Source organism: Mycobacterium sp. IS-1742 (assembly GCF_001500125.1).
Taxonomy (GTDB): domain Bacteria; phylum Actinomycetota; class Actinomycetes; order Mycobacteriales; family Mycobacteriaceae; genus Mycobacterium.
In genome coordinates, this window is sequence record NZ_LQIV01000010.1 from 1 (window position 1) to 57671 (window position 57671).

Below are 57671 nucleotides of genomic sequence, written 5' to 3' on the forward strand. Positions count from 1 at the left end.
GGGCGGGGGGGGGGGGGGGGGAGGTGGCGGAAGCGCGTCGTTGAGATAGGCGAGCGGATCCGAGCAGCCGCTGACATCGACGAACCGGCCACCGACCGATCCGCACAGCGTGGCCTCTGCCGTGGGAACCGTCGGGGTCAGCGTCGCCGCGAACATCAGCGCCGCGGCGCAGGCGCCGGACAACGGCCATAGTCTTCGCACCCGCCGATTGTGGCCCCGCCGCACCACCTTCCGGGCGGTTTCGGTGCAGTTGGTCGCGCCCAGCGCGACCAACTGCACCGAAATCACAACGTACGGCCGGTGACGAACACCCGCCGCACACCGGTCAGCGGATCGTCGAACTCGACGGTGTGGGCCAGTAACTGCAGCGGAGCGGTGAAGTCGTCGGGCGCGACGTCGACGACGTCGGGATACAGCGGGTCGTTGCGCAGCGGCAGTCCGAGCGAGGCCATGTGCACCCGCAGCTGGTGTGTGCGGCCGGTCCGCGGCGTCAGCCGGTACAGATCGTCACCGAGATGTTCGACCAGCGTCTCGGCGTTGGGCTCCCCCGGCTCCTCGAAAGCCTGTAACCGGCCGCGCTGCTTGACGATTCGACTGCGCACCACCGTCGGCAGGTCGACCGTGCGGTGACCGGCCGACCGCGCCAGATACATCTTGGCGACCGCGCCGTCGGAGAACAGGGTCTGGTACGCGCCCCGGATCTCCCGACGGGCGGTGAACAGCAGCACCCCGGCGGTGAGCCGGTCCAGCCGGTGCGCGGGACTCAGCTCGGGCAGGTCGAGTGCGCGGCGCAGCCGGACCACCGCGGTCTCGGCCACATGGCGGCCGCGCGGCATCGTCGCGAGGAAGTGCGGTTTGTCGACGACCACGATGTTCTCGTCGCGGTACAGCACCGGCATCTCGAACGGCACCGGAACCTCCACCGGCAGATCCCGATACAGGTACACGTGCGCGCCAGGCGGCAGCACGGTGGCCGCGGTGACGACGCGTCCGTCGGCGGTCAGCACCCCACCGTCGAACACCTTGGCCGCCACCGACTCCCCGAAGCGGTCAGCCAGCTCGACCAGGACGGCGCCTCCTCGCAGACGCACCCGCGCGGGTCCGAGCCCGTCGCACACCGGAAGTGGCGCGGGCCGAACGCGGCTCATCGCAACGGGACGGGTTCGAGGATCTCCGCCCTGGCCTCGGGCGCCGCCGCGCGCAGCGCGTCGGCGGACTCGTCGTCGGGCTGCTGCTGACTGCGCACCTCGGCGTCGACGCGGGCACAGTAGGTGTCCACCTCACGGGTGACGTCGTCGGCACTCCAACCCAGAATGGGCGCAACGACTTCGGCGACCTCGCGGGCGCAGTCGACGCCCCGGTGCGGGTACTCGATCGAGATGCGCATGCGGCGGGCCAGGATGTCCTCGAGGTGCAGCGCTCCCTCGGCGGCCGCGGCGTACGCGGCCTCCACCTTGAGGTAGATGGGCGCCTCGGTGATCGGGGTGAGCAGATCGGGTCGGCCTTCGGCCAGCGCCAGCACCTCGTTGATCAGTGAGCCGTACCGGTCGAGCAGATGACGCACCCGGTAGGGATGCAGACCGTAGTTCTTGCCGACGTGCTCGGTCTGGTTGATCAGCGCGAAGTACCCGTCGGCGCCCATCAGCGGCACCTTCTCGGTGATCGACGGCGCCACCCGGGCCGGCACGAATTCGGCGGCCGCGTCGATCGCGTCCTCCCCCATCACCCGGTAGGTGGTGTACTTGCCGCCGGCGATCGCGACCAGCCCCGGCGCAGGCACCGCCACCGCGTGTTCGCGCGACAGCTTCGAGGTCTCCTCGCTCTCCCCCGCCAGCAGCGGCCGCAGTCCGGCGTAGACGCCGTCGATGTCGTCGTGGGACAGCGGCGTGGCGAGCACCGTGTTGACGGTCTCGAGGATGTAGTCGATGTCGGCCTTGGTCGCGGCCGGATGCGCCAGGTCCAGGTTCCAGTCGGTGTCGGTGGTGCCGATGATCCAGTGCGTACCCCACGGGATGACGAACAGCACCGACTTCTCGGTGCGCAGGATGATCGCCACCTCGCTGACGATGCGGTCGCGTGGCACGACGATGTGCACGCCCTTCGACGCCCGGACCCGGAACCGGCCGCGTTGGCGCGACAGCGCCTGGATCTCGTCGGTCCACACGCCGGTGGCGTTGACCACGACGTGGCCGTGGACGTCGGTGACCGACCCGTCCTCGCTGTCGCGCACGGCGACACCGATCACCCGGTCGCCCTCCCTCAGCAGGTTGACCACCTGCGTGGAGGTGCGCACCACCGCGCCGTAGTGCGCGGCCGTGCGGGCGACGGTCATGGTGTGGCGGGCGTCGTCGACGACCGTGTCGTAGTAGCGGATACCGCCGATCAGAGAGCTGCGTTTGAGCCCCGGCGCCAGCCGCAGCGCTCCGGACTTGGTGAGATGGCGCTGCGCGGGAACGGATTTCGCGCCGCCGAGCTGGTCGTAGAGGAAGATGCCCGCCGCGACGTAGGGCCGCTCCCACCACCGGTTGGTCAGCGGGAACAGGAAAGGCAGCGGTTTGACCAAATGCGGCGCCAGCGTGGTCAGCGACAGCTCGCGTTCGTGCAGCGCTTCGCGCACCAGCCCGAACTCGAGCTGTTCGAGATAGCGCAGGCCGCCGTGGAACATCTTGCTGCTGCGGCTGGACGTGCCGGAGGCGAAGTCCCGCGCCTCGACCAGCGCGACCTTGAGTCCACGGGTGGCGGCGTCGAGCGCGGCGCCCGCACCGACCACACCCCCGCCGATCACCACGACGTCGAACTGCTCGGCACCGAGCCGCTGCCAGGCCTCGGCCCGCTGCTGCGGTCCGAGCAGCGTCTGCCCGTTGCTGGGGATCGGGTCGCTCACCGTTCCCAGGCTACGTGCTGTTCCTTTGCTCCTCGCGTCGGCGGGGATCAGTCCAGATCGTCGTGTGCCATCAGGCGACGTGCCGCCTCGACGATCGACCCGGACAGCGACGGATACACCGACAAAGTCTGCGCCAGGTCGGTCACCGAGATCCGGTTCTGCACCGCCAGCGCGATCGGCAGGATCAGCTCCGACGCGATCGGGGCCACCACGACACCGCCGATGACCACGCCGGTCGCCGGCCGGCAGAAGATCTTGACGAAGCCGTGCCGCAGCAGCGACATCTTCGCGCGGGCATTGGTGTTCAGCGGCAGCATCAGCGTGCGGGCGGGCACGCTGCCATCGTCGATCGCGGTCTGCGGAATCCCGACGGCGGCGATCTCGGGGCGGGTGAACGTGGCCGACGCCACGGTGCGCAGCCGGATCGGGGCCACCCCCTCACCCAGCGCGTGGTACATCGCGATGCGGCCCTGCATCGCCGCCACCGACGCCAGCGGCAGCAGGCCGGTGCAGTCGCCTGCGGCGTAGATGCCGGCTGCGGGCGTGCGCGACACCCGGTCGACGGGGATGTACCCGCCGCGGCCCAGTTCGACGCCGACGCGCTCGAGGCCCAGCCCCTCGGTGTTGGGCACCGACCCGACGGTCATCAGCGCGTGGCTGCCCTCGACGCACCGGCCGTCGGTCATCTGCACCCTCACCCCCGTCTCGGTGCGGGTCACCGAATCGGCGCGGGCGTTCTTGACCAGGGTGACGCCGCGTTCGGCGAACACCTCCTCCAGCACGGCGGCGGCGTCGCTGTCCTCGTGCGGCAGGATCTGGTCGCGGCTGGCGACCACGGTCACGGTCACGCCGAGTTCGGTGTAGGCGTTGCAGAACTCGGCGCCCGTCACACCGGAACCCACGATCACCAGGTGCTCGGGCAGATCGGTCAGGTCGTAGAGCTGGCGCCAGGTGAGGATCCGCTCGCCGTCGGGCGCCGCGTTGGGCAGCACCCGCGGGCTCGCTCCGGTCGCGATCAGCACCACGTCGGCCTTCAGGACGCCGGTCTTGCCGTCGTGCGTCGTCACGCGGACGCGGTGCTGCGCCAGACCGGGCACGTCATCGACCAGTTCGCCGCGGCCGCCGATCACCGTGACGCCCTCGCGCAGCAGTTGGCTGCCGATGTCGGCGGACTGCGACCGAGCCAGCGTCTTGACCCGGTTGTGGATCTGCGGCAGCGAGATCTTGGCGTCCTCGATGCTGATGTCGAAACCCAGGCCGGTCGCGCGGCGCAGTTCGGTGCGCACCCCCGTCGAGGCGATGAAGGTCTTCGACGGCACGCAGTCGTAGAGCACGCACGCACCGCCCACCCCGTCGGAGTCGACGACGGTGACGTGGGTGTGCGGGCCTCTGCCCGCGGCGACAAGAGCCGCCTCATATCCGGCGGGCCCGCCGCCGATGATCACGATGCGGGTTGCCACGAGCACAATCTAGCCGTTCGCTCTCGGCGGACGCTTCCGGTCGCGGCCGCGCGGTCGCCGGTTAAGCTCTCCTACCGTGCCGCTCTACGCCGCCTACGGGTCGAACATGCATCCCGAGCAGATGATGGAGCGTGCACCGCATTCGCCGATGGCCGGCACCGGCTGGCTGCACGGCTGGCGGCTGACGTTCGGCGGCGAGGACATCGGCTGGGAGGGTGCGCTGGCCACCGTCGTCGAGGATCCACTGTCGAAGGTGTTCGTCGTGCTCTACGACATGACCAAAGAGGACGAGGAGACCCTCGACCGCTGGGAGGGTTCGGAGCTCGGCGTCCACAAGAAGATCCGCTGCCGGGTCGACCGGGTCACAGGGTTCTCGACGGACACCCCACTCGAGCCCGTGCTGGCGTGGCTCTACGTGGTCGACGCCTGGGAGGGCGGACTGCCGTCGGCGCGCTACCTCGGCGTGATGGCCGATGCGGCCGAGATCGCAGGCGCGCCAGCCGATTACGTGCACGACCTGCGGACCCGTCCGTCGCGCAGCGTCGGCCCCGGGACTCCCGGCTAGTCCCCCTCTCCGCGAGCGTGCGGGTCTGCACACGACACGCCGCGCTCCGTTCTGCACTTTCGTCACCCTCGCGCGCCGCGACGGTGACAGGCTGAGTCCATGGCCGTGCCCGAACTCCGGCTGCGCGCCCCGGGTGCCGACCTGCTCGCGCTGCCGTGGGATCGTCCGCTCTCGGAGTGGGCGGTTCCCGACGTGCCGTTGCGCGACATCGCCGTCGGCCCGAGCCGCCACCTGGTGAAGTTCGTCGACTGCGACGGTGCGCTGTGGGCGGTCAAGGAACTGCCGCCCCGCATCGCCCGCAAGGAGTACGGCGTGCTCGGCGCGCTCGAGGACCTCGGCCTGCCCGCCGTGCGCCGGGCCGGTCTGGTCCACCAGCCCGACTTCGACACCTCGATCCTGCTGACCCGCTTCCTCGACGGGTCGTGGCAGTACCGGCGGCTGTTCCGCAGGCTGCCACCCGAAGAGCCCAAACATCGTGCCCGGTTGTTCGACGCGATGGCCAGCCTGCTGGTCGAACTGCACCGCCACGGGGTGTTCTGGGGGGACTGTTCGCTGGCCAACACGTTGTTCTCCCGGGACGGCCAAGTGCTGCAGGCCTGGCTCGTCGACGCCGAGACCTCCGAGGTCCACCCGCGGCTGTCCGACGGTCAGCGCGGCCACGACCTCGACATCCTCGTCGAGAACGTCGCCGCCGACCTGATGGACCTGGCGGCTTACCTCGGCTCGTCGGAGGAACTCGAGGACGCGCTGATCGCCGAGGCGCAGGACATCCCGAACCGGTACCAGCGACTGTGGGACGTGCTGCACGCCGAGCCGGTCTTCGACTTCAGCGACCGCTACCGCGTGGAGGGCACCATCCGCCGGCTCAACGAGCTCGGCTTCGCCGTCGAGGAGGTGACGCTGCAACCGGTCAGCGACACCGCGCCGGAGCGGTTACGGCTGCATGTCGGCGTCGGCGACCGCCGCTTCCACGCCGAACGGCTGCGCGAACTGACCGGCCTCGACGTGGGCGAGGGGCAGGCCCGCACGCTACTGGGTGACCTGCAGACCTTCCAGGCGCAGCTCAGCCGTGAGAGCGGCCAGGACGTCGACGACTCGACGGCCGCGCAGCTGTGGGTGATGGAGGTCGCCACGCCGACGATGCACCGCGCCCACGAGGCGATCGGTCGCGCAGGCACACCGATCCAGGCGTTCTGCGACCTGCTCGAGGTGCGGTGGTTGCTCAGCGAACGCGCGGGCCGCGACGTGGGGACCGAGCGCGCGCTCGTCGCGCTGGCCCGTGACGTCATCCCGCCCGACTCGGCGGCCAAGATGGCGGTGGCGGAGGTGCCGACGCAGCCGATGCCGGTGATCGACCTCGACGACTGATCGGGCAGAGGGGTCTACAGCAGGGCGGCCTGTTCGACGATGTTGACCATCGCCCGCACGCCCACCCCCAGCGCGCGCTCGTCGAGGTCGAAGGTCGGCTGGTGCAGATCCAGCTGGGGGCCGTGACCGCTCCACACGCCCAGCCGCGCCATCGCCCCCGGAACCTCCTCGAGGTACCACGAGAAGTCCTCGCCGCCGCCGGACTGGCGGGTGTCGGCGAGCACGTCCGGGCCGATCGCCTCGATCGCGTGGGTGAGGATGCGCGTGGAGACCTCTTCGTTGACCACCGGCGGCACACCGCGGCGGTAGAGCACGCTGTGCTCCATCCCCAGCGGCGCGAGCAGCGACGAAACGATCTCGCGCACAATGTCTTCCAACGTCAGCCAGGTCTCCCGGGACGCGGTGCGGATGGTACCGGCCAGCGTGCCGGTCTGCGGGATCGCGTTGGCCGCCACCCCGGCGTTGACCGCACCCCACACCATCACGGTGCTGTTGCGCGGGTCGATGCGGCGCGACAACACCCCCGGCACCCCGGTGATCAGCGTGCCCAGCCCGTAGACCAGGTCGCCGGTCAGGTGCGGGCGCGACGTGTGCCCGCCGGGTGAGTGCAGCGTCACCTCGACCTGATCGGCCGCCGAGGTGATCGGACCGGGCCGCACCGCCACCCTGCCCACCGCCAGCCGCGGATCGCAGTGCAGCGCATAGATCCGCGACACCCCGCTCAAGGCGCCGGCGGCGATCGCGTCGATCGCGCCGCCGGGCATCAGCTCCTCGGCGGCCTGGAAGATCAGCCGGACCCCGACGGGCAATTCGGGCACCGACGCCATCGCCATCGCCGCGCCCAGCAGGATCGCGGTGTGCGCGTCGTGACCGCAGGCGTGCGCCACGTTCGGCACGGTCGACGAGTACGGCAGCCCCGTCCGCTCGGCCATCGGCAGCGCGTCCATATCGGCGCGCAGCGCGATCCGCGGACCGTCCTCGCGCCCGAAATCGCACGTCAGCCCCGTACCGCCGGGCAGGACCTTCGGGTTGAGCCCGGCGTCGGCGAGGCGGGCGGCGACGAACTGGGTGGTGGAGAACTCCTGCCGGCCCAGTTCCGGGTTGGCGTGGATGTGGCGGCGCCAGGCGACCAGTTCGTCGTAGTGCGCCGACAGCCAGCGTGCGGCGGCGTGTTTGAGCACGCTCATGACGCCCGCCTCTCCTGCCGCTCCAGCACCCGGTCCCGCTCGGCGGAGGTCTCGGCGAGACGGACCACCGTGCGCGCCAGCATGATCGCACCCTCGACGACGGCCTTGTCCGCGCTGGGTCCCGCCGCGGCGGCGGTGAACGCCGGCTGGTGGATGGACGCGCCGCCGGCGTCGATGCCCACGACCGGATGGATACCGGGGACCACCTGCGTGACGTTGCCCATGTCGGTGCTCCCGAGCGGCAGCGCCGCCTCGACCTCGGCGGGCACCGGGGTGCGGCCGACCCGCTCCATCTCGTCGCGGAACACCCCGGCCAGCCAGCGGTCCGGGGTCAGCTCGGCGTAGGCGGGTGCGGTCTCGGCGACCTCGTGGTCGCAGCCGGTGGCGACGGCGCCCGCCGTGAAGCACCCGGCCATCCGGCCCTCGAGCTCACGCAGCGCGGCCGACTCCGCGGCGCGCATCGTGTAGCGCAGCCGGGTCCGGGCCGGGATGACGTTGGTGGCCTGGCCCCCGTCGGTGACGATGCCGTGCACCATCTGTCCCGGCGCCAACTGCTGGCGCAGCAGCCCGATGCCCACCTGCGCGACGGTGACGGCGTCACCGGCGTTGATCCCGAGGTGCGGAGCGACCGCCGCGTGCGACTCCCGGCCGGTGTAGGTGACGTCGACCTCCGAGAGCGCCAGCGACCGGGCGGCGGCGATGTCAACGGGCCCGGGGTGCAGCATCACCGCGACGGCGATGTCGTCGAAGACGCCCGCCTCGAGCATCAGCACCTTGCCCCCGCCCGCCTCCTCGGCGGGGGTGCCCACGAGCACGACCGTCAGCCCCAGGTCGTCGGCGACCTCGGCGAGCGCCAACGCGGTGCCGACGGCCGAGGCGGCGATGATGTTGTGGCCGCACGCGTGCCCGATGTCGGGCAGCGCGTCGTACTCCGCGCAGACGCCGACCACCAGCGGGCCGCTGCCGTAGGAGGCCCGGAACGCAGTGTCGAGGCCACCGACCGCTGAGGTCATCGCGAAGCCGTACTCGGCGACCAGCGCCTGTGTCTTGGCGCAGCTGCGGTACTCGGCGAACGCCAACTCCGGCTCGGCGTGGATCGCGTGGGACAACGCGACGAGGTCTCCGCGGCGGCGGTGGACGGCGTCTTCGACGCTCGTCGACGCGGTGGCGGAGGGCATTGACGCAGTATCTCACTGCCTGATCGCTCCCCGGCCGACAGCTAAGCTCGCACACCGTGACCAGCCCGGCCGAGGTGGCCCAGCAAGCGGCGGCCGCGATCCGCGACCGCACCGGAGTCGACGCGCACGACGTCGTGGTGGTGCTCGGATCGGGCTGGGCGCCCGCGGTCGACGCCTTCGGCACCGCCACGGCGACCGTGCCGATGGCCGAGTTGCCCGGATTCACCCCGCCGACGGCGGCCGGTCACGGAGGGGTGGTGTCGTCCGTCCCGATCGGCGGGCACCGGGTGCTGCTGCTCGTCGGACGCATCCACGCCTACGAAGGCCACGATCTGCGCCATGTCGTGCACCCGGTCCGGGCTGCGTGCGCGGCGGGTGTGCGGACGGTCGTGCTGACCAACGCCGCCGGCGGCCTGCGGGACGACTTCGCCGTCGGCCAGCCGGTGCTGATCAGCGACCACCTCAACCTCACCGGCCGCTCACCGCTGGTCGGGGCGCAGTTCGTGGATCTGGTCGACGCCTACGCACCGCGGTTGCGGACCGTCGCGAAGGCGATCGACCCGACGCTGGCCGAAGGCGTCTACGCCGGGCTGCCGGGCCCGCACTACGAGACCCCGGCCGAGATCCGGATGCTGCGCACACTCGGCGCGGACCTGGTCGGGATGTCGACGGTGCACGAGACCATCGCCGCGCGCGCCGCGGGCGCCGACGTGCTGGCGATCTCTTTGGTGACCAACCTGGCCGCGGGCATGACCGGGCAGCCGCTCTCGCACCAGGAAGTGCTGGAGGCGGGCCGTCAGTCCGCGACGCGAATGGGCGCGCTGCTGGCCGGTGTCGTCGCGTCGCTCTGATCGGGGGGACGACGGCTCCACCGCCGGCTCGCCCACACCACCACGCGGGCCAGCAGCGGCGAGGCGAACAGCATGAGCAGCACCCGCAACACCTGCGCGGCGATGATGAACGTGACGTTCGAACCCGTCTCCACCGCCGTCGCGAGCACCGCGTACACGCCGCCGGGGCTGGTCGCGAGATATCCCTCGAGCGGCGTCAGCGCGGTGTAGTGCGCGAGCGCCACCCCGAGACCGGCCGTCGCGACGCCCAGCACGGCGATGAGTCCGAGCGCGGCGGGCAGGATCCGGCCGATCGCGCGCAGCGACGCGGTGGTGAAGGCCAGACCGGCCTGCCAGCCGATGACGAAGTAGGCGATCTGCACCAGCACCGTCGGGACCGACAACCCGAACGAAAACCCGGTCAGCTGCAACACCACGGTCAGCGCCATCGGCCCGAGCAGGCCGGCACCCGGTAACCGCAGCAGCCGTCCGCCCGCGGCGCCGAGCAGCACCAGGACGGCCAGCATGGCCAGGCTCAGATACCAAGGGGCGGCGCCCTGTTGCGTCACGTCGCCGGAGGGTCGGGATTCGCCGGGGTGGAAGACGAACGCCACGACCACCGGCATGGACGCCGTCACCAGGGCCACCCGCAGGTACTGCACCACCGACACCACGCGGTCGTCGCCGCCGAGGTCGCGGGCGATGGCCACCAGACCGGAGGCGCCGCCCGCCGTCAGCGCCAGCGACCCGGTCAGCGGGGTGACGTCACGGTGCAGGCCGAGCAGCGCGCCGGCGACCACGCTCAGCAGCAGCGTCGCGACGACGACGCCCACGACGAACGGCCAGTCCGATCCGAGCGCGCTGAACGCGTCGCGCTGCACCATCGTGCCGATGTAGACGCCGAGCACCCCCTGGGCCACCACGCCCGCGGGGCGGGGCACCCCGGCGGGTGCGACCGAGAGCAGGGCGAGTGCGGCACCGACGGCCAGCGCCGCGAACAGACCGGCCGACGGCACCCCGGCCAGGGTCAGCGGAACGGTGACGGCGACCGACGCCGCGACCAGCAACACCCACTTCAGGATTCGGCGCATCACATCTCCCCACCGGCTCAGTGCCAAGTATGTCCTTCATAAACCATCGATGCAACATGAGGTTTTCCGCTGTGATTGCCACAAATATGAAGGTATAACTTGTTCATGACCAAACGTGCCGTGCCCGCCACCGAGCCCGCCACCGAGCTTCGCGAGGCGATCATGGCGGTCGCCCGCCAGATGCGACGACACCGGCCCGACCACGGGCTGACGCTGAGCCAGCTCGAACTGCTCGGCGAAGTCAGCCGCTCGGGCGTCACCACCCCGGCCGAACTCGGCGCCCGCCTGCACGTGCGCGCGCAGTCTCTGACCGAGAGCATCAACGAACTGCTCGTCCGCAACCTCATCTCGCGTCGCCCCGACGACCGGGACCGGCGCAGGCAACTCATCGAGATGACCGCTGCCGGTGCGGCACTGCTCAAGGCCGACCGCGCCGAACGCGACGCCTGGTTGCACCGGGCCATGGCCGACACGCTGACCGACCTGGAGTTCGACCTGCTCATGCTCGTCGCACCAGTGCTCCGCAAGCTGGCATTAATTGACGGCAAAGCGGGCACACTTGCTCCATGACTTCCTCGGCGATCTCGACGACCGTGCAGGAATGGATTGCGCACGACCCCGACCCGCAAACTGCGGCGGAGTTGTCCGAGTGCAGTCCGGAGGAACTCGACGAGCGGTTCTCCCGCCCACTGACGTTCGGGACGGCAGGGCTGCGCGGGCCGCTGCGCGGCGGTCCGAACGGGATGAACCTGGCCGTCGTGCTGCGGACGACGTGGGCGGTGGCCAAGGTCCTCAAGGACCGCGGCATGGCCGGTTCGCAGGTCGTCGTCGGCCGGGACGCCCGGCACCGCTCCGACGAATTCGCCCGCGCCGCCGCCGAAGTGCTCACCGCACAGGGGTTCGAGGTGGTGCTGCTGCTGGCGGCGGTACCGACCCCGATCGTGGCGTTCACCGTGCGGCACATGCACGCGGCCGCGGGCATCCAGATCACCGCGTCGCACAACCCGCCGACCGACAACGGCTACAAGGTGTACTTCGAAGAGGGTCTGCAGATCATCGGCCCCACCGACACCGACATCGAGGCAGCGGTCGCCGAGGCGCCGTTCGCCGACGAGATCCCCAGGGCCGAGGTGGAGACCGGCGGGATGGAGGAGATCGCCCACTACGTCGAACGGGCCGCCAACGTCCGGCACGCCAAGGCGCCCGTGCGCGTGGCGTTCACCCCACTGCACGGCGTCGGCGGTGAATACGCGATGGACACGTTCGTCCGCGCAGGCATCGTCGACGTGCACGTGGTCGACAAGCAGTTCTCCCCCGACCCCGACTTCCCCACCGTGTCACTACCCAACCCCGAGGAGCCCGGCGCGGTCGACGCCCTGCTCGAACTGGCCGCCGACGTCGAGGCCGACGTCGCGATCGCGCTCGACCCGGACGCCGACCGGTGCGCGGTCGGGGTGCCGACGCCCGACGGCTGGCGGATGCTCTCGGGTGACGAAACCGGTTGGCTGCTGGGCGATTACCTCCTCGCCCAGGTCGAGCCCGGCGAGGTCATGGACGCGACCATGGTGGCCACCACCGTGGTGTCCTCACGGATGCTCGCGGCAATCGCCGCCGCGCACGGCGCCCACCACGTCGAGACGCTCACCGGTTTCAAGTGGCTCTCGCGCGCCGACGACGATCTGCCCGGCAAGACCATGGTGTACGCCTACGAGGAGGCCCTCGGCCACTGCGTGGATCCGGCCGCGGTCCGCGACAAGGACGGGATCAGCGCGGCGGTGCTGTTCTGCGACCTCGTCGGCGTGCTCAAGGAACAGGGCCGCACCGTGCTCGACGTGCTCGACGACCTGGCTCTGCGCCACGGGGTCCACGTCACCGCCGCCGTCAGTCGCCCGGTCGCCGACGCCGACGAGACCGCCGGGGTGATGGCCCGGTTGCGCGACACCCCGCCAGACCGCCTCGCCGGACACGAGGTGACCGTCACCGACCTGAGCACCTCACCCGAGCCGATGCGCTCGGATGCCCTGATCTTCGCCGGAGGCGACGCCGACACGTCGGTGCGCATGGTCGTGCGGCCATCCGGGACGGAGCCGAAAGTGAAGTCGTACATCGAGGTTCGGCGTTCCTGCGCCGGCGATCTGCCGAGAGCGCGCGCCGAGGCGCAGCAGGTGCGCGACGAGTTGGTGGCGCTGGCGCAGCAGTGGTGACGGACGGGTAGCGGTCAGCGCGGACCGAACTGCCGGTCCCCCGCGTCGCCGAGCCCGGGGACGATGTAGGCGGCCTCGTCGAGGCGTTCGTCGATCGTCGCGGTGAACAGCCGCATCTGCGGTGCGGCCTTCTCGAGGGTGGCGATGCCCTCCGGTGCGACCACCACACAGATGGCGGTGATGTCGACGGCGCCACGCGCCTGCAGCAGCCCGACGGTGTGGGCGAGCGAGCCACCGGTGGCCAGCATCGGGTCGAGCACGAACACCGGCTGGGTGCTCAGATCGGCGGGCAGCGACTCCAGATACGGTGTCGGCTCGTGGGTTTCCTCGTTGCGGGCCACCCCGACGAACCCCACCCGCGCCTCGGGGATCAGCGCATGCGCCTGGTCGACCATCCCGAGCCCGGCCCGCAGCACCGGCACCAGCAGCGGCGGCTGCGCCAGCCGCGCCCCGGTCGTCACCGCCAGCGGGGTGCGCACCTCGACGTCCTCGCGGGCGGCGTCGCGAGTGGCCTCGTAGACCAGCATCAGCGTGAGATCGCGCAGCGCGGAACGGAAGGCCGCGTTGTCGGTGGCCTGATCGCGCAGCGTGGTCAGCCGCGCGGCGGCCAGCGGGTGATCGACGACGCGCACATCCATGGCGCCGACCTTAGCGGGAACCGCCGAGGCGTTCCCAACGTCGTAATCGCATGCACGCCGACACCGCCGCCATCCGCGCGCTGGCCCACACCGACGCCGCGCACTCCACCGACCTCGCGGCCGCCGCGGCTGCGCTGAACGGTGTCCCGGTCACCGCCGCCGCGTCGTCGCTGGGGCCGGTCGGTGCGCGCTTCCTCGCCGCGCTGTCCGCCGCCGCCACCGCCGAATCCGCCACGGCCGCCGCCCTCGCCGACCGTGTCGCCGGCGGCGCGGCGGCCGCGCGGTCTTCGGCGACGGCGTACGACCGGGCGCAGATGCGGGCCACCGCACTTCTCGGGGCCTGACCGTGCCGGGCACGCTGGCGGAAGCGCTCGCGGCGCCGCTGCGCGAGGTGCGCTCCCTGGTCGGGCCCGGCTGGCCCGACGGTTCCGGTGGCCCGCCCGGCGTCGCGCTGGCGGGAGTCCGGGACGCGCTGACCGGCGCGTCGACCACCGCGCGTGCGTCGTGGCAGCGCGCCGGCGAAGGCTGGTCCGGCCAGGCGGCCGACAGTGCGGGCGCGTTCGCCGCGGCCACCACCGCGGCGGTCACCGGGTTGGCCGACCGCACGGGCCGGCTCAGCGCGGGCACCCGCGAGGCGGGCGCGGCCGTCGCGCGTGCCGCCGCCCGCCTGCAGGACATCGTCGAACGCTTCGAGTCCCGGGCGGCCGCGCTCGAATCCCATCTGGACACCCCGGGGGTCGCCGAGGAACTGCTCACCGAGGCGCGGCGCGCCCTGCGCGAGGCCGTCGCGATCGCCGAGGAGTTGCGCGCCGAACTCGACGGCCATGCCGGTGCGCTCAGCGCCCCCGGTGGCGGACCGGCGGCGCCGTCGGCTCCGACGGTTCCCGCCGGCTTCGGCGGGGGTGCACCGGCCGCACTCGGCGCCGCCACCCCGATGGGGTCCTTGGCGTCCATGGCGTCCCGGGCCTCGCCGGCATCGGAGGCCTCACCGGCGGAGGCGGCGGCGCGCCGCGGGACGGGCGCCGGGCCCGACCCCGGCGTGTTCGGCGACGGTGTGGCGGTGCGGTTGCCCGACGGCAGCACGGCCACCGCGCCGAACGCGGTCGCCGCCGATGCGGTGCGCCACGCACTGACCCAGCTGGGCGTGCCGTACCAGTGGGGCGGCACCACGCCCGGTGTCGGCCTGGACTGCAGCGGGCTGACGCAGTGGGCCTATCGCGAGGCCGGCCTGGATCTGCCCCGGCTCGCGCAGGAACAGGACGTCGGCGCCGCCGTCGACGCCGGGTCGCTGCGTCCCGGCGACCTCGCGGTGTGGGACGGACACGTCGCGATGGTCGTGGGCGACGGTGTCATGGTCGAGGCGGGCGATCCGGTCAAGCTCTCGGCGATCCGGACGAGCAATGCGGGACAGGGCTTTCAAGGGTTCTGGCGGCCGACGGCGTGACGTCGGTCAGGGCATCGCCTCGGCCCACGCCATCTGGCCCTCGTGGCCGAAGGCTTTGGCTCTCTCGCGGTAGCGGTCGCGAAGCTGTCGGTAGGTCGTCGCGTCCCCGCGACGTAGTGACAGCAGCGCGCGCATTCGCAGCAGCGCAAGCTCGCAGAACGCCGCGCCGTCGAACCGTGGGTGACCGGACAGGCGCGTCAACACCTCGTCGACCTCGGCGAGGTCGCGGTCCGTGCCCCGCTCGATCAGCGCGGACGCCAGGAGCGTCGTCGCCCACGGCACGTAGGAGAGCAGCCCGGTGTCGTACAACGTTTCGACACACGTCCGCAGCAACGGCAATGCGGACCAGTCCCCCTGCGCGAGGGCCTGCTCGGCAAGCCACGCGTCGATGACCGGAACCATCATCGAGAAGAACCGGCCGTCGACCGCCATCTCCCGCACCTGCCGCAGCAGCTCCGTCGCCCGCTTCGTCCGGCCGGACGCGTGGTTGAGCAGTACGCCCGCCGACGCGAACAATGCGAAGCCGTACGCGATGTCGTCGGCCGAGCGTTGCGCGATGTCCAGCGCCTCGTCACTGTTGCGGAGCGCGGCGTCGTCGGCCGGGATCACGCCGCTGGCGATCGCGTTCGTATAGGTGTAGACCATCACCGCCGCCCGGGACATCGGGTCGGCCTCGTTCGCCATGGCCACTGCGCGGTCGAAGTCCCGACGCCACCCAGGTCTGCCCAGCCACCAGCAGGCTGTGCACCGCATCGCATACGCGAGCGCCAGCGGAGCGCCGAGCACGTAGCCCCCCAGCGCAGGGTCGTCATGAGCGAGGTCGATCACCATGTCGCAGCACCGCAGCGCTTCGGCGAACTCGCCGGTGAGAATCTTGATGGCGGCCGGGAACAACGCCATACCGACGGTGAGCGTCGGGTCGCCGATCGACTCCAGCAGCACCATCTGCTCGTCGACCAGTCGGGACGCTTCCGCCAACGTTCCGTCGATCAGCTGCTCGTTGACCAGGCCGGCCATGGCGATCGCCACCGACGCTTTGTCACCGGCCACCGCGCACAGTTCCTGCAGTTCTTCGAACCGCCGGCCACCAGCCAGCTCTTGTTTGCGGAATCCGTTGGCGCACAACAATGTTCGAGGCGCTATCCGTAGTTCGAGTTGACCCGGGTTGTCCGCTGAAAGGGCATCGGCCAGCATCGACGCCCGCTCCCAGCTCACCAGCGCCGCGCGGATGTCCCGCTGCTGGGACCACGCGGCAGCGCGCATGTGCCACTCGTAGGCGGCCCGCGGATCACCCGCGGCGTCGAGATGTTCGGCGATCAGCGCGGCGTTCTCGTCAATCGACGGCTCCTGCCGGGAGATCGCGTCGGCCAGCCGCCGGTGCAGCGCCGCACGGTCGGACCGGAGCTGGGACTCGTAGGCGACCGTTCGGATCAACGGATGACGGAAGGCGTACTCCGCGTGCCCGGTGAACTTCACCTGGTCGATCAGTTCGGCCAGCAGCAGACCGTCGACCGCGGGCGCCACGCCCATCAAGGCCAGCAGGTCCGTGTCGAAACGCATTCCGATGACCGATGCCGCACACAGTGTGTCCTTGGCTGGTGGCTCCAAACGGTCGATACGTGCGGCGATCGTCGCCTGCAGCGTTGCCGGCACGCTGATTTCGGCGACGTCCACGCGGCAGACGTACGCGCCACGTCGCCCGTGGAGAAGGCCTCGCTCGGCAAGGTCGCGCACGATCTCCTCGGCGAAGAACGGGTTACCGGCGGCACGCTGCGCGACCGTCACCGCCAGGTCCACCACAGACCGATCGGCGCCCAGCAGTGCGCGGGCCAGGGCGGCGGACTCGGGATCGCTCAACGGCGCCAGCGTCAGTGTCTGCGCACCCGGAACCCGGCTCAGGGCACCGTGGAAATCCGGTCGGTGGGTGACCAGCACCATCGCACGCGTCTGCGGTATCACCGTCACGAAGTCGGCGAGCATCGCATCGCTGACCTCGTCGATCCAGTGCGCATCCTCGACGATGTAGAGGGCGGGCGAGCCGCGGGACACGGCGGCGGCCTTGACCATCCGCGACAATCGACGGCGGCGCGCGTCGGGATCGATGTTCGGTAGCGCGGCGTCCGGGTCCCGGATTTCCAGAAGGTCTTCGAACAGCAGCAGATCCTGCTCGTCGGCGTCGTCGAAACGCGCCCGCAGTCGCGCCCGGACCACCTCGTCGTCGAGACCGGGCAGACCGGCGATCGTGCGCAGAAGCTGACCCACGACGTGGAACGGGACGTCGCTGATGTGGGATTCACAGAACGACCAGAACACCTCGACGCCGCGGCCCGCCGCCGCGCCGGCGATCTCGCGCGCCATTCTGCTCTTGCCGATCCCGGGCGGACCCACCAGTGCGACGACCGTCCCGGCGCCGTCGATGGACCGTTCGAGGATCCCCTCGACGGCCGCCATCTCCCAGTGCCGTCCGACGAGTTGCGGCTCGGCGCGCCCGCCCACCGCATGGGGTGCCGCCATGCCCAGCAGGCGCCGTGCAGCCACGAGCTGGTCACAGCCCTTCACCACGACCTCCTCCGGCGCGCCGAGCACCGCGACATGCTCGACCAGGCGGGCCGTCGAGTCGCTGAGCAACACGCCGCCGGGCGGAGCCGCGGACTCCATCCGCTGCGCCCAGCCCACGTGCTCGCCGACAGTGGTGAAACCCAGCGTCGGTGACGCGATGTCACCCGCGATCACCTGCCCTGAGTTCAGGCCGATTCGCAGTTGGAGCGCGGCGCCGTCGGTGCGCTCGACGGTCGCTGCGAGCTGCCCGGCCTGCCGCTGGATGCCCAGCGCCGCGAAACAGGCCCGCACCGCGTGGTCCTCGAGGGCGATCGGCGCGCCGAAGACCGCCATGATCCCGTCCCCGGTGAACTTGTCGACCGTCCCGCCGTACCGCTGCACCACCGCCGAGGACCGGTTGACCAGATCGGCCATGATCTCGCGCAGCCGCTCGGCGCCGACAGCTGCCGCGATGTCCATCGAGCGGACGACATCGGCGAACAGGACAGTGACCTGCTTGTACTCGGCATGTGCCGCCGCCTGAGCCACGGGTGCGCCGCATCCGTGGCAGAACCGGGCGCCATCCAGGTATTCGGTGCCGCAGGCACGGCACGCCGTAGAGGTCGTCATCCGACCCTCCGCACGTCGGCCCGCAACACTGCGGGCCCACCCAGAATAGGCCGGGCACCGTGGCGGCATACCGGTTATCGAGCCCCGTCGGCGGTGCAAGGGTCTCAATCCGCGCGGTTGCGCGTGTTCGCAAACACTTTCGGCTGCGCGGCGACGGTCCGCATACCGATCGGAACCGCTACCCCAGTCCGACCTCGTCTGCACCGCAACGTGTTTCGAACAGGCGGGCACCCTGGCGCCGGGCCAGGGCGCGCGCGGATTCGAGATCGGCTCGGCGGACTTCTGGAGTGGTCTGGGTCCGGGCACGAAGCCGCAGCAACTCGGCGTCGTAGAAGTGCATCCCGGTGTGCCGGGCCAGTTCCAGACCCGACTGCAGGCGCTCGCGGGCCGGCTTCAATTCGCCCGCGGCGATGAGCAACCGTCCGATGACGGCGTCGAAGATGGTGGTGTACAGGGACACCCCGAGCGAGCGCAGGTTATCGAGGTGGGTGGCGAGCGCGGTGCTGTGGGCGGTGAGCACGGTGCGGTCGCAGCGGTCGTCGGCCAGGGCAGCCAGTGCGTCGACGGCGCTCAGCCACGTGGCCGCGACCCGCAGCCACATGTCGAGGCCGTAGCGCTCGGCGTGATCGATGGTGTCCGCGGCCACGTCCGCTGCGCGGCCGAGGCGGCCGGATTCGATGCACAGCCAGGTGGTCATGGAGCGGGTGTACGCGTGCAGATACGGGGTTCCGGGAAAGCCCAGACCCGAGCCCAGGCGTACCGCCTGCGCCAGGTCGTCCTCGGCCCCGTTCATATCGCCTCGCATCAACGCGACCAGAGCCAGGTACAGCTGCGCCAGCGCCTTCGACTCGGCGACGACACGTCCGTGGTCGTCGTCGGCCCGACCCTGTGTCGCGAGGTCGTCGGCCCCGCCGTGCAAGTGGCGCTGCGCGGCGCCGCAGTCGCCGCGGAGCAACGCCGTCGTCCCGGACAGGACCTCGATCACCGAGTGGGCACACCGCCGTTGCCCGAAGTGCGTGCGCAGCACGTCGATCACATTGTCCGCCCGGCGCAGGTCGGCCCGGATGAGGTGGTAGTTGGCGACCGCGATCAGCGTCTCGAACAGCTCGTCGTTGCGGAGGTGGGCGGGGCCCAGCTGCAGGCACCGCTCGAAGTCAGCGGCGGCCTCGGGGCTCTGGTAGCCGTCGGCGGCGAAGCCGAGAGACCCGCGTTCCAGGCGCAGCGCAGCCTCGAGACGATCCCGTTCGGCATCCGCGGGCGCATCCTCGAGCTGCGCGAGCGAACGGGTCAGGTGGGCACGGGCCTCGGCAAGGGCCCCGCGCCGCCGTGCATCGGTCGAGGCGTGCTGATAGGCCGCCGCGGCGTCGGCGAAGCGGCCGGCGTGCTCGTAATGCTCGGCGACCAGCCGCCACTCCGGTTCACGGGACCGGATCAGGATGTCGGCGACTCTGCCGTGGAGTCCGCGCCGAACACTCGGCGGCGCGAGTTCGGCGGCGACCTCGCGCAGCAACTCGTGGCGGAAGCGCCAGCCGCCTCCCCAGGACTCCAGCACCCGCGCGTCTTCGAGCTCACCCATGACGCGGTCGAACTCGTCACACGGAATGTCCACCGACGCACGCAGCAGTTCGCCGTCGAGCTGGCGGCCGACCACTGCGGCCGCCTCGACCACGGGGACCACTTCCGGGCTGACACGCAGCCGGGCCATAAGGGGTTCGTAGAGCGTCTCCGGGACGCCGCTCTCGGTGCTGCCGTCGACCACCTGCTCGATGTAGAACGGCACACCGTCGCACCGCGCGACCACCTCGGCCCGCTGATCAGCGGCGAGACCCGGATCGAGCGCCGCGACGAGCGCATCGGACTGCGTCGCGGTCAGCGGAGCGAGGTCCCACACCTCGACGTTCGAACCCGACGGCAGCCATCCGCCCGGCCGGCCGGTCATCACCACCAGCACCCGACCTGCGGCCGATTCGAGGAGCGCGCCGATCACCTCGCGGGTCGAGGGATCGAACCAGTGCAGGTCCTCGGCCACCACCAGGCCGGCGCCGTCGAGACACGCCAGCAGATACGCGGTCACCGCCGCGGTGACCAGTTCGTAGAGTTCGTCGCCCTCGGCGGCGACGGGCTCGTACCCGGCGCGGGCTTCGATACCGAGTACCGGCGCCAACAACGGCACCGCGCTGTGCGGGTCCAGTCCGCACGCGCTGCACTCGGCGGCCAACCGGTGCAGCCGGTCCAGTTCGCCGGTCTCGCGCACGATGCCGCACCGGCGCTCCAACAGCGCCCGGATCGGGTGCAGACCGGCGTCGGTCTGCAGCGGTGACCCGGCCAGTTCCAGCACCACGGCGCCACACTCCGCCGCCATGTCGACGGCTGCGGCCGCGAGGCGGGACTTCCCGATCCCCGGCTCGCCCCGCAGGAGCACACCCGGCGTGGTCAACGTCCCCGCCTGCGCCCGCGCCAAGGCTGCCCGCAGACGCGCCAACTCGTTGTCACGGCCCACCAGCGGACTTCGGCCCGAACGTGACGCCGACGCGGACTCGGACACCACCCGGTGGTGGTTGACCGGTTCCTCGACGCCCTTCACCCACGCGGCGGGAATGGTCTCCAACTCGAAATCGCGCCGGATCAACGTCGCCATCGCGTCGGAGACCACGACGGCGCCGGGCGGCGCCAGCCCCGATACGCGGGCGGCGAGGTTGGCCGCCAGCCCGTAGACGTCGTCTTGCGCGGTGTCCAGGTAGACCGGTCCGCGGTGCACCCCCACCCGCACCTCGATCTGCACCCCGAAGCGGCGCCGGGCCTGCTCGCTCAGCCGGGCCACATCCCGGACCACCTGCAGCCCGGCCTGCACCGCGCGACGCGCGTCGTCCTCGTGGGCAACCGGGTGGCCGAAGACGGCGAGCAGCCCATCCCCGGCCGTCGAGCCGATATGACCCCCGTACCGATTCACCGCGCGCAGCACCTTCTCGCGGTAGCGGCCGACCAGCAGCCGGTAGGTCTCGGGTTCCACCCGGGTCGACAACACCGTCGAGTCCACCAGATCCGCGAACAGAAGCGTCAGCCGCCGGATCTGACCGGGCTGATCGGGCACGGCCAGCAGATCTTCGGCCTCGGCATTCGTGCCGTCGGCCGCCAGCACACTCGCCGCCAGCACCGTCGCGGTGGCACGATCCCCACGGTTGACGGCCGCCACTGCCCGGTCGAGCATCTCGTCGATCGTGGCGCCGTGGTCGCCGCCCTGGCGTCGAGGTATCGGGTACCGCATGTCCGGCACGCTTGTCACGGTCATCACCCGGCTTCCGCCGCTGTCGATCGCTACCAAGAATAGGGTGTTCGCGCGCACAGGAAGCGGTTTGGCGAGTTCGGGAACGCACCGCGGGGCTCCGACGTCTCAATCACTGATGTTCGACGAACTGGCCCGAATCTGCGACGACACGCTCGCACGAGCACGGGCGCGTGCCGACGCGCTCGCGGCGGCCGCCGACGCACTGGCCGGGATCCGGACCGAGGCGACCTCGCCCGACGGCGATGTCCGCGCCGCGGTCGACGGCCGCGGACTGCTGGTGTCGATGACCCTGGCCGAGTCGGTCACCCGGTTGCCCGCTTCCCGCATCGCGGCACTGGTCGTCGAGACGACGCGGGCGGCGGCCCGTGAGGCCTTCGCACACCGGCAGGCGGTGCTCGGCGACGTGGTCGCAGACCTCGGTCGTTAGGCTGTGCCGCATGGCTGCTGACATCGTGCCGGTTCGGCTCGGGCTGACCAAGGGCGACCTGTACACACTGTGGGCTCCGCGCTGGCGGGACGCCGGTGACGAGTGGGAGGCCTTCCTCGGCAAGGACGAGGACCTCTACGCCTTCGAGTCGGTGGCCGACCTGGTGGCCTTCGTGCGGACCGACACCGACCACGACCTGACCGACCATCCGGCCTGGGAGAAACTCACCGAGGCGTCGGCGCACCGGCTCAAGCCCGCCGAGGACCGTGAATACGACCTCGTCGGGGTGCCGGAGACGGCAGCCGAGAAGGCGAGTGAGACCGCCGTCGACACCTTGCACCGCACCCTCGCGATCGCCTCGTCGATCGGTTCGGTGTGCGATCTGCCCGCGGTCACGAAGTTCTTCAACGGCAACCCGCAGCTCGGTTCGGTCGGCGGCGGGGTCGAGGCGTTCAAGGGTCGCAGCGGCCGCAAACGCTGGGCTGACATCGAAGCGGTGATCGCCCGCAGCTGGGACGGTGTGCTCGACGCGATCGACGAGATCGTCACCGTCCCCGACGTCGACGCCTCGGCGTCGCAGAAGGCCGCCGACGAACTCGAACAGCCGGCGCCCGAGCCCGAAGAGGACGAGGCCACCGACGCGGCGGTCACCGCGGAGGAGACCGCGGACGACGAACCGTCGGCCACGGAGTCCGACGCGCTCGAATCACCCGCCGCCGCAGCGGTACTCGGCAGCGACGAGGACTTCTGGCTCAAGGTCGGTATCGACCCGGTCCGCCTGATGACCCGGTCGGGCACCTTCTACACGCTGCGCTGCTACCTCGACGACGAGCCGGTGTTCCTCGGCCGCAACGGACGCATCAGCGTGTTCGGCTCCGAGCGTGCGCTGGCCCGCTATCTGGCCGACGAGCACGACCACGACCTGTCGGATCTGGCCACCTACGACGACATCCGCACCGCGGCCACCGACGGCTCACTCGAGGTCGAGGTGATCGACGAGAACGTCTACGTGCTCAGCGGACTGGCCGACGACATCGCCGACGGCCCCGACACGATCGACCGCGACCAGCTCGAGCTGGCACTCGAACTGCTGCGCGACGTGGGCCGGTACTCCGAGGACAACACCGTCGACAAGACGCTCGATCCCGGCACCGCGCTGGGCTCGTTCGTCACCCATGCGCTCGATCCGGAGGCCGCCGACCGCCCCGAACCGCCGTACGCCGAGGCCGTTCAGCAGTGGGAGGCGCTCGAGGCCTTCGTGGAGTCCCGGCTGCGCCAGGAGTGAGGGTCAGCCGGCCAGCACCGCGTAACGGGGTTTGATCACGTCGTCGATGAGTGCCAGCCGCTCGTCGAACAGGATGAACGACGATTTCATCGCGTTGATGGTGAACCGCGCCAGATCGCTCCAGCCGTAGCCGAAGGCCTCGACCAGGCGCAGCATCTCCTGGCTCATCGTGGTGTCGCTCATCAGCCGGTTGTCGGTGTTGACCGTGACGCGGAAGCGGGTGCGGGCCAGTAGGTCGAACGGATGCTCGGCGATGCTGGGCACCGCGCCGGTCTGCACGTTGGAGCTCGGGCACAACTCCAGCGGGATGCGCTTGTCGCGCAGGATGTTGGCCAGCCGGCCCAGCTTCACCTGACCGTCCGGTGCCACGGTGATGTCGTCGACGATGCGGACGCCGTGGCCCAGCCGGTCGGCGCCGCAGAACGCGATGGCCTCGTGGATGGACGGCAGGCCGAAGGCCTCCCCGGCGTGGATCGTGAAGCGCGCGTTGTTGCCTCGCATGTATTCGAACGCGTCGAGGTGGCGGGTGGGCGGGTAGCCCGCCTCCGCGCCGGCGATGTCGAAACCGACGACGCCGCGGTCGCGGAATCGGATGGCGAGTTCGGCGATCTCGCGTGAGCGCGCGGCATGGCGCATCGCGGTGACCAGGCAGCGCACCGTGATCGTGCGGCCCGCGCTGGCTGCGGCCTTCTCCCCGTCGGCGAATCCGGCCAGCACGGAGTCGACGACCGCGTCCAGGCCCATGCCGTCCTCGATGTGCAGTTCCGGGGCGAACCGCACCTCGGCGTAGACGACGTTGTCGTCGGCGAGGTCCTCGACGCATTCGAAGGCCACCCGGTGCAGCGCCTCCGGCGTCTGCATCACTCCGACGGTGTGGGCGAACGGCTCGAGGTAGCGGACCAGCGAACCGCTGTGGGCGGCGGTGCGGAAGAACGTCGCCAGCTCGTCGACGTCGTCGGCGGGCAGATCGTCGTATCCGTACTGTCCGGCCAGGTCGAGCACGGTCGACGGTCGCAGACCGCCGTCGAGGTGGTCGTGCAGCAGCGCCTTGGGCGCCTGGCGGATGTTCTCCAGCGTCAGCGGTGTCGTCATCGGCACGTACTCCTCACGGTCCTTCTTCGGACCCTCTCAGCCCTGTCGCGGTGATCCGATCGATGATCAGCGGACGCTCCGGCGGGGCACTGTCCCCCACGGTCCATGCGCCGTCGAGTTCGGCGCGCGCGGGCCCGATCCGGGCCGGGGTGTCGGTGTAGAGGGTGAACACGGGCTCGCCCGCGCGCACCGGTTCGCCGGGCCGACGGTGCATGCGAATCCCGGCGCCGAACTGCACCTGCTCACCGGGGGCCGAGCGGCCCGCCCCGAGCCGCCACACCGCCAGACCCACCGCCATCGCGTCGATGGCACCCATGGTGCCACCGCGCGGTGCCGTGATGGTGTCGGAGTGGACACCGATGGGCAACGCGCCGGTGGACGAATCGGGAGACAGGGCCGTGACGTCCCCGCCCTGGGCGGCGACGAGGGCGCGGAAGCAGTCCATGGCGGTGCCGTCGCGCAGCGTCTCGGCCGGGTCGGTGGCGTCGAGTCCGGCGGCGTCGAGCATCTCGGCGGCCAGCGCGAGCGTGAGCTCGACGACGTCGTCGGGACCGCCGCCGGCCAGCACCTCCAACGATTCGACGACCTCGACCGCGTTGCCGACGGCACGGCCGAGCGGCACCGACATGTCGGTCAGCAGCGCGCGGGTCACCAGACCGTGCGCCCGGCCCAACTCGACCATCGTGCGGGCGAGCTCGCGGGCCTCGGCCTCGGTGGGCAGGAAGGCACCGGACCCTACCTTGGTGTCGAGCACGAGCGCGCGGGCGCCCTCGGCGATCTTCTTGCTCATCACCGAGCTGGCGATCAGCGGCAGCGATTCGGTGGTGGCGGTGACGTCGCGCAGCGCGTAGATCTTGCGATCGGCCGGGGCGAGCTCACCCGCGGCGAAGATCGCCGCGCCGATCTCCCGGAGTTGTTGGCGGATCCGGGTTTTCGTCAGTTCGGCGGAGAACCCGGGAATGGCTTCGAGTTTGTCCAGGGTGCCGCCGGTGTGGCCGAGTCCGCGGCCCGCGGCCTGCGGGACCGCGCCGCCACAGGCCATCACCACCGGCACCAACGGGATGGTGATCTTGTCGCCGACCCCGCCGGTGGAGTGCTTGTCCACCAGGGCGAGGGGACGGCCGTCGGCGTCGCGTCGCAGATCGGTGAAGTCGAACCGCTCCCCCGAGGCGACCATCGCCGCGGTCCAGCGGGCGATCTCCCGGCCCGTCATCCCCCGCAGGAAGATCGCCATCAGCAGGGCCGACATCTGCTCGTCGGCCACCTGACCGCGGGTGTAGGCGTCGATCACCCAGTCGATCGCGGCGTCGGGGAGCACACCGCCGTCACGCTTGGTGCGGATCACCGTCGGCGCATCGAATGTGAAGTGGGTCACGGCTTCTCCCCGGCACCCGGGGTCCGGTTCGGCCGGGCCAGATCGTCGGGTCCGAACGCGTCGGGCAGCAGTTCACCGAGCGGTCGCGGGCCGAGCGGATGGTCGATCAACAGTCCCGGTCCGCCGTGTTCGAGCAGCACCTGACGGCAGCGGCCGCACGGCATCAGCACCTCGGAATCGGGGCCCACACAGGACAGCGCGACCAGCCGCCCGCCCCCGCTGGAATGCAGGGCGCAGACCACACCGCACTCGGCACAGAGACCCAGGCCATATGAGACATTCTCCACATTGCATCCGGTCACTATTCGGTCATCGTCGACCAGTGCCGCCGCCCCGACGGGGAACCCCGAATACGGCGCGTAGGCCGCTGATGAAGCATCGATTGCCTTGTGGCGCAACACTTCCCAGTTGATCTCGGCTGTCATTGTCGCTCTCTCACCCCGCCTCTGAATGGATTCCGAAAGACACGCCGGACGTGCCCTCGCAGCAGATAGGCGACCCTAACTTCTGCCTTCTGAGCGGGGCATACGGCAACACGCTAGTTCGTTCATCAGTACAAAGGGGTTTAGAGTCGCCCCGAGGTTTGGGGCAGCGGTTGAGGCCAGCAGAGGTTCTCGCACCCGCCCCAAGCGTCCACCGATGGCGTTGGAGGACCAATGAGTACTGCGACAACAGCGGATACCGACGTACCGTCGCCGCGATCCAAACCATCCCGCCGCCGCACCCTCTACCGCGGTGACCCGGCGATGTGGTCGTGGGTGCTGCACCGCATCTCCGGTGCGGCGATCTTCTTCTTCCTGTTCGTCCACGTCGTCGACACGGCGCTGGTGCGGGTCAGCCCCGAGGCCTACAACGCCGTCATCGAGACGTACAAGACCCCGATCATCGGTCTGATGGAGATCGGCCTGGTCGGCGCGGTGCTCTACCACGCCCTCAACGGCATCCGCGTCATCCTGATCGACTTCTGGTCCAAGGGCGCCCGTTACCAGCGGCAGATGCTGTGGGTCGTGGCGGGCGTGTTCATCACAGTCATGATCGCGTCGCTCGGCGTCATCGGCATGCACATGGCGGAGAGGTTCCTGTAGATGGCCGAGAATCCGTACGACCACATCACCGACCGCGGCGGCCCCGCACCGGTCCTGCAGCGCAGCCACGACCGGCCGCCGAGCCTGGACAACCCGCGCGCCCCCAAACGCGCCGGCGGGATGCCGAACTTCGAGAAGTACGCATGGCTGTTCATGCGGTTCTCCGGCCTCGTGCTGGTGTTCCTGGCGCTGGGCCACCTGTTCATCATGCTGATGTGGGAAGACGGTGTGTACCGCATCGACTTCAACTACGTCGCGCAGCGGTGGTCGTCACCGTTCTGGCAGACGTGGGACCTGCTGCTGCTGTGGCTGGCCCAGTTGCACGGCGGCAACGGCCTGCGCGTCATCATCTCCGACTACGCCCGCAAGGACTCGACGCGGTTCTGGCTGAACTCGCTGCTGGCGCTGTCGATGATCTTCATCCTCGTCCTCGGCACCTACGTGCTGTTGACGTTCGACGCGAACATCTCGTAAGGACTCGGCTCACATGTTGATTGAACATCGCTACGACGTCGTCATCGTCGGGGCAGGCGGAGCGGGTATGCGCGCCGCGGTCGAGGCGGGCCCCCGCGCGCGTACCGCGGTGCTGACCAAGCTGTACCCCACCCGCAGCCACACCGGCGCGGCCCAGGGCGGCATGTGCGCCGCGCTGGCCAACGTCGAAGAGGACAACTGGGAGTGGCACACCTTCGACACCGTCAAGGGCGGCGACTACCTCGCCGACCAGGACGCCGTCGAGATCATGTGCAAGGAAGCCATCGACGCGGTGCTCGACCTCGAGAAGATGGGGATGCCGTTCAACCGCACCCCCGAGGGCCGCATCGACCAGCGCCGCTTCGGCGGGCACACCCGCGACCACGGCAAGGCCCCGGTGCGCCGGGCCTGTTACGCCGCCGACCGCACCGGCCACATGATCCTGCAGACGCTGTACCAGAACTGCGTCAAGCACGACGTCGAGTTCTTCAACGAGTTCTACGCCCTGGACATCTCGCTGACCGAGACCCCCGGCGGCCCGGTGGCGACCGGCGTGATCGCGTATGAGTTGGCGACAGGGGATATCCACGTCTTCCACGCCAAGGCGATCGTGTTCGCCACCGGCGGTTCGGGACGGATGTACAAGACCACGTCCAACGCCCACACGCTGACCGGTGACGGGCTTGGCATCATCTTCCGCAAGGGTCTGCCGCTGGAGGACATGGAGTTCCACCAGTTCCACCCGACCGGTCTGGCGGGGCTCGGCATCCTCATCTCCGAGGCCGTGCGCGGTGAGGGTGGACGGCTCCTCAACGGCGACGGTGAACGGTTCATGGAGCGGTACGCGCCGACGATCGTCGACCTCGCGCCGCGCGACATCGTCGCCCGCTCGATGGTGCTGGAGGTGCTCGAGGGCCGCGGCGCCGGGCCGAACAAGGACTACGTCTACATCGACGTGCGCCACCTCGGCGAGGACGTGCTCGAGGCGAAACTGCCCGACATCACCGAGTTCGCCCGCACCTACCTCGGCGTCGACCCGGTCAAGGAACTCGTACCGGTCTACCCGACGTGCCACTACGTCATGGGCGGCATCCCGACCACCGTCAACGGTCAGGTGCTGCGCGACAACACCACGATCGTGCCGGGCCTCTACGCCGCGGGCGAGTGCGCCTGCGTGTCGGTGCACGGCGCGAACCGATTGGGCACCAACTCCCTGCTCGACATCAACGTGTTCGGCCGCCGCGCCGGCATCGCCGCGGCCAACTACGCCAACGGCCACGACTTCGTCGACCTGCCGGAGCGGCCCGCCGAGATGGTGGTCGGCTGGGTCGGCGACATCCTCTCCGAACACGGCAACGAGCGCGTCGCCGACATCCGCGGCGCGCTGCAGCAGTCGATGGACAACAACGCCGCGGTGTTCCGCACCGAGGAGACGCTCAAGCAGGCGCTGACCGACATCCACGCCCTCAAGGAGCGGTACTCGCGAATCACCGTGCAGGACAAGGGCAAGCGCTACAACAGCGATCTGCTCGAGGCCATCGAGCTGGGCTTCCTGCTCGAACTCGCCGAGGTCACCGTCGTGGGTGCGCTCAACCGCAAGGAATCCCGCGGAGGGCACGCCCGCGAGGACTACCCCAACCGCGACGACACCAACTACATGCGCCACACCATGGCCTACAAGGAGGGCGCCGACCTGCTCTCCGACGTGCGCCTGGACTACAAGCCCGTGGTGCAGACCCGGTATGAGCCGATGGAACGGAAGTACTGATCCCGATGAGTGCGCCTGCAATCACCAAGGACGAAGCGACCACTCCCCCCGTGCCCGAGGGTGCGGTGATGGTGACGCTCAAGATCGCTCGGTTCAATCCCGAGGATCCCGACGCCGCCGGCTTCCAGAGTTTCCGCGTGCCGTGCCTGCCCACCGACCGCCTGCTCAACCTGCTGCACTACGTCAAGTGGTACCTCGACGGCACGCTGACCTTCCGCCGGTCGTGCGCGCACGGGGTGTGCGGGTCCGACGCCATGCGGATCAACGGGGTCAACCGGCTGGCGTGCAAGGTCCTGATGCGCGACATGCTGCCGAAGAAGGCGAGCAAGCAGCTGACCATCACCATCGAGCCGATCCGCGGCCTGCCCGTGGAGAAGGATCTGGTGGTCGACATGGAGCCGTTCTTCGACGCCTACCGCGCGGTCAAGCCGTACCTGATGACCAGCGGAAACCAGCCGACCAAGGAACGCATCCAGAGCCAGGTCGACCGCGCGCGCTACGACGACACGACCAAGTGCATCCTGTGCGCGGCGTGCACCACGAGCTGCCCGATCTACTGGACCGAGGGCTCCTACGTCGGCCCGGCCGCGATCGTCAACGCCCACCGGTTCATCTTCGACAGCCGTGACGAGGGTGCCGCCGAGCGTCTCGACATCCTCAACGACGCCGACGGCGTGTGGCGCTGCCGTACCACGTTCAACTGCACCGAGGCGTGCCCGCGCGGCATCCAGATCACCCAGGCGATCCAGGAGGTCAAGCGCGCGTTGATGTTCGCGCGCTAGTTTCTTTCGCGAGCGAGCGTGTTCGTACGCCGACACGCCGTCTCTGGCGTACAGGACTGAGCGCTCGCCACGTGGGCTATCCACAGATCGCCGACACGTCCTTCCATCGGGTGCAGTGAACGCCGCACGATACGCGGGTGAGCACCGAGCTGCGCGACCTGTTCGACGCCCAGGGCGGGGTGGCGAGCTCTGCGCAGATCCTCAACGTCCTCAGTCGGCGCGCCATGCAGAGGAGACTGGACGCCGGCGTGCTGTCGAAGGTGTGGCCGGGGATCTACTGTTTCGGCGAGCCGGACGACGCCACCCGTCTGGCCGGGCTCGACCTGCGCGCCGGTGAGTCGGTCGCAATATGCCTCGCCACCGCCGCGGCCGCGTACGGTTTCGACACCGAGGGCGTCGCCGACCTGCACGTACTCAACCCCGTCGGCCATCTGCTGCGGAACAGCGAAGGCCTGATCGTGCATCGCCGCGACGGCGCACCCCTGACTGCGGTCGACGGCCGACCGGCGACGACTCCGGATTGGACGGCGGTCGAGGTCGCCAGGGGCCTGCGCCGTCCCCGCGCGCTGGCCACTCTCGATGCGGCGCTGCGCAGCGGGACATGCTCTGGGCGCGGACTCCGTTCGGCGGCTGCACGCCAGGCCGGGCGGCGTGGGATAGTCGCTGTGCGCCAACTGATTCCGTTCGCCGATTCCCGAGCGGAGTCGCCGATGGAGAGCGAAGCCAGGCTCGTCATGGCCGACCGAGGCTTGCCGACACCGGTTCTGCAGCACGAGATCGTCGATCGCGACGGCCGAATCTGGCGGGTCGACTTCGCGTGGCCGGAGCGTCTCGTCGCCGTCGAATACGACGGTTTCAACTGGCACAGCAGGCCGGAGGACTTCCGCAGGGACCGGCGCAAGCGCGCGGCACTTCAGGAGATCGGCTGGCAGGTGATTTCGATCGTCGCCGACGACGTCCGGCGCGACGGGTGGGGCATGGTCCGCCGAATCGAGACGGCGCTCGATCGCAGGCCAGCGGCGTGAGGGTCTCCGATGAGCGCTCAGTCATGTACGCCGCGCACGGCATTTCGCCGTACAGACACGCTCACTCGCATGAGGTTGCGTCACACCTCTGCGGGCTATCTCGTCTGCACAGTATGACGACATCACGCATCGAACCCATTCCGCCGCAGCGCGCGTCGCTGCCGACCAGGCTCCTCTACCGAATCGCCAGGCGCCGCTTCGGCGAAGTGCCCGAACCGTTCGCGGTCGCCGCCCACCATCCGCGGCTGATGGTCGCCAACGTCGTGCACGAGGGTCTGCTGCAATCGGGGTCCACGAAGCTCCCCACGAGCGTGCGCGAACTGGCCGTGTTCTGGACCGCGCGCACCGTCGGCTGCTCGTGGTGCGTCGACTTCGGGTCAATGCTGCAGCGGCTCGACGGGCTCGACATCGACCGGCTCACCGACATCGACGACTACGCCACCTCCCCGCGCTACAGCGACGACGAGCGCGCGGCCATCGCCTACGCCGACGCCATGACGAAGGATCCACACACCGTCACCGACGATCAGGTGGCCGATCTTCGCCGCCGCTTCGGTGACGCCGGGGTGATCGAGCTGACGTACCAGATCGGGGTGGAGAACATGCGGGCCCGGATGTACGCGGCGCTGGGCATCACCGAGCAGGGGTTCAGCGGCGACGCCTGCCGGGTGCCATGGGCGAACCCGTGAACTTGTCGGGGTTGGCGATGTCCCACACGGCGACCACCTTGCCGTCACGCACGGTCAGCGCCTGGATGTGCGGCGCCATCGCAGGCCACTCTCCGTCGGCGGGCAGGCCCGCGGTGTAGAGACCGAGGTCGCCGTTGACGAGCGCGATCTCGCCCGCCTCGAAGAACCGCGGGCCGTAGCGGCGGGCCAGCCCGAAGATGAACCGGGCCACCTTGTCGGGGCCGCGGATGACGCGAGCGGCGGTGGGCGCTTTGCGGTTCGAGTCCCCGGTGAAGGTGACGTCGGGATGCAGCAGTTCGACGACGGCGGCCATGTCGCCCGCCGCCATCGCCGCCATCAGCTTGCCGACGACCTCATCGTGGGACGGGTCGCGGGCGGGCGCCGCGCCGCCGGCGACGGCCCGCCGTGCCCGCGCCGCGAGTTGGCGGGCGCCGGCCGGGCTGACGCCGAGCACATCGGCGATCTCGGGGAACGGCACCGCGAACCCGTCGTGCAGGACGAACGCCACCCGCTGGTCGGGGGTGAGCCGCTCGAGCACCACCATGGCGGCGAACCGGGCGTCGTCGGCCGCCACCACCGCGGCCAGCGGATCGGTGGGGTCGAATCCGGTGACGACCGGTTCGGGCAGCCACTGCCCGACGTAGGTCTCCCGGCGGTGCGCCGCCGAACGCAGCCGGTCCAGGCTCAGCCGGCTCACCACCGTGGTCAGCCAGGCGCGCAGGTCGGCGATCTCGGCTCGGTCGCCATTGCCCTGCCACCGCAGCCAGGCGTCCTGGACGGCGTCCTCGGCGTCGGCCACCGTCCCCGTCAGGCGGTAGGCGACGGCCAGCAGATACGGTCGCAGGCTTTCGAACTCGTCGACCCGCGCACTCGCGGTCATACGGCCGAGTGTAGGGCGCTCACGGGTCGCGGATGATCGGGCAGGTCATACAGTGCCCGCCGCCCCGCCCCCGGCCGAGCTCCGCACCGACGATGGTGATCACCTCGATTCCCGCCTGACGCAGGAGGGTGTTGGTCCGGGTGTTGCGGTCGTAGGCCACCACGACTCCGGGTTCGATCGCCACCAGGTTGTTCCCGCTGTCCCACTGCTGACGCTCGGATTCGTAGGCCGTGCCGCCGGTCTCGACCACCCGCAGCTCGACGTCCATCGCGGCGGCGACGACGTCGACGAACGGCTTGTCCTCCTCGACGACCTCGACGCCGACGGCGTTGTCCGACGGGCGAAGCGAGAAGGTGTGGATCGTGTTGACGATGTGCGGATAGATCGTGACGACGTCGCGGTCGGCGAAGGTGAACACCGTGTCGAGATGCATCGCGGACCGCAGTTTCGGCATGCCCGCCACGATCACGTGGGTCGCCGCCTCGCGTCGGAACAGCTCGATCGCCACCTGGGTGATCGCCTGCCGGGAGGACCGTTCACTCATACCGATCAACACGACGCCGTTGCCCGGCACCAGAACGTCGCCGCCCTCGAGCGTGGCCGTCCCCCAGTGCTGTTCCGGATCGCCCCACCACACCGTGGCGCCCACGTAGTCCGGATGGAACTCGTAGATCGCCTTCATCAGCAGCGTCTCGTCGTGGCGAGCCGGCCAGTACAGCGGGTTGAGCGTCAGGCCGCCGTAGATCCAGCAGGTGGTGTCCCGGGTGTACAGCGTGTTCGGCAGGGGCGGCATGAGATATTCGGCGACTCCGAGGGATTCGCGCGCCAGGGCGAGGTAGCCCGACCGCATGTCGGCGGGGAGGTCGGCGGTCGACAGCCCACCGATCAGCAGTTCGGCCAGCCGGCGGGGCTCCAGTGAATCGAGGTACGCGCGGGTGTCGTCGACGAGGCCGGGCCCGACCTCGTTGGCCACGATCTTGCGGTCCAGCAACCACTGTCGGGCCTGCGGAATCCGCATCGTCTCGGTCATCAGGTTGTGCAGCTCGACCACGTCGACGCCCCGGTCGCGCATCTTGGCGACGAAGTCGAAGTGGTCGCGGCGGGCGTTCTGCACCCACAGCACGTCGTCGAACAGCAGGTCGTCGGAGTTCGACGGGGTGAGCCGTTCGTGGGCCAGTCCGGGCGCGCAGACCAGCACTTTGCGCAGCTTGCCCACCTCGGAGTGGACGCCGTAGCCGGTGGCCGGCTCGGTCATGGTCTCTCCCCCCTTCGTCACAGCCTCGTCACAGCGTGATCGCCCCGGTCGCCAGCGATACGACGCCGGCGACGGCGCCGATGACGATGGCGCCGAACAGCACCGCCTCGGCGACGGTGAACACCCGCAGCTTCTTCTCCCGGCGCGCGACGATGTACAGCGCCGCGCCGGGCGCGTAGAGGATGCACGACAGCAGCAGGTGACCGAATCCGGCGGCGTAGACCAGGAATCCGGTGTAGACGGTCGCCACCAGCGCGACGGCCATATCGGTGCGCAGCGAGCGCCGGTCGTCGTACGTCTCCCGCGTGAGGGTGAGTTTGAGTGCGTAGGCGGCGGCCAACAGGTACGGGATGAGCGCCAGCGCCGCGGTCAGATCGAGCATGAAATCCAGGGCGTTCGAGACGAACAGCTTCAGGATGATCAGCAGCTGCACCAGACCGGTCGCCATGAACATGGCCGCGACCGGCGCGCCTTTGGCGTTGACCTTGGTCAGGAAGCGCGGCATGTCGTTGACCCTCGCGGGGATGTAGAGGATCTCGGCGGCCATCAGCGTCCAGGCGAGGTAGGCGCCCAGCACCGAGAGGACCACGCCGGCTTTGATGAAGACCGCACCCCACGGACCGACCAGGGACTCCAGCACCGACGCCATCGAGGGCTGAGCGGCGTCGGCCAACTGCTCGCGTGGCAACGCGCCGTAGGACACCAACGTGACGAGCGCGAAGACACCGAGTACGCCCAGAAAACCGATGACCGTGGCGCGTCCCACGTCGGACCGTTTCCTGGCGTATCGCGAGTAGACACTGGCGCCCTCGATGCCGAGGAACACGAACACCGTGATCAGCATCGTGCCCGTGGCCTGGTCGAAGACCGACGCGAACGTCGTGTCCGCGCTGCCCCAGAAGTTGTCGGCGAAGTAGCGACCTTCGAACAGCACGGTGGCCAGCACGATGAACACCAGGATCGGCACCACCTTGGCGATGGTGACGATCCGGTTGATGACGGCGGCCTCCTTGACGCCCCGCAGGATCAGCGCGTGGAAGGTCCACACCCCGATCGTGGACACGATGACCGCGAGCAGGGTGTCCCCGTCGCCGAGTTCCGGGAACAGCTCGCTGGCGGTCGCGGTGATCAAGACCCAGTACGACGTGTTGCCCGCGCACGCCGACGCCCAGAACCCGAATGCCGCGTTGAACCCGACGTAGTCCCCGAACCCGGCTTTGGCGTAGGCGTAGATACCCGCATCCAGCTGGGGTTTGCGCACGGCCAGGCGCTGGAACACGAAGGCCAGCATCAACATGCCGGTCCCGGCGATCGTCCAGGCGATGACGGCGCCGAAAACGCCCGTCTCGGTGCCGAACCGACGGGGCAACAGGAACACGCCGGCGCCGATCATCGATCCGACCACCATCGCGGTCAGGGTCGGCAGGCTGACCTTCTTCTGGTCCTGCCCCGGAGCGGCGTCGGTCTGCATTGCGGGCCGGGTGGCGTCGTGATCCGACGGGCGGTCCGGAGGTGATCCGGATACCACGCCGCGATCATGACAGATCGACGTTTGCGCGGACGGGTAATCGCGCGTTCGCCGGGCCGCGGCCGACGATCGCTCAGGAAGGATTTCGCCTTTGCTCAGCATCCGCACAGGGGCAGAACAGGAAATCGAACGGTTGATCGAGTAATTTCGCCGGGTGCCGCATCGGTCTGACCGGGTCGCGTCGCTCACCGGTCTGCGAGCGGTGGCGGCGCTGCTCGTCGTGGGCACCCACGCCGCATTCGCCACCGGCAGCCTGTCCCAGGGATTCGTCGGCGCCGTCTACGCGCGTCTCGAGGTCGGTGTCGCGATCTTCTTCGTGCTGTCCGGTTTCCTGCTGTTCCGGCCATGGGTCCGTGCCGCCGCCGAGGGGACGCCCACACCGTCGATCACTCGGTACGCACGGCGCCGGGCACGGCGGATCATGCCCGCCTACCTGGCCACCGTGCTGCTGGCGTACGTCGTCTTCGCGCTGTGGCCGGTCGAAGACACTCCCGGCCAGAGTTGGGCCGGGCTGGCGCGCCATCTCACGCTCACACAGATCTACACCGACGACTACCTGCTCGCGTATCTGCACCACGGCCTGTCGCAGACGTGGAGCCTGGCGGTGGAGGTGTCGTTCTACGCGGCCCTGCCCATGTCGGCGTACTTGCTGTTCGCGGTGTGGTGCCGCCGACAATGGCGTCCCGCGCGCCTGCTGGGCGGTCTCGCGGCGGTGGCCGCGGCCGGCCCGGTGTGGCTGACCGTGGCCCACACCACCGACTGGCTGCCGAACTCCGCCGCGATGTGGCTACCGGCTCATCTGCACTGGTTCGCCGGCGGCATGGCGTTGGCGATCCTGCAGTGCATGGGCGTCCGGTGCCGCGCCGCGGTGGCGGTACCGACGGCGGTGCTGCTCTTCCTGCTCGTCAGCACGCCGGTCGCGGGGGCCATCACGATGGGGCCGGTGCCGGTGTGGGCGCCGCTGATCAAGAGCCTGCTCTACGCGGCCGTCGCCACGCTGGTCGTCGCGCCGCTGGCCCTCGGCGACGGGGGTGAGTACCGGCGGGTGCTGTCGAGCAGACCGGCCGTGTGGCTGGGTGAGGTGTCGTACGAACTGTTCCTGGTGCACGTGCTCGTCATGGCCGTCCTCATCCACGCGCTGGACTGGCCGCTGTTCGCCGGTTCGCCGGCCGGATTGTTCGCCCTGACCCTGCTGTTCGCGGTCCCGTCCGCGTGGGCGTTGAACCGGCTGACCTGGCGGCCAATCGAAGATTCACCCGTTCGCCGATGTTTCACCGCGGCGGCGAGTGAGAATCCACTGGAGACCCAGCGGTACTGAACGTCGGAGGTCACCATGGTGCGCCCGTTCCTCGCCTCGATCGTCGTCGCGACAGCGGCCCTGGGCCTCGCACCTCCGGCGGCCGCCGACGAGGGCCCGCTGCTCGAGTTGCAACCGCAGTTCGCGTTCCTGACCACCGACCAGTTGCTCAGGGAGGGCTATTGGGCGTGCCGGGCGGCACGGAGCGGGATCGGCTCCTCGGACATCGTGCCGATGGTGCAGCAGCACCTGAAGTACACGGGCGCCTCCCTCGCGGTCGCGAACAAGATCGTGTCGACCGCGATCGTGCACCTCGATTGCTGACTACCGCTTCCTGACGGAGCTACTGGTTCAATCCGCTCCGCTTCTTGACGGAGCTTATGGTTCAATCCGCTTCGCTTCTTGACGGAGCTAATGGTTCAATCCGCTTCGCCTCTTGAACACCGTCCGGTGCCACTCCTTGTCGGCCACCCCGGTGATGTCGCTCATCACGTGCTTGATCGTGAGGTACTCCTCGAAGGAGTAGTCGCTCATGTCCTTGCCGAAGCCCGACGCACCGACTCCGCCGTGCGGCATCTCGCTGATGATCGGGATGTGGTCGTTGATCCACACGCAGCCGGCGGCGATCTCGCGGGACGCCCGCTGCGCGCGATAGACGTCGCGGGTCCACGCCGAGGCGGCCAGCCCGTACTCGGTGTCGTTGGCCTGCCGCAGCGCATCGTCGTCGTCGGTGAACGAACGCACCGTGAGCACCGGTCCGAAGATCTCGTCGCGGTAGACCTCGGAGCGCTCGTCGACGTCGGCGATCAACGTCGGCCGGTAGAACGATCCGGGCAGGTCGGGGATCGTCCCACCGGTGACCACGCGGCCGCCCTCGGCCGGGGCACGCGAGACCATGCCCGCCACCTTGTCGCGGTGGGCCGTCGAGATCAGTGGCCCGAGATCGGTGTCGGGGTCCTCGGGGTCGCCCACGACGACCCTGCCCATCACCTCGGCGACGCCTGCCACGAAGTCGTCGTAGAGGTCGCGCGCGACGATGGCCCTGGTCGCCGCCGTGCAGTCCTGGCCGGAGTTGATCAGCGAACCGGCGACCGCACCCTGGATCGCGGCGTCGAGATCGGCGTCGTCGAACACCACGAACGGGGCCTTGCCGCCGAGTTCGAGTTGCGTGCGGTGCCCGTGCACCGCCGCCGCCGACATCACCTTGCGGCCCACGACCGTCGACCCGGTGAACGTCACCAGGTCCACATCCGGGTGGCCCGCCAGCGCGGTGCCCACGTCGGCGCCCAGCCCCGTGACCACGTTCAGGACCCCGGGCGGCAGACCCGCCTCACCGGCCAGCCGGGCCAGCGTGAGCGTGGTCAGCGGCGTCAGCTCGCACGGTTTGATGACAACCGTGCACCCGGCTGCGAGCGCGGGCAGCACCTTCCACACCGCCATCTGCAGCGGATAGTTCCACGGGGTGATGGTCGCCACGACCCCGATGGCCTCGCGCCGGATGCTCGAAGTGTGGTCGCCCGAGTACTCGGCGGTCGCCTTGCCCTCGAGGTGCCGGGCCGCGCCGGCGAAGAAGTCGATGTTGTCGACGCTGCCGGGCACGTCGAACTCGCGGGCCAGCCGCACCGGCTTCCCGGTCTGGCTGACCTCCTCGGCGACCAGGGCGTCGGTGTGCTCGTCGGCCAGTTTCGCGAGCTTGGCCAGGACCGCAGAGCGCTCGGCCGGGGTCGCCGTGGCCCACCCCGGCAGGGCCGCGCGCGCCGCGGCGACCGCCACATCCACGTCGACGTTCGCCGCGCGGGCATATTCTGTGACGACCGCCCCGGTCGCGGGGTTGACGATCCGGAACGAACCGCCGCCGGTCTGCACCGGCGCGCCGTCGATCCAGCTGCCGGCCACGGAGTTCGACGCAAGCGTTGTCATGAGTCCAACGCTATCGGACCCACCTCACCTCTGCTACGCATCCCGCATACCGCCGCGGTTGAAACAAACGATTTCATAGATCTGGTTGCCGCAGACGACGAATTCCGTGCACAATGCCACATATGGCGAACCCCGAGGGCGAGCACGACATTCAGCCGGTGACGCTGCGCGTGAGCCAGTCGCGGCCCGGCACGTACTTCCAGCTCGACGAGTTGTCCAAGGCGATCATCGAAAAGCTCCAGCAGGACGGCAGGCGCTCGTACGCGGGCATCGGCAAGGCGGTGGGCCTGTCGGAGGCCGCGGTCCGTCAGCGCGTCCAGCGCATGGTCGATGCCGGCGTCATGCAGATCGTCGCGGTGACCGATCCGATGCAGCTCGGATTCGCCCGGCAGGCGATGATCGGCATCCGCTGCACCGGCGACACGACGAAGATCGCCGAGAAGCTGGCCGCCATCCCGTCGGTGGATTACGTGGTGCTCACCGCCGGCTCGTTCGACGCCATCGCCGAAGTGGTCTGCGAGGACGACGACGACCTCCTCGACCTTCTGAACACGAGGATCCGCGCGCTACCGGGAGTGGTATCCACGGAGACGTTGGTATATCTCAAACTGGTTAAGCAGCAATATAATTGGGGAACACGATGACGCAGTCCTATATCACCGAACCCGTCACGACCGAACTCGGAGCGAAAGCCAACCGCCACCTGTGGGGACATTTCGCCCGCCACGGCGAGGGCATCACCCCGCCGATCATCACCCGCGGCGAGGGTGTGCGGATCTGGGACGACAAGGGCCGCAGCTACATCGACGGGCTGTCGGGCCTGTTCGTCGTGCAGGTCGGCCACGGCCGCAGGGAACTCGCCGAAGCGGCGGCCAAACAGGCCGAGACGCTGTCGTTCTTCCCGCTCTGGTCCTACGCCACCCCGCCCGCGATCGAACTGGCCGAGCGCATCGCCAATTACGCGCCGGGCGATCTGAACCGTGTCTTCTTCACCACCGGTGGCGGCGAGGCGGTCGAGAGCGCGTGGAAGCTGGCCAAGCAGTACTTCAAGCTGACGGGCAAACCCGGTAAACACAAGGTGGTCTCGCGCGCGATCGCCTACCACGGCACTCCGCAGGGCGCGCTGGCCATCACCGGCATCCCGGCGTTCAAGGCGCCGTTCGAACCCCTGACCCCCGGCGGCTTCCGCGCGCCCAACACGAACTTCTACCGCGCGCCGGAACCGTACGCCCACGACGCCAAGGCGTTCGGGCAGTACTGCGCGGACCGCATCGCCGAGGCCATCGAGTTCGAGGGTCCCGACACCGTCGCCGCGGTGTTCCTCGAGCCGGTGCAGAATGCGGGCGGTTGTTTCCCGCCTCCCCCAGGCTATTTCGAGCGGGTCCGGGAGATCTGCGACGAATACGACGTGCTGCTGGTGTCCGACGAGGTGATCTGCGCCTATGGCCGCATCGGTTCGATGTTCGCCTGCGACGACTTCGGTTACGTGCCGGACATCATCACCAGCGCCAAGGGTCTGACGTCGGGCTACTCGCCGCTGGGCGCGATGATCGCCAGCGACCGGTTGTTCGAACCGTTCAACGACGGCAAGACCACCTTCGGCCACGGCTACACCTTCGGCGGGCATCCGGTGTCGGCGGCGGTCGCGCTGGCCAACCTCGACATCTTCGAGCGTGAGGGCCTCAACGACCACGTCAAGGAGAACGCCCCGGCGTTCCGGGCCACCCTGGAGAAGCTCTACGACCTGCCGATCGTGGGCGACGTCCGCGGCGAGGGCTTCTTCTACGGCATCGAACTGGTCAAGGACAAGGCCACCAAGGAGACGTTCGACGACGACGAGTCGGAGCGGTTGCTCCGCGGATTCCTGACCCCGGCGCTGTGGGAGGCGGGGCTGTACTGCCGCGCCGACGACCGCGGCGACCCAGTGGTCCAGCTGGCTCCCCCGCTGATCAGCGGGCAGGCCGAGTTCGACGCGATCTACGAGGTGCTGCACGGGGTGCTCAGCGAGGCGGCCCGCCGGCTCTGATCCGAACGCGACCGCGGGCTCGGCCCGCGGCGTAGCGTCGGCCGCGTGGCCTTCACGCGCAAGCCGCCGATCTCCCCCGTCCGCTGGCAGCCGCCGCCCATCGACGAGCTGCCACCGCTCCGCTCACCGGCGGTCACTGTCGTCCCCGTCCCGGGCCACGCGCCCGAGGACGTGGTCGTGGACGGACAGGGCCGGCTGTGGACCGGCGTCGACGACGGTCGCATCCTCCGTCTGCAACCCGACGGCGGCGAGCCGACGGTGGTCGCGAACACCGGCGGACGCCCGCTCGGCCTCGCCGTGGCCCGCGACGGACGGCTGCTGGTCTGCGACAGCCCGCGGGGGCTGCTCGCACTGGACACCGAGACAGGTCACCTCGAGCCGCTCGTCGAGAACGTCGGGGGCCGCCACCTGCAGTTCTGCTCGAATGTCACCGAAACATTGGACGGCACAATCTATTTCACCGAGTCGACGAGCGCGTTCACCTATACGCACTTCAAGGGCGCGGCGTTCGAGGCGCGCGGCCGGGGCGGGTTGTTCCGCCGCGATCCCGACGGCACGGTGACGACACTGGCCGACGGGCTGTACTTCACCAACGGCGTGACGGTGACGGCCGACGGATCGGCCCTGGTGTTCGCCGAAACCCTCGGCCGCCGGTTGTCGAAGTTCTGGCTGACCGGTCCGCAGGCCGGGACGGTCACGCCGCTCGTCGAGCATCTGCCCGGCTACCCCGACAACCTGTCGACCGGCGCCGACGGCCGGATCTGGGTCGCGATGGTCTCACCCCCGAACGCCGCCGCCGAGGGGTTGGCGCCACGCGCACCGGTGTTGCGCCGGCTGCTGTGGCTGCTGCCCGACCGGTTCGCCCCCCAGCTCGCCGCCGAGGTGTGGGCGGTGGCCTTCGACCCCGACAGCGGCGACGTGGTCGCCGGGCTGCGAACCACCCACCCCGACTTCGGGCAGGTGACCGGGCTCGTCGAGTCCGGCGGACGGCTGTGGATGGGGTGCATCGGGGCGTCGGCGCTGGCGCACGTCGCCCTCGACGACGTGGCGCTCTGACCCGGCCGCGAGTCACACAGACCACATCCGTCACAGCGAGCCTCCGGGCAAAGCGGCCGCCGATCACTTAATCTCCGCGGTGATGGCCGCCTCACGGAACCTCACGACGCGCGTCGCGGCGCTCGCCGCGGCGGTGTCGACGCTGATCGCGCCCGCGCTGGTCGCCGCGCCGGGTGCGGCCGCGCAGCCCGCCCCCCAGTCCACGACATGCCCGTACCGCGTGACGACGCCACCGGCCGTCGACGCCTCGGAGGTGCCCAAACCCGGGCAGGATCCGCCCGTCGCGCTGCCGGTGCCCGCCACCCCGCTCGGCGGTGAGGCGCTCAAGGGCTGCGGCATCATCACCGCGCAGGGCGCCCCGCCCGCGCCCGCCGACGTCTCCGCCGAGGCGTGGCTGGTCGCCGACATGGACACCGGCGACGTCATCGCCGCGCGCGACCCGCACGGCCGGCACCGCCCGGCCAGCGTGATCAAAGTGCTCACCGCGATCCAGTCGCTCAAGGAACTCAACCTCGCCAAGGCCGTACCGGGCACCGCCGAGGACGCCGCGGCCGAGGGCACCAGCGTCGGTGTGGACGTCGGCGGCCTCTACACCGTCAACGATCTGCTGCACGGGCTGCTGATGTACTCCGGCAACGACGCCGCCCACGCCCTGGCCCGCCAACTCGGCGGGATGGACACCGCCCTGCTCAAGCTCAACCAGCTGGCCGGAAAGCTCGGCGGCCGCGACACCCGCGTGGCCACCCCGTCGGGCCTCGACGGCCCCGGGATGAGCACGTCGGCCTACGACATCGCGCTGTTCTACCGATACGCCTGGCGCAACCCGACTTTCAGCGAGATCGTCGCCACCCGCACATACGACTTCCCCGGCCGGGACGGCAACCCGCCCTACCCGATCGAGAACGACGTCAAGCTGCTCTACAACTACCCCGGTGCCCTCGGCGGCAAGACCGGGTTCACCGACGACGCCGGACAGACCTTCGTCGGCGGGGCCGAACGCGACGGCCGCCGCCTCGTGGCGGTACTGCTGCGCGGCACTCGCCAGCCGATCGCCCCGTGGGAACAGGCCGCGCGACTGCTCGACTACGGCTTCGGCCTGCCGCAGGGCACCAAGGTGGGGTCGCTGATCGAACCGGATCCGTCGCTGGACCCCAGCCCGGAGACCGCCGAGACCGAGGCCGCCGCTCAGGCGGCGGCGGTGCTGCCCGCCGCGGACGCGATGCCCGTGCGGGTCGGGGTGGGCGTGATCGGCAGCATCATCGTGTTCGCGCTGATCATGGCCGCCCGCTCGCTCAACCGGCGTCCTCAGTACTGACGCTCACGCCCAGCGGCGCAGCAGCGCCCCGGCGTCCGCGCACAGGCGCGCGACCAGATCGGCGGCCGGTTCGGCGTCGGTCACCATGCCCACCCCCTGCCCCGCGTTGACCGAGGTCGGCCGGCCCGCGCCGTCGGTCAGCACCCGCTCGGGAAGGTGCTCCGGCCAGGGATAGCCGCTGTCGACGTCGAAGGTGCGGGTCAGCGTGGTCTGGCTGCCGTCGGCGGCCACCATGGCCGCCCGCGCGGCAGGCCGGGTCGTCGCCTCGGGACAGGCCGCGAAGAGGGTGCCGATCCACGCGGCCGCGGCACCCGCGGCGAGCACGGCCGCGAGGCCGCGCCCGGAGGCGATGCCGCCGGCCGCCAGCACGGGCACCTCGACCCGGTCGAGCACGTCGGTCAGCAACGCCAGCGTGCCGACCCGCGGCTCGCCGTGCCCGCCGCCCTCGGCGCCGCGCGCCACCAGCACGTCGACGCCGGCGTCGACCGCGCGCAGCGCCGCGTCGGTGGTGCCGATCTGGGTCACGGCGGCGGCGCCGGCCGCGTGGGCGCGCGCCACCCACGACCAGTCCTCGCCGAAGCTGACCGACAGCAGCGCCGGCCGGGCGGCCAGGGCCCGCTCGAGCAGGTCCGGCCGCGCCTCGGCGACCCAGTGCACGAGCCCGATGCCGAATGGACGGTCGAGCGTGCCCAACGCCTCCAACTCGGCGCCGAGCTGATCGGCGGTGGCCGCGCTGCCCATCCCGACCATGCCGAGGCCGCCCGCGCGCGACACCGCCGCGGCGAGCCGGCCACCGGCAGCGCCGCCCATGGGGGCGTTGACGATGGGCACGTCCACACCCATCGCCCGGCACCAGGGCGTCGACAGGGGCTCGGACGAGGACATCGGGTGCGACGCTACCGCTTTGCTACCGTGGACAGGTCACCAGTTGACACCGGACGAGCGGCACCGTACCCGGCCAGCGACAAGACGGCGCTTTCGGAGGTGTGCCGTGTCCTGGCTGATCTTGATCGTCTCAGGTGCATTCGAGGCGGTGTGGGCTGTCGCGTTGAGCAAGACGGAGGGTTTCACCCGTCCCGGCCCCATCGCGGTTTTCGCTGTGGCGGTGGTGATCTCGATGGGCGGCCTGGGTTACGCGCTGCGCGACATCCCGGTCGGAACGGGTTACGCCGTGTGGGTGGGCATCGGCGCGGCGCTCACGGTCGCCTACTCGCTGGCGACCGGTGAGGAGAGCGCCTCGCTGATCAAGGTGGCGCTGATGCTGGGCATCGTCGGATGCGTGGTCGGCCTGCAGCTGGTCAGCCAGGGCCACTAGCGCCGGCGTAGACGCGAGAAACCAACGGCGCCAAGAGCTCCCACCGCCGCGGCGGCGACGGCGCCGGGCACGCCGACGCCTTCGCGGACCTGCACGCGAGTGGTGATCTGGGCGGGGCTGGGTGGTTCCACCGGAGCGGCGAGCATGTTGTCGCGCGAGGTGGCCGCCCACGCGGTCGCCAACAGGATCAACCGCGAGGTGATGTAGGCGAACACCATCAAGCCCAGGACGGGTCCGAACGTCGCACCGGCCGGACCGCTGACCACCGACTGCAGATAGACCGAGCCGAGCTGTTTGAAGATCTCGAAGCCGACTGCCGCCAGCAGTCCGGCCCGCACCGAACTGCGGAAGCTGATGGACTCCCGCGGGAGCCGGGAGATGATCCAGGTGAACAGCAACCACGACACCCCGATCGACACCAGCAGCGAGGCGAGCCGCAGGCCGAAGCTCAGCCCGGGCAACTCGGGAATCTGCAGCCAGGCCAGTATCGCGCGCATGAGCTGCTTGTCTCCGAGCGCGGTGAGGCCGATCGTCACCACGAGCGCCGCGAACGTCGACAACAGGGCGAGCAGGTCGGAGAGCTTGGTGCGGATGAACCCGTCCTGCTCCCCGCGCTGCAGACCCCACATCTGACTCAGCGCCTCGCGTAGGTTGTTCATCCAGCCCAGTCCCGCCCACGCGGCGGTCGCGAGGCCGATCAGGCCGACGGACGTGCGTGAATCGATCGCCGAGTTCATCAGCTGGATCACCTGCTGGCCCATGTCCCCGGACACCGCGGTGCGGATCCGGTTTTCCAGGCTGGCGAGCAGTTCCGGCCGGTTGGCCAGCACGAAGCCGCAGACGGAGAAACCGACCATGATCAGCGGGAACAGCGCGAACACCGTGAAGTACGTGATGCCGGCCGCGTAGAAGTCGCCTTTGCTGTCCTGGTAACGCTGCTGGGCCCGCATGACGTGGTCGAACCAGCCGAATCGGGCCCGCAACCGGTCCAGCTTGCCGTATTCGGCCGGTTCGTCCACCCCAGCCTCCAGTCGCTACGCCCGCGCGGGCAGGAATCCCAACCGGTCGTATACCCGCTGAAGCGTCTTGGCAGTCACATCGCGGGCGCGTTCGGCACCCGCCGCCAGCACGGCCTCGAGTTCGGCCGGATCGGCCAGCAGTTCGTCGACCCGGTTCTTGATCGGGGTGACGAACTCGACCACCGCGTCCGCGGTGTCTTTCTTCAGGTCGCCGTACCCGCGGCCCTGATACGCCTCGACGAGCGCAGCGACGTCGGTGCCGGTGACCGCCGACTGGATCGTGAGCAGATTCGACACCCCGGCCTTGGCCTCGCGGTCGAAGCGGATCTCGCGCTCGCTGTCGGTGACCGCCGAGCGGATCTTCTTGGCCGTCTTCTTCGGGTCGTCGAGCAGCGTGATCAGACCCGCGTCGGTGCCTGCCGACTTGCTCATCTTCGCCGTCGGATCCTGCAGGTCGTAGATCTTGGCGGTGGCCTTGGGGATCATCGGTTCGGGGACGACGAAGGTGTCCGGGAACCGCGCGTTGAACCGCTGGGCGACGTCGCGGGCGAGTTCGAGGTGCTGACGCTGGTCCTCACCGACGGGCACCAGATCGGTGTCGTAGAGCAGCACGTCGGCGGCCATCAGCACGGGGTAGGTGAACAAGCCGACGGTGGTGGCGTCGGCCCCCTGCTTCTGCGACTTGTCCTTGAACTGGGTCATCCGCGATGCCTGCCCGAACCCGGTGAAACAGCCCAGCACCCACGCCAATTCGGTGTGGGAGGGCACATGGCTCTGCACGAAGACCGTGCTGCGCGCCGGGTCGATGCCCAGCGCCAGGTACTGCGCGGCGGTGACCAGCGTGCGGTGGCGCAGCGTCTCGGGATCCTGCGGCACCGTGATCGCGTGCAGGTCGACGACGCAGAAGTACGCGTCGTAGTCGTCCTGCAGGGCCGTCCAGTGCGTGACGGCCCCCAGCGCGTTGCCCAGGTGCAGCGAATCGGAGGTCGGCTGCACACCGGAGAAGACGACACGAGGCACGGCGGGCGGGGTCTCGACTGGGGAGTTCATGATGCCCCGATCTTTCCACGCGGGGTGATCACGAGTATTCGACGGTGACCGGCGCGTGGTCCGACCACCGCAGGGCGTAGGCGTCGGCGCGTTCGACCCGGGCGACGTGGGCCCGCGGCGCCAGCGACGGGCTGGCCAACTGGTAGTCGATGCGCCAGCCCGCGTCGTTGTCGAACGCCCGCCCACGCCAGGACCACCAGCTGTACGGTCCGGCGACGTCGGGGTACAGCGCCCTGACGACGTCGACCCATCCGGTGGCCAGCAGGTCGGTGAGCCACTGCCGTTCGGCGGGCAGGAACCCGGACTTCTTGAGGTTGCCCTTCCAGTTCTTGATGTCGTTCTCGGTGTGGGCGATGTTCCAGTCGCCGCACACCACCGCGTCGGTGCCGCGGATCTCCGCCATCCGCGCCGCGAGCGCGGCCATGAAGCGTTCCTTCTCCCACTGCCGGTCGGTCTCGGCCTCTCCGGTCTGGACGTACACGCTGGCGACCGTCAGCCCGCCGGTGTCGACCTCGAGGTAGCGGCCGTGGTCGCCGAATTCGTCGGACCCCATCCGGCGGTGCTCAGTGACGGCGTGCCGGGACAGCACCGCGACACCGTTGCGGCCCTTGAGGTGGGGACTGGCCGAGGCGAGGTGCCAGCCGTCGGCCAGCGCGGGAGCCAGCGCGTCGGCCAGTTGGTCGTCGTCGGCGCGGGTCTCCTGCAGGCACACCACGTCGGCGGTGGTCTCCTTCAGCCACGCCAGCAGCCCGAGGTTCTCGGCGGACCGTTGTCTGACCGCGGCCCGGATGCCGTTGACGTTGATGGTGCTGACTATCACGGCGCCAGACCCTAGCCCCGCGTGGCGACCGGCCACCTTGCGGTACCGGCGGTATCACCTTTAGTGTCGGGCAGCATGACCGAACGCGCACCGATCCACGTCGGATCCGGCGAACCCATCCTGCTGCTCCACCCGTTCATGATGTCGCAGAACGTGTGGAAGAAGGTGGCGCCGTCGATCGCCGACACCGGCCGCTACGAGGTCTACGCGCCGACCATGCCGGGCCACAACGGTGGGGTCAAAGGCCGGTTCTTCCTCGACACCGCGGAACTGGCCGACGACGTGGAACGCCGCATGGACGAACTGGGCTGGGAGACCGCCCACATCGTCGGGAACTCGCTGGGCGGCTGGGTCGCCTTCGAACTCGAGCGACGCGGCCGGGCCCGTTCGCTGATGGGCATCGCCCCGGCAGGCGGCTGGCACCGGTGGTCGCCTGCCAAGTACGAGATCGTGGCCAAGTTCGTGGCCGGCCTACCCGTGTACGTGGTCGCGAAGCTCCTCGGGGAGCGCGCGGCGCGGCTGCCGGGGGCCCGTCACCTGGCGTTCGTCGCGATCAGCGCCTACCCGGACGGGATCGACGACGACGATCTGCGCGACATCATCGACGACGTCACCCACTGCGCCGCCTACTACCAGCTGCTCGTCAAGGCGCTGCTGCTGCCCGGGCTGATGGAGCTCACCGAGACCGGCGTGCCGACCCAGCTCGTGGTGTGCGAGAAGGACCGGGTGCTGCCGCACCCCCGGTTCGTCAACCATTTCCGCAAACACCTGCCGGACGACACGAAGTTCAGCCACCTCGACGGCGTCGGGCACATCCCGATGTTCGAGGCGCCGGACCGCGTCGCGTCGCTGATCGTGGACTTCGTCGACAGCGTGGTCGGCCCGGCCGACGAGGACCGGGCCGTCGGCCGCTAGTCCTCCGTCACCGGTGCGACGGTCGCGGCCTCCAACGCCTCGTTGAGGGTCTTACTCGGCCGCATCACCGCGGTGGTCTTCTCCCGGTCGGGGTAGTAGTAGCCGCCGATGTCGACCGAGTTGCCCTGCGCCGCGTTGAGTTCGGTGACGATGGTCTCCTCGTTGTCGGCCAGCGACTTGGCCAGCGGCCCGAAGTGGTCGGCGAGTTCCTGGTCGTCGGTCTGGCCGGCGAGTTCCTGCGCCCAGTACAGCGCGAGGTAGAACTGGCTGCCCCGGTTGTCGAGCTCGCCGGTCTTGCGGGACGGGCCCTTGTCGTTCTCGAGCAGTTTGCCGATCGCCGAGTCGAGCGTCTTGCCCAGCAGGATGGCGCGCTTGTTGCCGGTCTTGGCGCCCATGTCCTCGAAACACGCACCGAGGGCGAGGAATTCACCGAGCGAATCCCACCGCAGATGGTTCTCCTCGACCAGCTGGTGGACGTGCTTGGGTGCCGAGCCGCCCGCCCCGGTCTCATAGAGCCCGCCGCCTGCCATCAACGGCACGATCGAGAGCATCTTGGCGCTGGTGCCGAGCTCGAGGATCGGGAACAGATCGGTCAGGTAGTCGCGCAGGATGTTGCCGGTGACGGCGATGGTGTCCTGCCCGCGGATCACCCGCTCGAGCGTGTACCGCATGGCCCACACCTGCGGCATGATCTGGATGTGGAGGCCCTCGGTGTCGTGGTCCTTGAGGTACTCCTTGACCTTCTTGCGCAGCTCGGCCTCGTGCGGACGCTCGGTGTCCAGCCAGAACAGCGCGGTCATCCCCGACGCCCGCGCCCGGGTGACCGCCAACTTCACCCAGTCCCGGATCGCCGCGTCCTTGACGATCGGCATGCGCCAGATGTCGCCGGTCTCGACGTTCTGCGTCAGCAGCACCTCACCGGTGTCGATGTCGACGATGTTCGCGACACCGTCGGTGGGGATCTCGAACGTCTTGTCGTGGCTGCCGTACTCCTCGGCCTTCTGCGCCATCAGCCCCACGTTCGGCACGGTGCCCATCGTCGTCGGGTCGAACTGCCCGTGGGTCTTACAGAAGTTGACCATCTCCTGGTAGATCCGGGAGAACGTCGACTCGGGGTTGACGGCCTTGGTGTCCTTGGTCCGGCCGTCGGCGCCGTACATCTTGCCGCCCAACCGGATCATCGCCGGCATCGACGCATCGACGATCACGTCGCTGGGTGAGTGGAAGTTCGTGATACCGCGGGCCGAATCGACCATGGCCAGCTCCGGCCGGTGCTCGTGGACGGCGTGGATGTCCTGGACGATCTCCTCGCGCTGCGAGGCGGGCAGCGTCGCGATCTTGTCGTAGAGGTCGGACATGCCGTTGTTGACGTTGACGCCGAGTTCGTCGAGCACCTTCTGGTGCTTGGCGAAGGCCTCCTTGTAGAACACCTTGACCGCGTGGCCGAACACGATCGGGTGGCTGACCTTCATCATGGTGGCCTTGACGTGCAGCGAGAACATCACGCCGGTCTTGTAGGCGTCCTCGATCTGCTCCTCGAAGAACTCGCAGAGCGCCTTCTTGCTCATGTACATGCTGTCGATGACGTCGCCCGCGTCGAGCTTGACCTCTGGCTTGAGGACGATGGTCTCGCCGCTTTTCGTCTCGAGCACCATCTTGACCTTGCGGTCCTTGTCGACGGTCATCGACTTCTCGCCGTGGTAGAAGTCGCCGTGCTTCATGGTCGCGACGTGGGTGCGCGACGCCTGGCTCCACTCCCCCATGCTGTGCGGATGCTTACGGGCGTACTCCTTGACCGCCTTGGGTGCCCGGCGGTCCGAGTTGCCTTCGCGCAGAACAGGATTGACCGCGCTACCGAGGCAGTTGGCGTAGCGCTGCCGGATCTCCTTCTCCTCGTCGGTCTTCGGGTCCCCGGGGTAGTCGGGCAGGTCGTAGCCCTTGGACTTGAGCTCCTTGATCGCGGCGAGCAGCTGCGGCACCGAAGCGCTGATGTTCGGGAGCTTGATGATGTTGGTGTCGGGGTCCTGGGTGAGCTTGCCGAGTTCACCGAGGTTGTCCGGGACGCGCTGCTCGTCGGTCAGGCGCTCGGGGAACTCGGCCAGGATGCGCGCCGCCACGGAGATGTCGCTCGTCTTCACCGCGATGCCCGCCGGCTCGGCGAACGTCCGCACGATCGGCAGGAACCCGTATGTCGCCAGCAACGGCGCCTCGTCGGTCAGCGTGTAGATGATGGTCGGCTGCTCGGCGCTCATGTGGTGTTCTCCCGGCGTCAGATCGAAGCTCCGCATTGTCGGATACGACGCTACCCGGCAGGCACCCGCGCAGAAACGGCTCCCTGCAGATCGAGCGCACCGCGGGATCACTGGTGGCAGGGGCGGCGGGCGGTGAGATAAGCTTCCTGGCGGTCATGAGTGCCAGCGTCAAGCCCCGGCTTGCTGGCCGGCAACCCTCCAACCGCGGTGGGGTGCCCCGGGTGATGACCAGGTTGGGTAGCCGTGACGGCTACGCGGCAAGCGCGGGTCCGTACCGACGGGCCCCCAGACACAGAGGGAGGTCCGTTTCGCATGAGCACGCCAGAAGACCTGATCGCCAGGTGGTCGTTCGAGACCAAACAGGTCCACGCCGGCCAGACGCCTGACGCGGCGACCAATGCCCGCGCGCTGCCGATCTACCAGACCACGTCCTACACGTTCCGCGACACCGACCACGCCGCGGCGCTGTTCGGGCTGGCCGAGACCGGAAACATCTACACCCGGATCATGAATCCGACCACCGACGTCGTCGAGCAGCGGATCGCCGCGCTCGAAGGCGGTGTGGCGGCGCTGTTCCTGTCCTCCGGGCAGGCCGCGGAGACCTTCGCGATCCTCAACCTGGCCGGCGCGGGCGATCACATCGTGTCCAGCCCGCGGCTCTACGGCGGCACGTACAACCTGTTCCACTACACGCTGCCCAAACTCGGCATCGAGGTCACCTTCGTGGAGAGCCCCGACGACCTCGAGTCGTGGCGGGCCGCGGTGCGCCCCAACACCAAGGCGTTCTTCGGCGAGACGATCTCCAATCCGCAGATCGACATCCTCGACATCCCTTCGGTCGCGGGTGTGGCCCACGACAACGGTGTCCCGCTGATCGTCGACAACACCATCGCCACGCCGTACCTGATCCAGCCGCTGTCCCACGGGGCGGACATCGTCGTGCACTCGGCCACCAAGTACCTCGGCGGACACGGCAACGCGATCGCCGGGGTGATCGTCGACGGCGGCACGTTCGACTGGACCAACGGCAAGTTCCCCGGCTTCACCGACCCCGACCCGAGCTACCACGGCGTGGTGTTCGCCGACCTCGGCGCGCCCGCGTACGCGCTCAAGGCGCGGGTCCAGTTGCTGCGCGACCTCGGCAGCGCCGCCGCGCCCTTCAACGCGTTCCTGATCGCCCAGGGCCTGGAGACGTTGAGCCTGCGAGTCGAGCGCCACGTGGCCAATGCGCAACGCGTCGCCGAGTATCTGGCCGGCCATGACGACGTGCTGTCGGTCAACTACGCCGGACTGCCGAGCTCGCCGTGGTACGAGCTCGGAAAGAAGTTGGCGCCGAAGGGAACCGGCGCCGTGCTGGCCTTCGAGCTGGCCGGCGGCGTCGATGCGGGCAAGGCGTTCGTCAACGCGCTGACGCTGCACAGCCATGTCGCGAACATCGGTGACGTGCGCTCGCTGGTGATCCACCCGGCGTCGACCACGCACGCGCAGCTGAGCCCCGAGGAGCAGTTGGCCAGCGGCGTCACCCCCGGCCTGGTGCGGCTGGCCGTCGGCATCGAGGGCATCGACGACATCCTGGCCGACCTCGAGCAGGGCTTCGCCGCCGCCAAGGCGATCAGCTGAGTTCCGAAGAGACAGCAAGTGACGATTTCAGAGATTCCGGCCGTGCCCGCGCTTGACCTGCCCGCCGAGGGCGAGATCGGCGTGGTCGGCATCGGCCCGCTGACCCTGGAGAGCGGCGCGGTGCTCGACGACGTGTCGATCGCCGTGCAGCGGTGGGGCGAGCTCTCCCCCGACCGCGACAACGTCGTGATGGTGCTTCACGCGCTGACCGGTGACTCGCACGTCACCGGACCCGCCGGACCCGGCCACCCCACCCCGGGCTGGTGGGACGGCGTCGCCGGGCCGGGTGCCTCGATCGACACCGACCGCTGGTGCGCGGTCTCGACGAACGTCCTGGGCGGCTGCCGCGGATCCACCGGGCCGTCGTCGATCGCCCCGGACGGCCGGCCGTACGGTTCGCGGTTTCCCGCGGTCACGGTCCGCGACCAGGTCACCGCCGACCTCGCCGCGTTGGAGGCGCTCGGCATCACCGAGGTCGCCGCGGTGGTGGGTGGATCCATGGGCGGCGCGCGTGCGCTGGAGTGGATCGTCGGCCACCCGGACACGGTCCGCGCGGCGTTGGTCCTCGCGGTGGGCGCCCGCGCGACCGCCGACCAGATCGGCACGCAGAGCACCCAGGTCGCCGCGATCAAGGCCGACCCCGACTGGCGCGGCGGCGACTACCACGGCACGGGGCGCGCGCCGTCGACCGGACTGGCGCTCGCCCGCCGCTTCGCCCATCTGACCTACCGCGGCGAGCTGGAACTCGACGACCGCTTCGGCAACGACGCCCAGGGCGACGAGAGCCCGACGACCGGCGGGCGGTACGCGGTGCAGAGCTATCTGGAGTACCAGGGCGCCAAGCTGGTCGAGCGGTTCGACGCGGGCACCTACGTCGCGCTCACCGACGCGTTGTCGAGCCACGACGTCGGCCGCGGCCGCGGCGGGGTGCGGGCCGCCCTGCAGCGCTGCCGCGTGCCCACGATCGTCGGCGGCGTCACCTCCGACCGGCTCTACCCGCTGCGACTGCAGCAGGAGCTGGCCGACCTGCTGCCGGGCTGCCCGGGTCTCGAGGTCGTCGACTCGATCTTCGGCCACGACGGATTCCTGGTCGAGACGGAGGCCGTCGGCAAGCTGATCCGGCGCACGCTGGAGCTGGCGGCGCGATGAGCCAGGAGCCGGCCGACCCCTCGCTGTCCTTCGGGGCGCAGGCCGCGGCCTACGAACGCGGCAGGCCGTCGTATCCGCCGGAGGCGATCGACTGGCTGCTGCCGCGCGGCGCGCACACCGTCCTCGACCTCGGTGCGGGCACCGGCAAGCTGACCACGCGCCTGGTGGAGCGGGGCCTGGACGTGATCGCCGTCGATCCCATCCCGGAGATGCTCGAGGTGCTGACGGGGTCGTTGCCCGACACCCCGGCGCTGCTCGGGACCGCCGAGGAGATCCCGCTGGCCGACGACAGCGTCGACGCCGTGCTCGTCGCGCAGGCCTGGCACTGGTTCGACCCGGACCGTGCCGTCAAGGAGGTCACCCGCGTGCTGCGGCCGGGCGGGCGGCTCGGCCTGGTGTGGAACACCCGTGACGAGAGGATGGGCTGGGTCAAAGATCTGGGCCGCATCATCGGCCACGAGAACGACCCGTTCACCGACGAGGTGTCGCTACCGGGCCCGTTCACCGACCCGGAGCGCCACCACGTCGAGTGGACGAGTTACCTGACCCCGCAGGCGCTCATCGACCTGGTCGCCTCGCGCAGCTACTGCATCACCTCGCCCGCGGACGTGCGCACCCACACCCTCGACCGGGTGCGCGAACTGCTGGCCACCCATCCGGCGCTGGTGAACACGGCGGGGCTCGCGCTGCCGTACGTGACCGTGTGCATCAGGGCGACGCTGGCCTGAGGTCGCTAGCCCTGGGTGGTCGTCAGCCGGCGCAACTGGGCCGAGGCCACCGAGACGACGGCCAGGTCCGGCTGGTCGGTGTCGAGGAATTCCTTCAGGGTGCGCCGGGCACGCTCCAGCCTCGGCCGGTTGTAGGCCTCGAATTCGTCGACCACGCTGACATCGTCGGTGAACGGGTAGACGCGCCTGCTGACGTCGAGCGTCAGGCCACGGAGTGAGCGGTACAGATCCTCGCGCAACGCGAGCCTGGCGAGCGAATGCCAGCGGCCACCTCGCGGCAGCGACGACACGGCCATCAGGAGCTCGTCGACGCCCAGGTGGTCGGACAGTTCGAAATAGATGTGCGCGAGTGTGGTGGCGTCCTCGGAGTGCAGGTGCGCCATGTCGATGATGTCCAGAAGGCTGAACGCGTAGAGCGATTCGCTGACCGCGCCCGCTGTCGCCGGCGGAACGCCCTGCTCGATCAGGTCGCGGTGCGCCCGGGTCGCCGCGGCCAGCTCGCCCCCGCGCAGCATCGCCGGGAGTTTGCCGCGCAGCGTCGCGACCTGCTGGGCGAAGCGGCTCACCTCGCTGTCGATCCGCAGCGGCGCCGGACGGTTGAGCAGGAACCACCGCGACGCGCGGTCGAGCAGACGCCGGCCCTCGATGACGAGGGAGTTCGTCAGCGCGGGCGCGAGCCCGGCGGCGTAGATGTCGGCCCACAGCGTGTCGAGGTCGAAGACCTCCGACACGACGGCGTGTGCGCGCACGATGTCGCCTGTGGTGGCGCCGGTCTCCTCCGCGAGCCGGAAGGCGTAGGTGAGGCCGGAGGTGGCCAGCATGCGGTTGACGATCGACGTCGCGACGATCTCACGCCGCAGCGGGTGGTCCGGGAGCGTATCGCCGAGCCGGCGGCGCATGGTGGCCGGGAAGTAGCGGCGCAGCATCTCACCGAAGTGCGGGTCGGCCAATTCGTCACCGGCGAGCAGGTCCGACTTCAGGTCGAGTTTGACGTGCGCCATCAGCGTCGCGAGCTGCGGCCGGGTCAGCCCGATGCCCGACTTGGCGAGCTCGCCGAATTCGTCGGGGCCCGGCAGGTTCTCGCGCTTGCGATGCAGGCCGCTGCGGCGTTCCAGGTCGGCCGTCATCCGCGCGTGGACGTGCACCATCTGTCCGGCGTTGAACTGCGCGTCGCCGAGCAGCCGGTTGTGGTCCCTGTTGTCGGCCAGGACGAGCGCGGCCACCTCGTCGGTCATCTCGGCCAGCAGGCCGTTGCGCGCGCCGCGGGGCAGCGTGCCCGCGCGCACCGCCGCATCGAGCATGATCTTGATGTTCACCTCGTGGTCGGAGCAGTCCACTCCTGCCGCGTTGTCGATGGCGTCGGTGTTGATGTGTCCACCGGCACGCGCGAATTCGATTCGCCCACGCGGTGACACACCCAGATTGCCGCCCTCCACGATCACCCGGGCACGGACTTGGGCGGCGTCGACCCGCAGGCCGTCGTTGACCTTGTCCGAGACGTCGGCGTGGTGTTCGTCGCTCGCCTTGACGTAGGTGCCGACTCCCCCGTTGAAGAGCAGATCGACCGGTGCGCGCAGGATGTGGCCGATGAGTTCGGTCGGGGTCAGGGTCGCGACCGGATCGGCGATGCCCAGTGCGGCGCGCATCTGCTCGGACACCGCAACGGTTTTCGCGGTGCGGGGCCACACTCCGCCGCCCTCGCTGATCATCGCGCGGTCGTAGTCGTCCCACGACGACCTGGGCAGGTCGAACAGCCGCTGCCGCTCGCGGCGGGCGTGGACGGCCGACGGGTCCGGATCGACGAAGACGTGGCGGTGGTCGAAGGCCGCCACCAGTCTGATCCCGCGGCGCAACAGCATGCCGTTGCCGAAGACGTCGCCGCTCATGTCGCCGATGCCCACGACACGGCATTCCCCGCGGTCCGCGTCGAGGCCGAGCGCGTCGAGATGGCTGTCGCCGCTGACCCACGCCCCGCGGGCGGTGATCCCCATCGCCTTGTGGTCGTAACCCGCCGACCCGCCGGAGGCGAACGCATCGCCGAGCCAGTAACCGCGCTGCACGGCCACCGCGTTGGCGGTGTCGGAGAACGACGCGGTGCCCTTGTCGGCAGCCACCACGAGGTAGGGATCGGCCCCGTCGTGGCACACCACACCGCTGCGCGGCGGCGCGATGCCCGGGGCGGCGTTGTCGACGACATCCAGCAGGGCCGAGACGAACTGCCGGTAGCAACGCAGGCCGCGACTGGGCGTCACGCTCCGGTCGGGGCCCGCAGTCGGCCGGACGACGAAGACGCCTTTGGCACCGACCGGGACGATCACGGCGTTCTTCACCGCCTGCGCCTTCACCAGGCCCAGCACCTCGGTCCGGTAGTCGTCGTGGCGGTCCGACCAGCGCAGCCCGCCGCGCGCCACCAGACCGAACCGCAGGTGCAGTCCCTCGAAGTCGGGCGAGTACACGAAGATCTCCGACAGCGGTCGCGGCTGGGGCAGTTCGTCGACGTCCTGCGGGCGCAGCTTGTGGACCAAATACGGAGTGGATGCGCTGAGCGCCTCTGGCGCAAAGGCATTCGTCCTCACGGTCGCGTTGATGAGGCTGCGGTAGGCGCGCAGGATCCGGTCGGCGTCGATGTGCACCACCCGGTCGATGCGCGCGCAGAGTTCCTCCTCGGCCGCCGCGATGTCCGCCTGCCGTCCGGGATCCTGCGCCGGTCGGTCACCGTGGCCGAAACGCGCTTCGAACAACGCGACGGCCGCGCGGGCGGCCTCCGGATTCTCCAGCAGTACGCTCTGGATCCGGCCCTGCCCGTACGGCATCGGCGACTGGCGCAGATACCGGCTGTAACTGCGCAGCACGCACACCTGACGCCAGGTCAATCCCGCCGCAGGCACGAGCGTGTTCAAGCCGTCCGCCTCGGCACGTCCGGTCCAGACCGCGTGGAACGTCTCCCGGATCTGCTGGTCGGTCTCCCGCCGGTCCCTGCTCAGTCCGGCGTCGGCATCGGCGCCGGTCTCCAGCACGAGTTCATAGAGGTGCCAAGGGGTTCCGTCGGTGCGAGTCCTGGTGGTGGTGTGTTCGTGGAGGACCTCGAGATCCATGCTCTGCAACGCCGGCACCATGCGCCGCAGGGGCACGGACTGCGCGGCGCCGAGCACGAAGCGCAACCGGCCCCGCTCGCCGGTGCGCCCGATCGCCACCGCGATGTCGTCACCGCGCAACCCCTCGACCCCGGCGGGATCCAGCAGATCCACCGCCGGGACGGTCGGATCGTCGGCACGGTCGTTGGGCGCGTCCACGGATCGGTCCTCTCGGTCGTGCTGTCGCGCCACGAATCCGATTCGCCTCGTGCGGAATTGGTCGAATCCGGGTAGCGGCGCTGCCATCCGACCACGAGTCTGTCGTGGGGTCGACCCGTTGTTCGGTGACAGTCAGTCACCGATCGCCACGGACTGCTTACAGTCTGTAAAGGGCCCGCCGAACGTGAGGTTGTGCGCGAAGATCCGGCCGATCGTCGAGCACAAGCTCACGTTCGACGCAGAGCTAGCTGGTGCCCAGTGGGTCGATCGTCCACGCGACGTAGAACATGGTCGCGCTGACCGTCGCCGTCGTGACGACGTCGACTGCCTTGCTGCGCACCGCGAGAAGCCCGGCCCGCTCGTCGGTCAACGAGATGCGAAGCGCCGCTGCCACTCCCACACCCACCGCGAGGACCAGCGCACCGCGGCGCCAGTAACCGGCGACCACGAGGCCGAACGCCGCCACGACGATCAGGCCGACCGCAAGGATCGGCCACTGTCCCGCGAACACCTTGCGGGCGAATTCTCTCGCGGTCACGCGTGCGCGAGCGCCTCGGCGCGTTCGACGACGTTGGTCAGCAGGAACGCCCGGGTCAGCGGACCTACCCCACCGGGGTTGGGCGAGACGTGCCCGGCGACGTCCCACACGTCCGGGGCGACGTCGCCGACGAGCTTGCCGTTGTCGTCGCGGCTGACCCCGACGTCGATCACCGCCGCCCCCGGCCGGACCATCTCCGCGGTCACCATGTGCGGCACCCCGGCGGCGGCGACGATGATGTCGGCCTCGCGGGTGAACTGCGGCAGGTGCCGGGTCGCCGTGTGGCACAGGGTGACCGTGGCGTTCTCCGACCGGCGCGTCAGCAGCAGCCCGAGGGGCCGTCCGACCGTCACGCCGCGGCCGATCACCACGACGTGCGCGCCGGCGATC

General features: G+C 69.9%; 49 protein-coding genes, 2 pseudogenes and 2 riboswitches (1 of these 53 running past the window's edge). Of the genes and pseudogenes, 26 read left to right on the forward strand and 25 right to left on the reverse strand.

Annotated elements, in window-relative coordinates; translation table 11 throughout:
* From AU196_RS26050 to AU196_RS07505, 4 genes and pseudogenes are all read right to left on the reverse strand, one after another.
* Positions 1-201 (reverse strand): annotated as a pseudogene (locus AU196_RS26050) (RNA-binding protein); the annotation flags it as partial.
* Between the two features lie 83 nt (positions 202-284).
* Positions 285-1148 carry a pseudouridine synthase gene (locus tag AU196_RS07495; RefSeq protein WP_059094480.1) on the reverse strand — a complete coding sequence of 288 codons (864 nt, stop codon included), beginning with the start codon at positions 1146-1148 and terminating at the stop codon, positions 285-287.
* The gene (locus AU196_RS07500; RefSeq protein ID WP_059094481.1) at positions 1145-2884 is read right to left on the reverse strand and encodes a glycerol-3-phosphate dehydrogenase/oxidase; all 1740 of its coding nucleotides are present in this window, start codon (positions 2882-2884) and stop codon (positions 1145-1147) included. Before AU196_RS07500 ends, AU196_RS07495 begins: the two co-directional genes overlap by 4 nt.
* A gap of 47 nt (positions 2885-2931) precedes the next feature.
* Entirely contained in the window at positions 2932-4344 is a 1413-nt protein-coding gene (locus AU196_RS07505; protein WP_059094569.1) for an NAD(P)H-quinone dehydrogenase, read from the reverse strand.
* A 76-nt stretch (positions 4345-4420) separates the two neighbouring features.
* Here AU196_RS07505 and AU196_RS07510 point away from each other — a divergent pair, with 76 nt between their 5' ends.
* Positions 4421-4909, forward strand: coding sequence for a gamma-glutamylcyclotransferase family protein (locus AU196_RS07510; protein WP_059094482.1), 489 nt, complete (start codon positions 4421-4423; stop codon positions 4907-4909).
* Positions 4910-5008: 99 nt separating this feature from the next.
* Positions 5009-6277, forward strand: a complete 1269-nt coding sequence (locus tag AU196_RS07515) for a DUF4032 domain-containing protein (protein ID WP_059094483.1) — start codon at positions 5009-5011, stop codon at positions 6275-6277.
* Between the two features lie 14 nt (positions 6278-6291).
* On the opposite strand, the gene AU196_RS07520 is transcribed toward AU196_RS07515, so the two are convergent.
* Positions 6292-7464: an amidohydrolase gene (locus tag AU196_RS07520; protein WP_059094484.1), complete on the reverse strand. Its 1173-nt coding sequence runs from the start codon at positions 7462-7464 to the stop codon at positions 6292-6294.
* Positions 7461-8642 (reverse strand): M20 family metallopeptidase, encoded by a 1182-nt coding sequence (locus AU196_RS07525; protein ID WP_059094485.1) that lies wholly within the window; start codon positions 8640-8642, stop codon positions 7461-7463. The genes AU196_RS07520 and AU196_RS07525 overlap by 4 nt, the downstream gene beginning before the upstream one ends.
* Positions 8643-8698: 56 nt before the next feature.
* On the opposite strand from AU196_RS07525, the gene AU196_RS07530 reads away from it, so the two are divergent.
* Positions 8699-9493, forward strand: coding sequence for a purine-nucleoside phosphorylase (locus tag AU196_RS07530; RefSeq protein ID WP_059094486.1), 795 nt, complete (start codon positions 8699-8701; stop codon positions 9491-9493).
* Here AU196_RS07530 and AU196_RS07535 read toward each other — a convergent pair.
* A complete protein-coding gene (locus tag AU196_RS07535; protein WP_059094570.1) occupies positions 9439-10563 on the reverse strand; it encodes an AbrB family transcriptional regulator in 1125 nt (374 codons plus the stop codon). The genes AU196_RS07530 and AU196_RS07535 overlap by 55 nt on opposite strands.
* Before the next feature lie 105 nt (positions 10564-10668).
* Between AU196_RS07535 and AU196_RS07540 the strand changes: the two genes are divergently transcribed.
* A complete protein-coding gene (locus AU196_RS07540) occupies positions 10669-11133 on the forward strand; it encodes a MarR family winged helix-turn-helix transcriptional regulator (protein WP_059094487.1) in 465 nt (154 codons plus the stop codon).
* On the forward strand, positions 11130-12767 hold the full coding sequence (locus tag AU196_RS07545) for a phospho-sugar mutase (RefSeq protein WP_059094488.1): 1638 nt from the start codon (positions 11130-11132) through the stop codon (positions 12765-12767). Before AU196_RS07540 ends, AU196_RS07545 begins: the two co-directional genes overlap by 4 nt.
* A gap of 14 nt (positions 12768-12781) precedes the next feature.
* On the opposite strand, the gene upp is transcribed toward AU196_RS07545, so the two are convergent.
* Positions 12782-13405, reverse strand: coding sequence for a uracil phosphoribosyltransferase (upp, locus tag AU196_RS07550; protein ID WP_059094489.1), 624 nt, complete (start codon positions 13403-13405; stop codon positions 12782-12784).
* A gap of 50 nt (positions 13406-13455) precedes the next feature.
* Here upp and AU196_RS07555 point away from each other — a divergent pair, with 50 nt between their 5' ends.
* Both AU196_RS07555 and AU196_RS07560 read left to right on the forward strand, forming a co-directional pair.
* Entirely contained in the window at positions 13456-13749 is a 294-nt protein-coding gene (locus AU196_RS07555; RefSeq protein ID WP_059094490.1) for a type VII secretion target, read from the forward strand.
* Between the two features lie 2 nt (positions 13750-13751).
* Complete coding sequence (locus AU196_RS07560; protein ID WP_059094491.1) at positions 13752-14849, forward strand: C40 family peptidase; 1098 nt, start codon at positions 13752-13754, stop codon at positions 14847-14849.
* 6 nt (positions 14850-14855) lie between these two features.
* Here the strand turns inward: AU196_RS07560 and AU196_RS07565 are convergent, their stop codons facing one another.
* Complete coding sequence (locus AU196_RS07565; protein WP_059094492.1) at positions 14856-18017, reverse strand: adenylate/guanylate cyclase domain-containing protein; 3162 nt, start codon at positions 18015-18017, stop codon at positions 14856-14858.
* Between the two features lie 178 nt (positions 18018-18195).
* Entirely contained in the window at positions 18196-21306 is a 3111-nt protein-coding gene (locus AU196_RS07570; protein ID WP_231737450.1) for an adenylate/guanylate cyclase domain-containing protein, read from the reverse strand.
* 112 nt (positions 21307-21418) lie between these two features.
* On the opposite strand from AU196_RS07570, the gene AU196_RS07575 reads away from it, so the two are divergent.
* Together AU196_RS07575 and satS are read left to right on the forward strand one after the other, a co-directional pair.
* Positions 21419-21730, forward strand: a complete 312-nt coding sequence (locus tag AU196_RS07575; protein ID WP_059094493.1) for a YbaB/EbfC family nucleoid-associated protein — start codon at positions 21419-21421, stop codon at positions 21728-21730.
* A gap of 10 nt (positions 21731-21740) precedes the next feature.
* The gene (gene satS / locus AU196_RS07580) at positions 21741-23015 is read left to right on the forward strand and encodes a protein export chaperone SatS (protein WP_059094494.1); all 1275 of its coding nucleotides are present in this window, start codon (positions 21741-21743) and stop codon (positions 23013-23015) included.
* 3 nt (positions 23016-23018) lie between these two features.
* Here the strand turns inward: satS and AU196_RS07585 are convergent, their stop codons facing one another.
* From AU196_RS07585 to AU196_RS07595, 3 genes are read right to left on the reverse strand one after another with little or no spacing between them, the layout of a single operon-like run.
* Positions 23019-24107: an adenosine deaminase gene (locus tag AU196_RS07585; protein WP_059094495.1), complete on the reverse strand. Its 1089-nt coding sequence runs from the start codon at positions 24105-24107 to the stop codon at positions 23019-23021.
* Between the two features lie 13 nt (positions 24108-24120).
* A complete protein-coding gene (locus tag AU196_RS07590; RefSeq protein ID WP_059094496.1) occupies positions 24121-25482 on the reverse strand; it encodes a thymidine phosphorylase in 1362 nt (453 codons plus the stop codon).
* Positions 25479-25907, reverse strand: coding sequence for a cytidine deaminase (locus AU196_RS07595; RefSeq protein ID WP_059094497.1), 429 nt, complete (start codon positions 25905-25907; stop codon positions 25479-25481). Before AU196_RS07595 ends, AU196_RS07590 begins: the two co-directional genes overlap by 4 nt.
* A gap of 231 nt (positions 25908-26138) precedes the next feature.
* Between AU196_RS07595 and sdhC the strand changes: the two genes are divergently transcribed.
* From sdhC to AU196_RS07625, 6 genes and pseudogenes are all read left to right on the forward strand, one after another.
* A complete protein-coding gene (gene sdhC, locus AU196_RS07600; RefSeq protein ID WP_082695646.1) occupies positions 26139-26567 on the forward strand; it encodes a succinate dehydrogenase, cytochrome b556 subunit in 429 nt (142 codons plus the stop codon).
* A complete protein-coding gene (locus AU196_RS07605) occupies positions 26568-27041 on the forward strand; it encodes a succinate dehydrogenase hydrophobic membrane anchor subunit (protein ID WP_059094498.1) in 474 nt (157 codons plus the stop codon).
* A 13-nt stretch (positions 27042-27054) separates the two neighbouring features.
* Positions 27055-28809: a succinate dehydrogenase flavoprotein subunit gene (gene sdhA / locus AU196_RS07610; protein WP_059094499.1), complete on the forward strand. Its 1755-nt coding sequence runs from the start codon at positions 27055-27057 to the stop codon at positions 28807-28809.
* 5 nt (positions 28810-28814) lie between these two features.
* Positions 28815-29591, forward strand: coding sequence for a succinate dehydrogenase iron-sulfur subunit (locus AU196_RS07615; RefSeq protein WP_059094500.1), 777 nt, complete (start codon positions 28815-28817; stop codon positions 29589-29591).
* A 137-nt stretch (positions 29592-29728) separates the two neighbouring features.
* Positions 29729-30616, forward strand: a complete 888-nt coding sequence (locus AU196_RS07620; RefSeq protein WP_059094501.1) for an endonuclease domain-containing protein — start codon at positions 29729-29731, stop codon at positions 30614-30616.
* Positions 30617-30693: 77 nt separating this feature from the next.
* Positions 30694-31305 (forward strand): annotated as a pseudogene (locus AU196_RS07625) (carboxymuconolactone decarboxylase family protein); the annotation flags it as partial.
* On the opposite strand, the gene AU196_RS07630 reads toward AU196_RS07625, so the two are convergent.
* Genes AU196_RS07630 through AU196_RS07640 form a run of 3 tightly spaced genes read right to left on the reverse strand, consistent with a single transcriptional unit; the run spans position 31265 to position 34911 of the window.
* On the reverse strand, positions 31265-32185 hold the full coding sequence (locus tag AU196_RS07630; RefSeq protein ID WP_059094503.1) for a sigma-70 family RNA polymerase sigma factor: 921 nt from the start codon (positions 32183-32185) through the stop codon (positions 31265-31267). The pseudogene AU196_RS07625 and the gene AU196_RS07630 sit on opposite strands and share 41 nt — an antisense overlap.
* Positions 32186-32204: 19 nt before the next feature.
* On the reverse strand, positions 32205-33440 hold the full coding sequence (gene arcA / locus AU196_RS07635) for an arginine deiminase (protein WP_059094504.1): 1236 nt from the start codon (positions 33438-33440) through the stop codon (positions 32205-32207).
* 28 nt (positions 33441-33468) lie between these two features.
* Positions 33469-34911, reverse strand: coding sequence for a basic amino acid/polyamine antiporter (locus AU196_RS07640; protein ID WP_059094505.1), 1443 nt, complete (start codon positions 34909-34911; stop codon positions 33469-33471).
* A gap of 211 nt (positions 34912-35122) precedes the next feature.
* Between AU196_RS07640 and AU196_RS07645 the strand changes: the two genes are divergently transcribed.
* Positions 35123-36286, forward strand: a complete 1164-nt coding sequence (locus tag AU196_RS07645; protein WP_059094506.1) for an acyltransferase family protein — start codon at positions 35123-35125, stop codon at positions 36284-36286.
* A 15-nt stretch (positions 36287-36301) separates the two neighbouring features.
* Positions 36302-36589 (forward strand): DUF732 domain-containing protein, encoded by a 288-nt coding sequence (locus tag AU196_RS07650; RefSeq protein WP_059094507.1) that lies wholly within the window; start codon positions 36302-36304, stop codon positions 36587-36589.
* Between the two features lie 87 nt (positions 36590-36676).
* Here AU196_RS07650 and AU196_RS07655 read toward each other — a convergent pair whose 3' ends face one another.
* Positions 36677-38185, reverse strand: a complete 1509-nt coding sequence (locus AU196_RS07655; protein ID WP_059094508.1) for a gamma-aminobutyraldehyde dehydrogenase — start codon at positions 38183-38185, stop codon at positions 36677-36679.
* Positions 38186-38307: 122 nt separating this feature from the next.
* On the opposite strand from AU196_RS07655, the gene AU196_RS07660 reads away from it, so the two are divergent.
* The 4 genes from AU196_RS07660 to AU196_RS07675 all read left to right on the forward strand — a co-directional run bounded on the left by AU196_RS07660 (position 38308) and on the right by AU196_RS07675 (position 42582).
* Positions 38308-38829, forward strand: coding sequence for an Lrp/AsnC family transcriptional regulator (locus tag AU196_RS07660; RefSeq protein WP_059094509.1), 522 nt, complete (start codon positions 38308-38310; stop codon positions 38827-38829).
* Entirely contained in the window at positions 38826-40211 is a 1386-nt protein-coding gene (locus AU196_RS07665) for an aspartate aminotransferase family protein (protein ID WP_059094510.1), read from the forward strand. Before AU196_RS07660 ends, AU196_RS07665 begins: the two co-directional genes overlap by 4 nt.
* Positions 40212-40256: 45 nt before the next feature.
* Positions 40257-41267, forward strand: a complete 1011-nt coding sequence (locus AU196_RS07670) for an SMP-30/gluconolactonase/LRE family protein (protein ID WP_059094511.1) — start codon at positions 40257-40259, stop codon at positions 41265-41267.
* An 82-nt stretch (positions 41268-41349) separates the two neighbouring features.
* On the forward strand, positions 41350-42582 hold the full coding sequence (locus AU196_RS07675; protein ID WP_059094512.1) for a D-alanyl-D-alanine carboxypeptidase family protein: 1233 nt from the start codon (positions 41350-41352) through the stop codon (positions 42580-42582).
* 3 nt (positions 42583-42585) lie between these two features.
* Here AU196_RS07675 and AU196_RS07680 read toward each other — a convergent pair whose 3' ends face one another.
* Complete coding sequence (locus AU196_RS07680; RefSeq protein WP_059094513.1) at positions 42586-43425, reverse strand: NAD(P)H-dependent flavin oxidoreductase; 840 nt, start codon at positions 43423-43425, stop codon at positions 42586-42588.
* 72 nt (positions 43426-43497) lie between these two features.
* A riboswitch (guanidine-III (ykkC-III) riboswitch) is annotated at positions 43498-43561 on the forward strand.
* Positions 43562-43573: 12 nt separating this feature from the next.
* Here AU196_RS07680 and AU196_RS07685 point away from each other — a divergent pair.
* The gene (locus AU196_RS07685) at positions 43574-43897 is read left to right on the forward strand and encodes a DMT family transporter (RefSeq protein ID WP_059094514.1); all 324 of its coding nucleotides are present in this window, start codon (positions 43574-43576) and stop codon (positions 43895-43897) included.
* On the opposite strand, the gene yhjD is transcribed toward AU196_RS07685, so the two are convergent.
* The 3 genes from yhjD to AU196_RS07700 are packed head-to-tail and all read right to left on the reverse strand — an operon-like array spanning position 43894 to position 46786.
* Positions 43894-44916 (reverse strand): inner membrane protein YhjD, encoded by a 1023-nt coding sequence (yhjD, locus tag AU196_RS07690; RefSeq protein ID WP_059094515.1) that lies wholly within the window; start codon positions 44914-44916, stop codon positions 43894-43896. The genes AU196_RS07685 and yhjD overlap by 4 nt on opposite strands.
* Before the next feature lie 15 nt (positions 44917-44931).
* A complete protein-coding gene (gene trpS, locus AU196_RS07695) occupies positions 44932-45966 on the reverse strand; it encodes a tryptophan--tRNA ligase (protein WP_059094516.1) in 1035 nt (344 codons plus the stop codon).
* 28 nt (positions 45967-45994) lie between these two features.
* Positions 45995-46786: an exodeoxyribonuclease III gene (locus AU196_RS07700; protein WP_059094517.1), complete on the reverse strand. Its 792-nt coding sequence runs from the start codon at positions 46784-46786 to the stop codon at positions 45995-45997.
* A 75-nt stretch (positions 46787-46861) separates the two neighbouring features.
* Here AU196_RS07700 and ephH point away from each other — a divergent pair, with 75 nt between their 5' ends.
* On the forward strand, positions 46862-47701 hold the full coding sequence (gene ephH, locus AU196_RS07705) for an epoxide hydrolase EphH (RefSeq protein ID WP_059094518.1): 840 nt from the start codon (positions 46862-46864) through the stop codon (positions 47699-47701).
* Here ephH and AU196_RS07710 read toward each other — a convergent pair.
* On the reverse strand, positions 47698-49953 hold the full coding sequence (locus AU196_RS07710) for an NADP-dependent isocitrate dehydrogenase (RefSeq protein ID WP_059094519.1): 2256 nt from the start codon (positions 49951-49953) through the stop codon (positions 47698-47700). The genes ephH and AU196_RS07710 overlap by 4 nt on opposite strands.
* A 151-nt stretch (positions 49954-50104) precedes the next feature.
* Positions 50105-50223, forward strand: a riboswitch (SAM riboswitch).
* A 42-nt stretch (positions 50224-50265) separates the two neighbouring features.
* Here AU196_RS07710 and AU196_RS07715 point away from each other — a divergent pair.
* The 3 genes from AU196_RS07715 to AU196_RS07725 are packed head-to-tail and all read left to right on the forward strand — an operon-like array spanning position 50266 to position 53450.
* Complete coding sequence (locus AU196_RS07715; RefSeq protein ID WP_059094520.1) at positions 50266-51573, forward strand: bifunctional o-acetylhomoserine/o-acetylserine sulfhydrylase; 1308 nt, start codon at positions 50266-50268, stop codon at positions 51571-51573.
* Positions 51574-51591: 18 nt separating this feature from the next.
* A complete protein-coding gene (gene metX / locus AU196_RS07720) occupies positions 51592-52722 on the forward strand; it encodes a homoserine O-acetyltransferase MetX (RefSeq protein WP_059094521.1) in 1131 nt (376 codons plus the stop codon).
* Complete coding sequence (locus tag AU196_RS07725; protein WP_059094522.1) at positions 52719-53450, forward strand: class I SAM-dependent methyltransferase; 732 nt, start codon at positions 52719-52721, stop codon at positions 53448-53450. Before metX ends, AU196_RS07725 begins: the two co-directional genes overlap by 4 nt.
* A 5-nt stretch (positions 53451-53455) precedes the next feature.
* Here the strand turns inward: AU196_RS07725 and AU196_RS07730 are convergent, their stop codons facing one another.
* From AU196_RS07730 to AU196_RS07740, 3 genes are all read right to left on the reverse strand, one after another.
* The gene (locus tag AU196_RS07730; RefSeq protein ID WP_059094572.1) at positions 53456-56698 is read right to left on the reverse strand and encodes an NAD-glutamate dehydrogenase domain-containing protein; all 3243 of its coding nucleotides are present in this window, start codon (positions 56696-56698) and stop codon (positions 53456-53458) included.
* 289 nt (positions 56699-56987) lie between these two features.
* Positions 56988-57281 (reverse strand): DUF3017 domain-containing protein, encoded by a 294-nt coding sequence (locus AU196_RS07735; RefSeq protein ID WP_059094523.1) that lies wholly within the window; start codon positions 57279-57281, stop codon positions 56988-56990.
* Positions 57278-57671 carry the 3' portion of a bifunctional methylenetetrahydrofolate dehydrogenase/methenyltetrahydrofolate cyclohydrolase gene (locus AU196_RS07740; protein ID WP_197415730.1) on the reverse strand. 464 nt of this gene lie beyond the right edge of the window, so the window shows 394 of its 858 coding nt (coding positions 465-858); its start codon lies off the right edge, out of view; it ends in the stop codon at positions 57278-57280. The genes AU196_RS07735 and AU196_RS07740 overlap by 4 nt, the downstream gene beginning before the upstream one ends.

Excerpts from the sequence above, each read along its gene's own strand:
- AU196_RS07495 (WP_059094480.1), bottom strand. The coding sequence starts at position 1,148 with ATGAGCCGCGTTCGGCCCGCGCCACTTCCGGTGTGCGACGGGCTCGGA.
- AU196_RS07515 (WP_059094483.1), top strand. The coding sequence starts at position 5,009 with ATGGCCGTGCCCGAACTCCGGCTGCGCGCCCCGGGTGCCGACCTGCTC.
- AU196_RS07520 (WP_059094484.1), bottom strand. The coding sequence starts at position 7,464 with ATGAGCGTGCTCAAACACGCCGCCGCACGCTGGCTGTCGGCGCACTAC.
- AU196_RS07525 (WP_059094485.1), bottom strand. The coding sequence starts at position 8,642 with ATGCCCTCCGCCACCGCGTCGACGAGCGTCGAAGACGCCGTCCACCGC.
- AU196_RS07535 (WP_059094570.1), bottom strand. The coding sequence starts at position 10,563 with ATGCGCCGAATCCTGAAGTGGGTGTTGCTGGTCGCGGCGTCGGTCGCC.
- AU196_RS07540 (WP_059094487.1), top strand. The coding sequence starts at position 10,669 with ATGACCAAACGTGCCGTGCCCGCCACCGAGCCCGCCACCGAGCTTCGC.
- AU196_RS07545 (WP_059094488.1), top strand. The coding sequence starts at position 11,130 with ATGACTTCCTCGGCGATCTCGACGACCGTGCAGGAATGGATTGCGCAC.
- upp (WP_059094489.1), bottom strand. The coding sequence starts at position 13,405 with ATGGATGTGCGCGTCGTCGATCACCCGCTGGCCGCCGCGCGGCTGACC.
- AU196_RS07555 (WP_059094490.1), top strand. The coding sequence starts at position 13,456 with ATGCACGCCGACACCGCCGCCATCCGCGCGCTGGCCCACACCGACGCC.
- AU196_RS07565 (WP_059094492.1), bottom strand. The coding sequence starts at position 18,017 with ATGACGACCTCTACGGCGTGCCGTGCCTGCGGCACCGAATACCTGGAT.
- AU196_RS07570 (WP_231737450.1), bottom strand. The coding sequence starts at position 21,306 with ATGACCGTGACAAGCGTGCCGGACATGCGGTACCCGATACCTCGACGC.
- AU196_RS07575 (WP_059094493.1), top strand. The coding sequence starts at position 21,419 with ATGTTCGACGAACTGGCCCGAATCTGCGACGACACGCTCGCACGAGCA.
- satS (WP_059094494.1), top strand. The coding sequence starts at position 21,741 with ATGGCTGCTGACATCGTGCCGGTTCGGCTCGGGCTGACCAAGGGCGAC.
- AU196_RS07585 (WP_059094495.1), bottom strand. The coding sequence starts at position 24,107 with ATGACGACACCGCTGACGCTGGAGAACATCCGCCAGGCGCCCAAGGCG.
- AU196_RS07595 (WP_059094497.1), bottom strand. The coding sequence starts at position 25,907 with ATGACAGCCGAGATCAACTGGGAAGTGTTGCGCCACAAGGCAATCGAT.
- sdhC (WP_082695646.1), top strand. The coding sequence starts at position 26,139 with ATGAGTACTGCGACAACAGCGGATACCGACGTACCGTCGCCGCGATCC.
- AU196_RS07605 (WP_059094498.1), top strand. The coding sequence starts at position 26,568 with ATGGCCGAGAATCCGTACGACCACATCACCGACCGCGGCGGCCCCGCA.
- sdhA (WP_059094499.1), top strand. The coding sequence starts at position 27,055 with ATGTTGATTGAACATCGCTACGACGTCGTCATCGTCGGGGCAGGCGGA.
- AU196_RS07615 (WP_059094500.1), top strand. The coding sequence starts at position 28,815 with ATGAGTGCGCCTGCAATCACCAAGGACGAAGCGACCACTCCCCCCGTG.
- AU196_RS07630 (WP_059094503.1), bottom strand. The coding sequence starts at position 32,185 with ATGACCGCGAGTGCGCGGGTCGACGAGTTCGAAAGCCTGCGACCGTAT.
- arcA (WP_059094504.1), bottom strand. The coding sequence starts at position 33,440 with ATGACCGAGCCGGCCACCGGCTACGGCGTCCACTCCGAGGTGGGCAAG.
- AU196_RS07640 (WP_059094505.1), bottom strand. The coding sequence starts at position 34,911 with ATGCAGACCGACGCCGCTCCGGGGCAGGACCAGAAGAAGGTCAGCCTG.
- AU196_RS07650 (WP_059094507.1), top strand. The coding sequence starts at position 36,302 with ATGGTGCGCCCGTTCCTCGCCTCGATCGTCGTCGCGACAGCGGCCCTG.
- AU196_RS07655 (WP_059094508.1), bottom strand. The coding sequence starts at position 38,185 with ATGACAACGCTTGCGTCGAACTCCGTGGCCGGCAGCTGGATCGACGGC.
- AU196_RS07660 (WP_059094509.1), top strand. The coding sequence starts at position 38,308 with ATGGCGAACCCCGAGGGCGAGCACGACATTCAGCCGGTGACGCTGCGC.
- AU196_RS07665 (WP_059094510.1), top strand. The coding sequence starts at position 38,826 with ATGACGCAGTCCTATATCACCGAACCCGTCACGACCGAACTCGGAGCG.
- AU196_RS07675 (WP_059094512.1), top strand. The coding sequence starts at position 41,350 with ATGGCCGCCTCACGGAACCTCACGACGCGCGTCGCGGCGCTCGCCGCG.
- AU196_RS07680 (WP_059094513.1), bottom strand. The coding sequence starts at position 43,425 with ATGGGTGTGGACGTGCCCATCGTCAACGCCCCCATGGGCGGCGCTGCC.
- trpS (WP_059094516.1), bottom strand. The coding sequence starts at position 45,966 with ATGAACTCCCCAGTCGAGACCCCGCCCGCCGTGCCTCGTGTCGTCTTC.
- ephH (WP_059094518.1), top strand. The coding sequence starts at position 46,862 with ATGACCGAACGCGCACCGATCCACGTCGGATCCGGCGAACCCATCCTG.
- AU196_RS07710 (WP_059094519.1), bottom strand. The coding sequence starts at position 49,953 with ATGAGCGCCGAGCAGCCGACCATCATCTACACGCTGACCGACGAGGCG.
- AU196_RS07715 (WP_059094520.1), top strand. The coding sequence starts at position 50,266 with ATGAGCACGCCAGAAGACCTGATCGCCAGGTGGTCGTTCGAGACCAAA.
- AU196_RS07725 (WP_059094522.1), top strand. The coding sequence starts at position 52,719 with ATGAGCCAGGAGCCGGCCGACCCCTCGCTGTCCTTCGGGGCGCAGGCC.